This window comes from Streptomyces purpureus, assembly GCF_014648195.1.
Taxonomy (GTDB): Bacteria; Actinomycetota; Actinomycetes; order Streptomycetales; family Streptomycetaceae; genus Streptomyces; species Streptomyces purpureus.
The window spans coordinates 418,750-475,143 of the sequence record NZ_BMQQ01000001.1 but is presented as its reverse complement, the minus strand read 5'-3'; the positions used below and the strand labels follow the sequence as shown (position 1 = coordinate 475,143).

The 56,394-nt window shown below is 73.3% G+C and carries 48 protein-coding genes and 2 pseudogenes (1 of these 50 only partly in view); 22 read left to right on the top strand and 28 right to left on the bottom strand.

Annotated features, from left to right (window positions below):
* The 5 genes from IEZ01_RS02120 to IEZ01_RS02100 form a co-directional block, all read left to right on the top strand.
* On the top strand, positions 1-1,565 hold the 3' end of the coding sequence (locus tag IEZ01_RS02120; RefSeq protein ID WP_189199515.1) for a hypothetical protein. Its footprint begins 3,103 nt before the window's first position; the window shows 1,565 of its 4,668 coding nt (coding positions 3,104-4,668); its start codon lies beyond the left edge, outside the window; it ends in the stop codon at positions 1,563-1,565.
* 2 nt (positions 1,566-1,567) lie between these two features.
* Positions 1,568-3,307 (top strand): hypothetical protein, encoded by a 1,740-nt coding sequence (locus IEZ01_RS02115; protein ID WP_189199513.1) that lies wholly within the window; start codon positions 1,568-1,570, stop codon positions 3,305-3,307.
* Entirely contained in the window at positions 3,304-4,263 is a 960-nt protein-coding gene (locus IEZ01_RS02110) for a WD40 repeat domain-containing protein (protein ID WP_229832604.1), read from the top strand. The genes IEZ01_RS02115 and IEZ01_RS02110 overlap by 4 nt, the downstream gene beginning before the upstream one ends.
* A 136-nt stretch (positions 4,264-4,399) precedes the next feature.
* Positions 4,400-7,126 (top strand): peptidoglycan-binding protein, encoded by a 2,727-nt coding sequence (locus IEZ01_RS02105; RefSeq protein ID WP_019891092.1) that lies wholly within the window; start codon positions 4,400-4,402, stop codon positions 7,124-7,126.
* A gap of 18 nt (positions 7,127-7,144) precedes the next feature.
* Positions 7,145-8,998: a M64 family metallopeptidase gene (locus IEZ01_RS02100; RefSeq protein WP_189199511.1), complete on the top strand. Its 1,854-nt coding sequence runs from the start codon at positions 7,145-7,147 to the stop codon at positions 8,996-8,998.
* 6 nt (positions 8,999-9,004) lie between these two features.
* On the opposite strand, the gene IEZ01_RS02095 is transcribed toward IEZ01_RS02100, so the two are convergent.
* A complete protein-coding gene (locus tag IEZ01_RS02095; protein ID WP_019891090.1) occupies positions 9,005-9,487 on the bottom strand; it encodes an Lrp/AsnC family transcriptional regulator in 483 nt (160 codons plus the stop codon).
* 172 nt (positions 9,488-9,659) lie between these two features.
* Here IEZ01_RS02095 and IEZ01_RS02090 point away from each other — a divergent pair, with 172 nt between their 5' ends.
* Together IEZ01_RS02090 and IEZ01_RS02085 are read left to right on the top strand one after the other, a co-directional pair.
* A complete protein-coding gene (locus tag IEZ01_RS02090) occupies positions 9,660-10,661 on the top strand; it encodes an EamA family transporter (protein ID WP_229832602.1) in 1,002 nt (333 codons plus the stop codon).
* The gene (locus tag IEZ01_RS02085) at positions 10,654-11,874 is read left to right on the top strand and encodes an amino acid aminotransferase (RefSeq protein ID WP_019891087.1); all 1,221 of its coding nucleotides are present in this window, start codon (positions 10,654-10,656) and stop codon (positions 11,872-11,874) included. Before IEZ01_RS02090 ends, IEZ01_RS02085 begins: the two co-directional genes overlap by 8 nt.
* Positions 11,875-11,952: 78 nt before the next feature.
* Here the strand turns inward: IEZ01_RS02085 and IEZ01_RS02080 are convergent, their stop codons facing one another.
* Both IEZ01_RS02080 and IEZ01_RS02075 read right to left on the bottom strand, forming a co-directional pair.
* The gene (locus tag IEZ01_RS02080; protein WP_019891086.1) at positions 11,953-12,591 is read right to left on the bottom strand and encodes a sigma-70 family RNA polymerase sigma factor; all 639 of its coding nucleotides are present in this window, start codon (positions 12,589-12,591) and stop codon (positions 11,953-11,955) included.
* A 182-nt stretch (positions 12,592-12,773) separates the two neighbouring features.
* Positions 12,774-13,559 (bottom strand): hypothetical protein, encoded by a 786-nt coding sequence (locus IEZ01_RS02075; protein ID WP_189199509.1) that lies wholly within the window; start codon positions 13,557-13,559, stop codon positions 12,774-12,776.
* 168 nt (positions 13,560-13,727) lie between these two features.
* Here IEZ01_RS02075 and IEZ01_RS02070 point away from each other — a divergent pair, with 168 nt between their 5' ends.
* Positions 13,728-14,969, top strand: coding sequence for an MFS transporter (locus tag IEZ01_RS02070; RefSeq protein WP_189199507.1), 1,242 nt, complete (start codon positions 13,728-13,730; stop codon positions 14,967-14,969).
* The gene (locus IEZ01_RS02065; protein ID WP_229832600.1) at positions 14,966-15,931 is read left to right on the top strand and encodes a sugar ABC transporter permease; all 966 of its coding nucleotides are present in this window, start codon (positions 14,966-14,968) and stop codon (positions 15,929-15,931) included. Before IEZ01_RS02070 ends, IEZ01_RS02065 begins: the two co-directional genes overlap by 4 nt.
* A 2-nt stretch (positions 15,932-15,933) precedes the next feature.
* On the opposite strand, the gene IEZ01_RS02060 is transcribed toward IEZ01_RS02065, so the two are convergent.
* Complete coding sequence (locus tag IEZ01_RS02060; RefSeq protein ID WP_019891078.1) at positions 15,934-17,112, bottom strand: acyl-CoA dehydrogenase family protein; 1,179 nt, start codon at positions 17,110-17,112, stop codon at positions 15,934-15,936.
* Positions 17,113-17,231: 119 nt separating this feature from the next.
* On the opposite strand from IEZ01_RS02060, the gene IEZ01_RS02055 reads away from it, so the two are divergent.
* Both IEZ01_RS02055 and IEZ01_RS02050 read left to right on the top strand, forming a co-directional pair.
* Positions 17,232-19,031: a CoA transferase gene (locus IEZ01_RS02055; RefSeq protein WP_040875233.1), complete on the top strand. Its 1,800-nt coding sequence runs from the start codon at positions 17,232-17,234 to the stop codon at positions 19,029-19,031.
* Complete coding sequence (locus IEZ01_RS02050; protein WP_189199503.1) at positions 19,028-20,689, top strand: class I adenylate-forming enzyme family protein; 1,662 nt, start codon at positions 19,028-19,030, stop codon at positions 20,687-20,689. Before IEZ01_RS02055 ends, IEZ01_RS02050 begins: the two co-directional genes overlap by 4 nt.
* 55 nt (positions 20,690-20,744) lie before the next feature.
* Here IEZ01_RS02050 and IEZ01_RS02045 read toward each other — a convergent pair whose 3' ends face one another.
* The 5 genes from IEZ01_RS02045 to IEZ01_RS02025 all read right to left on the bottom strand — a co-directional run bounded on the left by IEZ01_RS02045 (position 20,745) and on the right by IEZ01_RS02025 (position 24,584).
* A complete protein-coding gene (locus tag IEZ01_RS02045; protein WP_019891075.1) occupies positions 20,745-21,548 on the bottom strand; it encodes a metal ABC transporter solute-binding protein, Zn/Mn family in 804 nt (267 codons plus the stop codon).
* On the bottom strand, positions 21,506-22,375 hold the full coding sequence (locus IEZ01_RS02040; protein WP_019891074.1) for a metal ABC transporter permease: 870 nt from the start codon (positions 22,373-22,375) through the stop codon (positions 21,506-21,508). Before IEZ01_RS02040 ends, IEZ01_RS02045 begins: the two co-directional genes overlap by 43 nt.
* Positions 22,372-23,007 (bottom strand): ATP-binding cassette domain-containing protein, encoded by a 636-nt coding sequence (locus IEZ01_RS02035; RefSeq protein WP_019891073.1) that lies wholly within the window; start codon positions 23,005-23,007, stop codon positions 22,372-22,374. The genes IEZ01_RS02040 and IEZ01_RS02035 overlap by 4 nt, the downstream gene beginning before the upstream one ends.
* Positions 23,008-23,086: 79 nt before the next feature.
* Entirely contained in the window at positions 23,087-23,257 is a 171-nt protein-coding gene (locus IEZ01_RS02030; protein WP_019891072.1) for a hypothetical protein, read from the bottom strand.
* Between the two features lie 223 nt (positions 23,258-23,480).
* Entirely contained in the window at positions 23,481-24,584 is a 1,104-nt protein-coding gene (locus tag IEZ01_RS02025) for an AI-2E family transporter (RefSeq protein WP_189199501.1), read from the bottom strand.
* 163 nt (positions 24,585-24,747) lie between these two features.
* On the opposite strand from IEZ01_RS02025, the gene IEZ01_RS02020 reads away from it, so the two are divergent.
* Positions 24,748-25,602, top strand: coding sequence for a DMT family transporter (locus tag IEZ01_RS02020; RefSeq protein ID WP_189199499.1), 855 nt, complete (start codon positions 24,748-24,750; stop codon positions 25,600-25,602).
* On the opposite strand, the gene IEZ01_RS02015 is transcribed toward IEZ01_RS02020, so the two are convergent.
* Positions 25,589-25,951 (bottom strand): helix-turn-helix domain-containing protein, encoded by a 363-nt coding sequence (locus tag IEZ01_RS02015; RefSeq protein ID WP_189199497.1) that lies wholly within the window; start codon positions 25,949-25,951, stop codon positions 25,589-25,591. The two genes, IEZ01_RS02020 and IEZ01_RS02015, sit on opposite strands and share 14 nt — an antisense overlap.
* Here IEZ01_RS02015 and IEZ01_RS02010 point away from each other — a divergent pair.
* Positions 25,838-26,429 (top strand): annotated as a pseudogene (locus IEZ01_RS02010) (zinc-binding dehydrogenase); the annotation flags it as partial. The gene IEZ01_RS02015 and the pseudogene IEZ01_RS02010 overlap by 114 nt on opposite strands.
* Before the next feature lie 7 nt (positions 26,430-26,436).
* On the opposite strand, the gene IEZ01_RS02005 reads toward IEZ01_RS02010, so the two are convergent.
* From IEZ01_RS02005 to IEZ01_RS01995, 3 genes are all read right to left on the bottom strand, one after another.
* Positions 26,437-27,003 (bottom strand): hypothetical protein, encoded by a 567-nt coding sequence (locus tag IEZ01_RS02005; protein WP_189199495.1) that lies wholly within the window; start codon positions 27,001-27,003, stop codon positions 26,437-26,439.
* Positions 27,000-27,413, bottom strand: a complete 414-nt coding sequence (locus IEZ01_RS02000; protein ID WP_189199493.1) for a PadR family transcriptional regulator — start codon at positions 27,411-27,413, stop codon at positions 27,000-27,002. Before IEZ01_RS02000 ends, IEZ01_RS02005 begins: the two co-directional genes overlap by 4 nt.
* A gap of 97 nt (positions 27,414-27,510) precedes the next feature.
* Positions 27,511-31,332 (bottom strand): WD40 repeat domain-containing protein, encoded by a 3,822-nt coding sequence (locus IEZ01_RS01995; protein WP_189199491.1) that lies wholly within the window; start codon positions 31,330-31,332, stop codon positions 27,511-27,513.
* A 224-nt stretch (positions 31,333-31,556) separates the two neighbouring features.
* Here IEZ01_RS01995 and IEZ01_RS01990 point away from each other — a divergent pair, with 224 nt between their 5' ends.
* The 3 genes from IEZ01_RS01990 to IEZ01_RS01980 all read left to right on the top strand — a co-directional run bounded on the left by IEZ01_RS01990 (position 31,557) and on the right by IEZ01_RS01980 (position 33,926).
* Positions 31,557-31,925, top strand: coding sequence for a hypothetical protein (locus tag IEZ01_RS01990; RefSeq protein ID WP_189199489.1), 369 nt, complete (start codon positions 31,557-31,559; stop codon positions 31,923-31,925).
* Between the two features lie 83 nt (positions 31,926-32,008).
* Entirely contained in the window at positions 32,009-32,236 is a 228-nt protein-coding gene (locus IEZ01_RS01985; RefSeq protein WP_019891061.1) for a hypothetical protein, read from the top strand.
* A 76-nt stretch (positions 32,237-32,312) separates the two neighbouring features.
* A complete protein-coding gene (locus IEZ01_RS01980) occupies positions 32,313-33,926 on the top strand; it encodes a D-alanyl-D-alanine carboxypeptidase family protein (RefSeq protein WP_189199487.1) in 1,614 nt (537 codons plus the stop codon).
* On the opposite strand, the gene IEZ01_RS01975 is transcribed toward IEZ01_RS01980, so the two are convergent.
* Together IEZ01_RS01975 and IEZ01_RS01970 are read right to left on the bottom strand one after the other, a co-directional pair.
* A complete protein-coding gene (locus IEZ01_RS01975; protein ID WP_189199485.1) occupies positions 33,910-35,310 on the bottom strand; it encodes a hypothetical protein in 1,401 nt (466 codons plus the stop codon). The two genes, IEZ01_RS01980 and IEZ01_RS01975, sit on opposite strands and share 17 nt — an antisense overlap.
* 45 nt (positions 35,311-35,355) lie before the next feature.
* Positions 35,356-37,401 carry a prolyl oligopeptidase family serine peptidase gene (locus IEZ01_RS01970; protein WP_189199836.1) on the bottom strand — a complete coding sequence of 682 codons (2,046 nt, stop codon included), beginning with the start codon at positions 37,399-37,401 and terminating at the stop codon, positions 35,356-35,358.
* Between the two features lie 104 nt (positions 37,402-37,505).
* On the opposite strand from IEZ01_RS01970, the gene IEZ01_RS01965 reads away from it, so the two are divergent.
* Positions 37,506-38,570 (top strand): right-handed parallel beta-helix repeat-containing protein, encoded by a 1,065-nt coding sequence (locus IEZ01_RS01965; RefSeq protein ID WP_189199483.1) that lies wholly within the window; start codon positions 37,506-37,508, stop codon positions 38,568-38,570.
* A 32-nt stretch (positions 38,571-38,602) separates the two neighbouring features.
* Positions 38,603-39,685 carry a methyltransferase gene (locus IEZ01_RS01960; RefSeq protein ID WP_019891055.1) on the top strand — a complete coding sequence of 361 codons (1,083 nt, stop codon included), beginning with the start codon at positions 38,603-38,605 and terminating at the stop codon, positions 39,683-39,685.
* A gap of 85 nt (positions 39,686-39,770) precedes the next feature.
* Here the strand turns inward: IEZ01_RS01960 and IEZ01_RS01955 are convergent, their stop codons facing one another.
* The 7 genes from IEZ01_RS01955 to IEZ01_RS01925 form a co-directional block, all read right to left on the bottom strand.
* The gene (locus IEZ01_RS01955; protein ID WP_189199482.1) at positions 39,771-40,103 is read right to left on the bottom strand and encodes a TcmI family type II polyketide cyclase; all 333 of its coding nucleotides are present in this window, start codon (positions 40,101-40,103) and stop codon (positions 39,771-39,773) included.
* Positions 40,104-40,152: 49 nt separating this feature from the next.
* Complete coding sequence (locus IEZ01_RS01950) at positions 40,153-40,632, bottom strand: SRPBCC family protein (protein WP_019891053.1); 480 nt, start codon at positions 40,630-40,632, stop codon at positions 40,153-40,155.
* 1 nt (position 40,633) lies between these two features.
* Positions 40,634-40,891, bottom strand: coding sequence for an acyl carrier protein (locus IEZ01_RS01945; RefSeq protein ID WP_019891052.1), 258 nt, complete (start codon positions 40,889-40,891; stop codon positions 40,634-40,636).
* Between the two features lie 37 nt (positions 40,892-40,928).
* Positions 40,929-42,188: a beta-ketoacyl synthase N-terminal-like domain-containing protein gene (locus IEZ01_RS01940; RefSeq protein ID WP_019891051.1), complete on the bottom strand. Its 1,260-nt coding sequence runs from the start codon at positions 42,186-42,188 to the stop codon at positions 40,929-40,931.
* A complete protein-coding gene (locus tag IEZ01_RS01935) occupies positions 42,185-43,453 on the bottom strand; it encodes a beta-ketoacyl-[acyl-carrier-protein] synthase family protein (protein WP_019891050.1) in 1,269 nt (422 codons plus the stop codon). The genes IEZ01_RS01940 and IEZ01_RS01935 overlap by 4 nt, the downstream gene beginning before the upstream one ends.
* Positions 43,450-43,905: a cupin domain-containing protein gene (locus IEZ01_RS01930; RefSeq protein ID WP_019891049.1), complete on the bottom strand. Its 456-nt coding sequence runs from the start codon at positions 43,903-43,905 to the stop codon at positions 43,450-43,452. The genes IEZ01_RS01935 and IEZ01_RS01930 overlap by 4 nt, the downstream gene beginning before the upstream one ends.
* 70 nt (positions 43,906-43,975) lie before the next feature.
* Entirely contained in the window at positions 43,976-45,097 is a 1,122-nt protein-coding gene (locus IEZ01_RS01925) for a SchA/CurD-like domain-containing protein (protein WP_189199480.1), read from the bottom strand.
* 258 nt (positions 45,098-45,355) lie between these two features.
* On the opposite strand from IEZ01_RS01925, the gene IEZ01_RS01920 reads away from it, so the two are divergent.
* The 3 genes from IEZ01_RS01920 (at position 45,356) to IEZ01_RS01910 (ending at position 48,390) form a co-directional block, all read left to right on the top strand.
* A complete protein-coding gene (locus tag IEZ01_RS01920; protein WP_019891047.1) occupies positions 45,356-46,990 on the top strand; it encodes an FAD-dependent oxidoreductase in 1,635 nt (544 codons plus the stop codon).
* A gap of 277 nt (positions 46,991-47,267) precedes the next feature.
* Positions 47,268-47,897 (top strand): alpha-ketoglutarate-dependent dioxygenase AlkB, encoded by a 630-nt coding sequence (locus IEZ01_RS01915; RefSeq protein WP_019891046.1) that lies wholly within the window; start codon positions 47,268-47,270, stop codon positions 47,895-47,897.
* Between the two features lie 73 nt (positions 47,898-47,970).
* Positions 47,971-48,390, top strand: a complete 420-nt coding sequence (locus IEZ01_RS01910; protein ID WP_019891045.1) for a VOC family protein — start codon at positions 47,971-47,973, stop codon at positions 48,388-48,390.
* A 43-nt stretch (positions 48,391-48,433) separates the two neighbouring features.
* Here the strand turns inward: IEZ01_RS01910 and IEZ01_RS01905 are convergent, their stop codons facing one another.
* From IEZ01_RS01905 to IEZ01_RS01885, 5 genes are all read right to left on the bottom strand, one after another.
* Positions 48,434-48,655, bottom strand: coding sequence for a hypothetical protein (locus IEZ01_RS01905; protein ID WP_019891044.1), 222 nt, complete (start codon positions 48,653-48,655; stop codon positions 48,434-48,436).
* Positions 48,656-48,739: 84 nt separating this feature from the next.
* Positions 48,740-50,200 carry a S1 family peptidase gene (locus tag IEZ01_RS01900; protein WP_189199478.1) on the bottom strand — a complete coding sequence of 487 codons (1,461 nt, stop codon included), beginning with the start codon at positions 50,198-50,200 and terminating at the stop codon, positions 48,740-48,742.
* Between the two features lie 124 nt (positions 50,201-50,324).
* On the bottom strand, positions 50,325-50,951 hold the full coding sequence (locus tag IEZ01_RS01895) for an O-methyltransferase (protein ID WP_019891042.1): 627 nt from the start codon (positions 50,949-50,951) through the stop codon (positions 50,325-50,327).
* Entirely contained in the window at positions 50,948-52,234 is a 1,287-nt protein-coding gene (locus IEZ01_RS01890; protein WP_028798214.1) for an ATP-grasp domain-containing protein, read from the bottom strand. The genes IEZ01_RS01895 and IEZ01_RS01890 overlap by 4 nt, the downstream gene beginning before the upstream one ends.
* Positions 52,231-53,745, bottom strand: coding sequence for an FAD/NAD(P)-binding protein (locus tag IEZ01_RS01885; protein WP_078513461.1), 1,515 nt, complete (start codon positions 53,743-53,745; stop codon positions 52,231-52,233). Before IEZ01_RS01885 ends, IEZ01_RS01890 begins: the two co-directional genes overlap by 4 nt.
* A gap of 233 nt (positions 53,746-53,978) precedes the next feature.
* Between IEZ01_RS01885 and argS the strand changes: the two genes are divergently transcribed.
* Positions 53,979-55,745, top strand: a complete 1,767-nt coding sequence (argS, locus tag IEZ01_RS01880) for an arginine--tRNA ligase (protein WP_019891037.1) — start codon at positions 53,979-53,981, stop codon at positions 55,743-55,745.
* Between the two features lie 29 nt (positions 55,746-55,774).
* Here the strand turns inward: argS and IEZ01_RS01875 are convergent.
* Positions 55,775-56,394, bottom strand: a pseudogene (locus IEZ01_RS01875) (outer membrane protein assembly factor BamB family protein); the annotation flags it as partial.

Sequence of the window (56,394 nt, the reverse complement as noted above, 5' to 3'; positions counted from 1 at the left end):
GGGTCGCGGCCACCGTCGACAGCCTCGCGGCCGGGGGTGAGGCGCCGCCGCGCCCGCAGGTCCTCGACACCCCGGCGCACGGCACACCGGTGACCCACCGGATCATGGTCGTCGTCCCCCGGGGCACCCGGCCGGCCGCGGGCTGGGACGGCACCTCGCAGCGCGACCGCCCCCGGGCGCTGGCCGAGCCACCGCTCGACGCCTGGGCGAGCCACCAACTCGGTCCCGCCGACCGGATCCGGCTGCGGGCCCGCTGGATCCGCCCCGGCCAGAGCGGGACGGCGGCCCCCGTACGCGCCCACGACTGGCCCCTGACCAGCCATTGCGCCCTCGACGTGCTCGCTCTCGTCGCCTCGGGCACGCTGCGTGACGTCCTGGCCGACGCCCTCGTCGGCGTTCGCCCGGACGACGTGCCCTCCGACGCCCGTCCGGAGCTGGAGGCGGACCGGGAGGACGGCTGGCCGCGTACGACGCGGTCGCTCCTGGAGGTCGAGGCACTGGCCGCCGCGGTCAACGCCGTCCTCGCCGTCGGCCGGCCCGGCTCCGCGGCCGACCTGACCACCGCCTCCGCCTCCGCCCCGCCGGCGCCGGGGGGCGACGCCGAGCTGTTCGGCCGGGCCAAGGCGGCCTGCGACGGCCTCGACGGGGCGAAGACGGCCGAGGACCTGGCGGCCCTCGCGCGGTACGGCGTGGTCGTTCCGCGGTCGGCCGAGGACGGCACACCGGCCGATCACGCGGCGGCGGCGGTCCGGCAGGCGGAAACCCGGCTGGCGCGCGCCCGGGAAGCGCTGCCGGAGAACGCCACACCGCAGAACACGCCCCCGGAGGCTTCCCTGGCCGCCCTGGAGGCCGTCTTCGGCCCGGGCTTCCGCGCTGTGCGTCTGGTCACCGTCCCGGACGCGGACGAGCTGCGGCGTTCGTTCACCGGGCTGAAAGGCACCGACGAGCATCCCGCCCCGCACGACTGGCTCGAACAGATGGCGACGGTCCGGCCCGGTGCAGCCGTGCTCGCCGATCTGCTGCTGCACACCGAAGCGGCCGGGACCGGCCGCGGCCACGGCCTGCGGGTCGGCCAGCGGCCTTTCGACTCCGAGAAGCGCTGGGTCGGCGCTGCCAAGTGGACCGACCGGGCCGATCCGGCGACCGCGTTCGTCGTCCACGGCCCCGCCGGCCCCACGGGCCCGGACCTTTCGCAGCCAGTGGCGGTGCTGGTGGTCGACGAGTGGACCGAGGTGATTCCGGCCGCCACCCACACCGCGGGGGCCGCCTTCCACTTCGACGCACCCGGCGCCCGCGCGCCCCACGCCGTGCTGCTCGCGGTGCCGCCGGTGGCCGGATCACCGTGGACCCTGGACACGCTGGCCGATGTGGTGGGCGAGGCACTGGACCTGGCGAAGCTCCGGCTCGTGGATCTGACGGCGCTGGGCTGGCTGGGCCGGTACCTTCCGGCGGCTTACCTCCCCGACTCCTCGCTGGGGAACGCTCCGACGGTCGGCCTCAAGGCGATCATGAAGCAGGCCGTGGTGGACGGGCTCGTGGGCCTGCTCAGTGACGGGGAGTCATAGCGATGACCGATGCGGCCCGGTTCACCCACTTCCACCGGCTGGAGCCCCAGGTCCGGTCGTCCGGCGGCGGTGGCCAGCTCGACGAGGCCCTTGAGGCGCAGGTGGCGGATCCGCTGTTCCTGCTGGCCCGGCAGTGGCAGATGGCCGAGTTCCACGGCGAGGACGGCGGCTCGCCGGTCCTGGTCACGATCAAAACGGCCGGGGTCCCGGTCGATCGCTTCCGGCCGGGGGACGACGGCCCGTCGCTGCCGTATCCGCCGGGGGTGCCGGTGGAGTATCTGGCCGAGGCGGGCGGGCCCCCGGAGCTGACGCTCAGGGCCGCGGCCCGGGCCGGAGTGCGGTTCCTGTCCCTGCTGGCTCCACTGCCGGCCGGCGTACGGGACGACGTGACCCGTCAGGTGATCAAGAGGTGTCCCCTGGTCCGGGCGGACGACCCGGAGGCCGCCGCCGAGCATCCGCTCGACCCGGCGGGTGTCGCCCTGGGGCGGGTGTTGAAGAACCGTGCTCCCCATGGCGGGTCGCTGGCGAAGGAGCTGGCGGCGAACTGGCGGCCGGACGGTCTGAGCGCCGGCCACGCCGCGCATTTCGACAACGCCGCCGACCGGTGGCAGGAGTGGTTCGCCGCCACGCATGCAACGCCGGGCCCGACGACCTGGGTGCGCGAGCGTCTGGAGCACCGGTTCGGGGTCGAGGCGGCGGTGGGGAACCGCCGGGTCGTGCTGACCGCGCCGGAGTACCCGGGCGGCAGCGCCGATCCGTACCGTTTCGACCTCGACGCCGGCGACACCCCCCTCGTCCTGCCCGGCGAGGCCCCGGCCGCCGCCGGCACGTCGCGGGTGACCCTGCCCACCCGCGCCATGTATCCGGGGATGCCGGCGGACCGCTGGTGGGAGTTCGAGGACACCACCGTGAACGTGCCCGCGATCGAAGCGGGTCCCACGGATCTCGCCCGGCTGCTGGTCGTGGAGTTCGCCAACGTCTACGGCAACGACCACTGGATCGTCCCGGTCGAACTGGAGGTGGGGAAGCTGCACTGGATCACTCGGTTGACGGTCCGCGACACCTTCGACGAGACGTGGGACATCGCGCCCGTCACACACGAGCGGCTGGCGCTGTTCCGGCTCAGCGACGCCCGGGACGACAAGGGCGCCCCGGGCCCCCCGCTGCTGCCGCTGCTGCCGCAGGCGGCGGGCCGGATGGAGGGCGCGGCGGTGGAGGAGGTGCTGTTCGTCCGCGACGAGATGGCCAACCTCGGCTGGGCCGTCGAGCGGGTGGTCCGGAGCGCGACCGGCCGGCCGAGGCCGCGCGCCGACGAGTTCCCCCTGGACGAGGATCCCGGCCCGTCTCAGCTGCCCAGGGCCGTGCTGGACTACCGGCTGCTGACGCCGGTGCCGCCGCACTGGATCCCGCTGGTGCCGGTGCCGCTGGTGCCCGGGCAGGCCGGCGATCAGAACGGCACGCGGGGCGCGATCCGATTCCGCCGCGGTGTGATCCCGCGCCACGGCGGTCTGCGGCCGGGCGCGGTCGGCCGGCTCCTGGAGCCGGAGGTGAAGCCGGTGTACTTCCGCGACGAGGAGATCCCGCGTTCGGGGGTGACCGCTTCCAGGGTGCCGGTGGCGGCCCGGGACCGGGAGGGGCGGCTGTATCACTGGGTGGGGCGCCGGGTCCGGGCCGGTAAGGGCGAGGCGGCCGGCGGGCTGGCCTTCGACGCGGCACTGCCCGCGAAGGACGGCCGGCCATGATGAATCCGCGCAACGCCACGTGCGCCCTGGCGCTGACGCACGACGACGCCGAGATCGTCAGCACCGACGTCACCGGCCGGGTGCACCGGTGGGACCGGCTCCGCGGCTCGGCGCTGGCCGCGCCCCTCACGGCGCACGAGCGGACGGCCTGGGCCGTGCTGCTCACCCCCGGCGACAGCGAGATCGTCACCGTGAGCAGCGACGGCACGGTCCGCCGCTGGGACCGGACGAGCGGCGCCCAGGCGGCCCAGCCACTCACCGCGCACGGCGACTGGGTCAGGGCGCTGGCCCTCACCTCCGACGGCGCCGAGCTGATCACGGCCGCCGAGGACGGCACGGTGCGCCGCTGGGGCCTGCCGGACGGGGGTCCTCGCGGCGAGGCGCTGACCGCGCACGAGGGGGCGGTTCGGGCGCTCGCGCTCACCTCGCACGACAGGGAGATCGTCACGGCGGGCCTCGACGGCACGGTCCGCTTCTGGGACCGGGAGAGCGGCACACCGGCCGGGGATCCCCTGCTCGGCCATGCCGGCGCCGTTCTGTCCGTCGCGATCGGTCCGGACGGTACGGAGATCGTCACGGGTGGCCGGGACGGCACGATCCGCCGCTGGTCACGTGCGAACGGGCAGCAGCTCGGTGACCCCCTGCACCACGGCGCCGGCGTCCCCGCGCTGGTGCTGACCGACGACGGGGAGATCGTCGCCGCCGGTCACGACGGGGTGCTGAGCCGCTGGGACCGGGCCACGGGACGAACTCTCGGCGCGACACCGACCCCGCATCCGGCCATCTGGGTCTCCGCCCTGACCTCGGACGACCGGGAGCTGCTCACGGCCGGCGCGGACAACGGCATCATCCGCCGCTGGACGCGCGATCCCGGGGCCGGACTGGTGCCGGTGCGGTCGGCGACCCGGATCGACACCGCGCCGCGTCTGGAGATCCACGGCACCACCCCCTTCTGACAGAACGTCACCTGAGGTGGCCAGGTCGCCTCGTCCCCCGGTCGAGAAGCCGGGGGGTCGGAGGTACGGTGGTGAGGAACCGTTCAGCCGGGGCCGATGGCTCGCGCACGGCCCCTCTCTGACCGGGAAGTGGCCGATGCCCGACATCGAGGTCGACACGTCACAGCTCACCTTTCCGCTGTTCGCCGTTCCCGAGGCGAGCACCGGTCTGCTGGACGGCTCCCGTACACCCCCGCCGACCGTCTCGCTGCCCGTCGGCGGCGGCTACCACCTCTGGCAGGAGTCCGCGCCCGTACCGGACTTCACCTTCGAGGTGCGGGCCGACGGCACCCTCGACTTCTCCCCGGACTTCGACCTCGTGGTGACCGGCCGTGGCGAGCGGCGGCTGACCGTGCGAGGAGTGCCGGTCCGCGTGGACGCCATCGGACTCGACCACGACCTGCTCCTCGCGGCCACGGGGATCGGCGGCGTGGTCCTGACGTCCGACCGGCCGCACGACCTGCGGCTGCTGCCGGGGATCGGCCACCGGCTCGACGGCGGTGCGGGCAAGCTGCCGTTCCGTCCCACCCCCGACGGCATGGTCCAACTCGCCTCGGACCACAGCGGTTTCGCCACCGCCGCCGAAGGCTTTCTCGGTGTGCGCGGACGGACGCTGCGGGTGGACGGCACAGGCCTTTACCACGATCTCCTGCCGCTTGGGATGCGCGGCGTCACCGGCTTTCTGTCCCGCACACAGGTGCATCGGCTGACCGTCCTGCCCGGCGACGGGTACGGCTTCCAGGCCGGGGCGGGGGTGGTGGCCGATCTGCGGTTCGGAGTGACGAACGCCGGGGAGGTGAGCCTCGCCCGGGACTACACCTCTTTCGCCGACGCCTCGGGCGACACCCTCACCGTCCGGGGCCACACCGTCGTCGTCGACGGCACCGCGCTCTCCCACGACGTTCTCCCCACCGGGGCGTCGCGTACCCCCGTCGAGTTCCTGTCCCGCACGGCCACCCATCGGCTGGCGCTCGTCCCCGCGAGGGGCTACAGCTTCCAGCCGGGGGCGGGCACTTCGGCGGATCTGAGCTACGAGGTCACCCGGGACGGGCAGGTGAAACGCGCGGAACAATACGCCGCCTTCGCCGACGCCTCGGGCGACACCCTCACCCTCCGGGGCCACACCATCACCCTCGACGGCACCGCACTCTCCCACGACGTGATCCCCCTCGGGCTGGCGCGCGGGAGCACCTACCTGTCCCGGCAGACCGCCCATCGGCTGACCGTCCTGCCGGCGAAGGGGTACGGCTTCCAGTCGGCCGTGGCTGTCGCCGAACTGGCCTACGACGTCACCCGCGCCGGGGAGGTGCGCTTCCACCCGTCGTACGCGGGGTTCGCCGAGGCCGTGGGCAGCACGCTGATCCTGCGGGGGTACCGGATCGTCCTCGACGCCACCGGCGCGGACAGCGATCTGGTGGGCATCGCCGGTCTCCCCGGCACGGGTCCCGAGGCCTCGACGCCGCGGGAGATCTCCGTCGTGCTGCTGCCGTCCGTGCGCTACGCCCCCCAGACCAGGAACGGCGTTCTCACCACGGGCTTCACCCTGCGGCGGGACGGCCGCATCACCTTCGACCCCGCCGTCCAGGGCCGCTATGTGGTGACCACCGACGAGCCCTCGTCGGCGGGCGAGGACGTGACCGTCGCGGTCACCGTGCGCGGCTCCGACCCGGCGGACGCGATCCCGGGCGGGGCGGTGGCGTTCGGGGCGCTGACCGGCGCGCTGGGCAGCGCCCGGCTGGACCGGTTCGGGCGCGCCGCCCTCCGTACGTCCGGGGTGCCTCTCGGCCCGCACGGGGTGAGCGTGGAGTACCTCGGCGACGGGGACTTCCTGCCGAGCTCGGGCACGGTGGCCCATCGCGTGGAGCCCCGGACCCTGGATCCAGCCGGGGAGCCCCTCCCGGACCCGGTACAGCCCGAGCTCCTCGACTGGAGCCGGCAACCGGTCCTGGCCTCCATGGCCGACCCCCATGAGGTGAACGGCTCGGTGAAACTGGCTCAGGCGCTGCTCAACGCGGCCGGGTCGGCCGTGCCACCGCTGGTCGTGGACGGCAACTTCGGTCCGCTCACGTTGCTGGCCGTACGGCACTTCCAGCAGAGCCGGTATCTGCCCGGCACGGATCGGATCGACCGTCAGGACTGGTACGCGCTGGCGCTCGCCGCGCCGTTCCCGCTGCTGGAACCGGGCCCGCGCACGCCCGTGACGACCGGCCCGCCGGTGGCTCAGGTGCAGAACCGGCTCAACCGGAGGGGCGCCCTGCCCCCGCTCGTCGTCGACGCCGCGTACGGACCGGACACCGTCACCGCGGTGCGCGCGTTCCAGGCGGAGCGACGCCTGGCCACGACCGGTACGACGACACCGGAGACCTGGGCGGCGCTGACCGCCCCGGAGGCGCCTGGCCCTTCCACCCGCACCATGCGCCTCACCTTCTCCTACGACAGCGCGGACTGGGCGGCGGGCGGGCCACCGATTCGGCTGGTCTCCCGCGAGGAGCTGGTGATGACGGCCCCGCCCTGCGAAGACCTGACTCTCCCCGCGGAGTCGCTCGCGTCCCAGTCCGGTTTCCGGTACGAAGTGGTCGACGCGGAGGGGCAGGTGCTCTACCGGCGCGGGCGGCACCTGCCGATCCGTCTGCTCGGCGAGGTCCCCTCCGACACCCGCCCCGGCGGCCTGTCGAGCAGTCCCCTGGACGCCCCCAAGGGCGTTTTCGTCCTGCTCGCCCCGGTCTTCCCGGGCATGCGGACGCTGGTCGTACACAGCAGCCCCCTCGATCCGGGCCGGCTGCACGAACCGGCCAGCGAACTCGCCCGCTTCGACATCGGCTGACCTTCCCGGAGGTTCGCAGTGAACGCCGTCACCTTCGTCCTCGGGAGTCCGGCGCGCAGTGCGAACGGGTGGACGGTCGCCGTCGTCCCCGAGGGGTACACCCAGCAGGAGCTGGACTCGGGCGTGTTCGACATCGACGTCGTCACCTTCGTCCTCGCCCTGCTCGCCACCCCGCCGTTCGGCACCCGCGACATCGTGCCTCTGCTCAATGTGGTCCAGGTGCCAGCGGCGTCGAACCGGAACGGCAACACCATCAAGCTCCTGACCCCGCCACAGGCGGTCTCGCCCTTCGACACCGCGTTCGGCGCGATGTACGGAAACGATGTCGACGCGCGCGGCCGGCGGATCGAACGGAGTCTGTGGGGCGACTCGGCGAAGGTGCGGGAGTTCGTCCATGGCCGGCCCGGGCTGAAGGAGGTGAACCACATCCTCGTCGTCGTCAACAACACGCGGCTCGACGGCGGCAGCATGCACGACGACGTCGGCTGGTTCAGCAAGGCGAGGGCGGACTGGCCCAAGGTGGCCATACATGAACTGGGACACCAGGCCTTCGCCTTGGCGGACGAGTATCCGTACGAGAACACCGAGGCGGATCCCCCCAGGGTGTTCACCGGCACCGAACCCCGCGAACCCAATGTGACCACCCGCACGTCCGTCGACACCATGAAGTGGGGCCCGCTGCTCACGCTGCCGCAGTCGCTGGTCCCGACCACCGTGCGCGCGGTTCCGTGCGTCCGCGAGCACCCGGTCGTGCCCGCCACCCCGCCCGTACCGGCCGACGCGGTCGGCGCGTACGAAGGCGCCCACCAGCACGACTGCGGAATCTTCCGGCCCTCGGCGGACTGCGCGATGCGGCACAGCGCGCAGCCGTTCTGCCCCGTGTGCGAGCACGCCATCCGCGCCGACATCGGCCACACCATGATCGTCCAGGGCGGCGGGGCCACGGCCTCGGCGGGGGCGTGGACGCACATGCAGAGCTTCCCCATGGGACCGGCCGCGCGCATGCTGGCGTACGACGCCCTGAGCGGCGCCTACGCCGTCTCGTCCCCCGAGAACTTCTTCGTCCGTCCGGGCCGCCGGCCGGACGGCACGCCGCCGCTGGACCTGGTCAACCTTTCCGTCGGGACAGGAAACATCGGCGGCGACTGGACCTCGCTCGTGCCGTTCACCACGGACGGCACCCTGCACTACTTCGGCCACGCGTTCGGGTCGGGTGCTCAGGCCGTCTTCCGGATGAACAAGACACGGGACACCCTCACCGAGATCCACCACAGCCCGGCCGGGCAGGCCGCCCACACCCATGTGGTGCCGCTCGTCCTGAACGGCGCCCCGCACTGCATCGGCTACAACACGTTCACCGGTGACGCGGAGCTGTTCCGGCTCGCCGACGGCACCGGCGCTCCGGCGCTGGTCACCACGATGCGGTGGGGGGCGGGGCACACGGCGGTGCTCGCCGTTCCGGTCAAAGGGGACACGTTCGTGCTCACGTACCGGCTGACGACGGGAGAGGTGATGGTCCGCCATGTCACCGCGTCCGGGTTCACGATGCGCTTCGCCTCCCGGTCCGGTTTCTGGCAGCCCAAGTACACCCATCTCGCGCTGCTGGACGCGGCGGGGCGCCCGTTCGTCCTGCGCCACTGCGCGCTCGACGGCACGGCGTCCATCCACCATCTGCGTGCCGACGGCAGCGGAGTCGACTTCGTCCGTACCGTCGAGCCCGAATTCGGGCCCGGGGCCCTGTCGCTCCTCGGGGTCGGGGCACCGGTCATGGGCCGGACGAGCCTCCCGGACCCCGCGGGCCCGGGGGAGGACATGTTCTTCTACAACGCCACGCGCCGGACCTTGCGCGTCGACCCGCTCACCCTGCGCTGAGCCGGCTCAGACGGGGCGGCGGCGGGCCGGGGAGGCGGGGGCCGGGTAGGTGCGGGACTGTTTGACGCTGCCGAAGGCGAAGCTCGATTCGATCGAGGAGATGCCGGGGATGGCGTGGATGCGGGTGCGGACCAGCGCCTCGTACGCCTCCAGGCTCTCGATGACGACGCGGAGCAGATAGTCGCTGCTGCCCGCCATCAGATAGCAGTCCTGGATGTGCTCGATGTGGCCGACGGCCCCCTCGAAGAGGGCGACCGCCTCGGCCGTGTGCCGTTCCAGCCGGATGCGGACGAAGACGGTGATCGGGAGCCCGTAGGCGACCTGGTCCACCATCGCGGTGTAGCCGCGGATCAGGCCCGCCTCCTCCAGGCGGCGCACACGGCGCAGGCAGGGCGAAGGGGAGAGCCGGACGCGGTCGGCGAGGTCCTGGTTGGACAGCCGGCCGTCGGCCTGGAGCTCGCGGATGATCTGGAGATCGACAGCGTCCATGGCGCCTCCCGGCCCCTTTCCGATGGCTTCGACGGCACTTCTCGGCCACCGATTGGCAGATCCTGCCCCAAACGTATGTCCAGGAGGCAGAAGTAGCAATCGGCTGCCCCGGGCGAAGCCCTAGCGTTGCCAGGTGACGAAAAAGCATCGGCAGGTCGGGGGAGGCACCGCGTTGACCAGCACTGATACGAGGGACATGACGGCCGCCATGGGGCGGTTCGGGGTCTCCCCGCAGGCCTGGGGGATGATCGCCCTCGCCCTGACCGTGAGTATCTGGGCGGCCTTCGCCCTGAGCGCCCGCGCGCTGAGCACCTCGACGCTGCTGCCCGCCGACGCCGCCCTGCTGAGGTTCGGGGTGCCGCTGGTGGTGCTGGCGCCCGCGCTGTGGCGGCGTCGCAGCCGGATCGCGCGGGTGCGCCCGGCCGCCGCGCTCAAGATCGTCTGCGGGGCGGGGGTGCCGTTCTTCCTGGCCGCGATGTACGGCGGCTCCCTGACGTCGGCCGCGTTCGTCGGCTCGATCGTTCCCGGCATGGTCCCGCTCTTCGTCTCCGCCCTGATGGTCGCCAAGGGGCGCGGGCTGCCCCGGGGCAGTCAGGCCGCCGGACTCGCCCTGATCGCCGTCGGCGTGGTCGTGCTGGTCTGGCGCCATGTCGTCCCGCTCAACGGCGACGTCCTGACCGGCTCCGCCGTCCTGCTGATCGCCAGTGGGCTGTGGGCGCTGTACACCGTGGGCCTGCGGGAGGTCGACCTCGACCCGGTCGGGTCGATCGGGCTGCTGTGCCTGCCCTCGTTCGCCGTCATCGGGCTCCTCGTCCTGACCGGGCTGCTGCCGACCGGCATCGCCGGCGCGGCGGGCGGCGACATCGCGCTCTTCCTGGTCGTGCAGGGGCTCGGCGTCGGACTGTGCGCGGGGCTGCTGTACGCCTTCGCCATCCGCCGCCTCGGCGCCGAGCGCAGCTCCGTGGTCGGCAGCCTCAGCCCCGTCCTGGTCGTCCTGCTCGCCGTTCCGCTGCTCGGCGAGTCCCCCGCCCTGACCGTGCTGATCGGTGTCCCCCTGATCACCGCCGGTGTCCTGCTGGCCAACCGACGCCCACGGGCCGCTGCCCTGACCGTCACACCTGACGCTCAGAATCCCGTTCCCTCTCTCCGCCCCAAGGTGCCCGCCGATGCTTGAGCTGCTGCTGCCGCCCCCCGCCGACCCGCTGTGGGAGCTGACCGAGGAGTTCCGGTCCGACCCGCGCCCCGAACGCCTGAACCTCGTCCTCGGTGTGTACCGCGACGAGGCGGGCACCACGCCCGTGATGGCGGCCGTCCGTGAGGCCGAGATACGGCTCGCCGAGCGCTCCGACTCCAAGGAGTACCGCGGCCTTTCGGGCAACCTCGCCTTCAACCACGCCATGGTGACGACGGTCCTCGGCCCCGGCGCCCCGGCCGGACGCGCCGCGGCGGTCCAGACGGTCGCCGGCACCGGCGCGCTGCGCCTGCTGGCCGATCTGGTCTGCCGTACCCGCCCGGGCACCACGGTCTGGATCAGCGATCCCGCCTATGTGAACCACCGGCCCATCCTTGAGGCCGCGGGACTGACGGTACGGACGTACCGCTGGGCCGACGCCGAGGGCCTGCCCGACGCGGCGGGCCTGCTCGCGGACCTGTCCCAGGCGCGCCGCGACGACGTCGTCCTGCTCCAGGGCTGCTGCCACAACCCCACCGGCGTCGACCCGGCGCCGGAGACCTGGCAGGCACTGGCCGAACTGGCCGTACGGGACGGCTGGGTGCCGTTCGTCGACCTCGCCTACCACGGCCTGGGGGACGGCCTGGCAGCGGATCTGGCGCCCACCCGCATGCTGGCCGAGCGCGTCCCGGAGATGCTGATCGCCGTCAGCTGCTCGAAGAACTTCGGCCTCTACAGCGACCGGACCGGCTGCGCCATCGTCCTCGGCCCGTCGCCGCGCGCGCTGCGCCACGCCGAGACGGCCCTGCAGAACGCCGCCCGGACGCTGTACTCGATGCCGCCGGAGCACGGCGCCGCCATCGTCACGGCCGTCCTGGGGGACGACCGGCTGCGCGCCCTGTGGGAGAGCGAGCTCGACGCCATGCGGGGCCGGATCAGCGCCAACCGCGCCGATCTGACCGCCCGGCTGGCCGCCCTGGGACACACCGCCGAAGCGCGTGCGCTCGCGCGCCAGAAGGGGATGTTCTCCATCCTCCCGCTGGCGCCGGAACAGATGCTAAGGCTGCGCCGGCAGTTCGGCGTGTACGGCACCACCACGGGCCGGATCAACATCGCGGGCGTCTCCGCCCACCAGATCCCGTACCTGGCGCAGTCGGTCGGAGCGGTCCTGGAAGCGAACACCATGGCGCCGGGTGCTCTCGCCACCTCGCCGTAACCGGCCGCGGTGGCCGCCGGACGACGAGTTCTGGTCGTAGGGACCCGCCCTGCCGGGGCGGCAGGGCGGGGGTGCCCGTCAGGCGGGTGCCGGGACCGGGGGCTGGCGTTCGGCGGCGTGGAGGAGGCCGATCAGGGAGGTACGGGCCCGGGCCACCCGGGAGCGGACCGTCCCGATCGGACAGGAGCTGACCTGGGCCGCCTCCGCGTAGGGCAGGCCGAGGAGCTGGGTGAGGACGAAGGCTTCGCGCCGCTCCTCGGGCAGCGCGTCCAGGAGTTCGGCCAGGGCGATGCCGTCGTCGAAGCCGGGCAGGCTGCGCGGCTGGACGCGTTCGGCGGCGCTCAGCCAGTCGTCGGTGTCGGAGAGGCGGGGGCGGCACGCGGCGTGCCGGAGGCTGTCCACGACCGTACGGCGGGCTATGGAGAGCAGCCAGGTACGGGCGGAGGAGCGGCCCTCGAAGCGGTGCAGGCTGCCGAGCGCTCTGAGGAAGGTCTCCTGGGTCAGGTCGTCGGCGGCCTGCGGGTCCCCGCTGAGGTAGCTCACATAGCGGCGTACGTCGAGGTGCAGCGCGTGCACGAACCGTTCGACCGCGACCGGGTCGCCGTCCCGTGCGGCCAGGGCCCAGCGGGTGGCGGTTTCGTCGGACGCCGCCGTGCGGACCGGGCTGGGGGCATGGGCCGGGGCACAGGTGCGGGCGTGGGTCGGTGCAGGAGTCATCGCCTGGTGTCCTTCTCGGAAGTCAGGAACCGGAATTCAGGAATCCGCGAGGTGCAGGAATCCGCGGGATGCCTGCGGGAACCTGCGGGGTACGAATTCGGGAACCCGGTACGTGGGTACGGCCGCGGTGGGTTCACGCGGCCGATGCCCGAGCGCCGAACGGCGCGTCGGGAAGCCGGCTGTCAGACGACAGCGGTCCCCTGGGGCGGACCCCGGAAGGTGATGGCGAGGGAGATCAGCAGGCGCCGTGGGGCGCGGGCGGCGCGGCGCCGGGGAGCGCGGATGCGCGGGAGGTGCGGCGGCGCGGGTGGGAGGAGCAGCAGCCGCAGCGGGGCGACGAGCCGGCAGGCGACGGCGCGCAGGATCCGGAACGCGGCGCGCTCGCCATGGGCGAGCCACAGTCCGCAGACGAGCGCGGCCAGCAGGTGGGCGGCGAGCATTCCGGTGGAGGAGCCCCCGAGGAGGCCCATGTCGTGGGCGGCCGCCGCCGGTGCCGCGGCGGTGTCCGTGCCCAGGTGCAGGGTGTGGGCGGCGTGTTCGCTCAGCGACATCCGGTCCGTGCCGGGCGGCGGCTCGTGGAGGTGGCCTCCGAGGCCCGCCGCCGTGACGAGGCGGGTGGCCTCGGCCTCCGGCGGGGCGGCCATGTCCCCGCACAGCAGGTGACGAGCCCATTCCCGGGCGAAGGACGTGCCGTCCGCCGTGGCCGGCTGCGCCGACGCCTGCGCGAACGAGAAGGCCGTGTGCAGCGCTGCCTGCGCGCCCACCGCCACGGCGACGACGGCGGACCGGCCGCGCTCGCGCCCGCCAACGGCCCAGGCGACGGCGCCCGCGGCCGTGGCCCCGGCGACCAGTGCCCAACCCGGTACTGGCGTACCGGACATCAGGCTGTGGCCGAGGGCGGCGAGCAGCACGCAGACGGCCGCGAACACCGCGGCCCGTATCGCACGGCACATCCACCCAGCAGTCATGGCGGCCACATCCTCGCATCCGCGCGCCTCGCTTCGAAGGGCAGTACGGGCATGTTCCGCAGGTCCGTTCAGTGTTGGCCGATGTGGTTCATGTCACAGGTGCGGTACGGGAACCACACCGCTCCCCGGTCCGACTCCTGCGTGAGGCGACGTCCGTACGCAGACAGGATGGTGACGGTGAGTCAGGGGACGACGACGCGGACGGGCGGGCGGGGCCTGACGGCGCTGCTGACCTGCGCCATGGCCTTCTCGATGCTCCAGCTGTTCCTGCTGGGCGCGTTGGGACCCCGGCTGGTCGAGGAGTCCGTGGTCTCGGCCGGCGTGCTCGGGCTGACCACGACGGTCGGGTTCGGTGCCGCGGCCGTGTTGTCCCCGGCCGGGGGCCGGGTGGTGGACCGGTTCGGTCCACGCCGGTGCCTGGTCGCGCTGTTGCTGCTGTCCGCCCTCGCCCTGGCGGCGATCGGCGCGGCGCCCGGCGCCGGGGTGCTGTTGGTGGCGGTCGCGCTGGGCGGGCTGCCGCAGGCGCTGGCCAACCCGGCCACCAACAAGGCGATCCTGGCCGCCGTGGAGCCCGCGCGGCGCGGCCCGGTCACCGGCCTCAAGCAGTCCGGCGTCCAGCTCGGCGCGTTCGCGGCCGGGCTGCCGCTCGCCGCGCTGGCCGGGGTCGCGGGCTGGCGGGGCGCGGTGTGGGCGGCGGCGGGCGCGGCGGCGGGCGCCGCGGTCTGGGCGGCGCGCCTGCTGCCGGCCGATCCCCCGCCGAAGGCGACGCCGTCGTCCTGGCTGCCGCGGGGCACGATCACCTGGCTCGCGGCCTTCTCGCTGCTGCTCGGCGGCGGCATCGCGTCCGTGAACACCTATGTCGCGCTGTACGGCACTCAGCGGCTCGGCCTCGGTCCGACGGCCGCCGCCGCGCTGGTCGCCGTGCTCGGCGTGGCCGGGATCGCGGGGCGGGTGGGCTGGTCACGGCAGGCCGGTGACCCCGCGCGGGCGGTGTGGCTGCCGGGGGTGCTGGCGGCCGGCGCGGTCGGTGCGGCGCTGCTCCTGGCCGCGGCCACCCGCGTGCCCCCGCTGGCGTGGCTCGCGGCCGTCGCCGTCGGTGTGTTCGCGGTCGCGGGCAACGCCGTGTCGATGGTGCTGGTGATGCAACGGTCCGCCCCGGGCCGGGCGGGCCAGGACTCCGCGCTGGTCTCGGCCGCCTTCTTCGCCGGTTTCGCGGTCGGTCCCCCGCTCTTCGGCCTTCTCGCCGAGGCGGGCCGCTACGGCACCGGCTGGCTGCTGGTGGCCGCGGAGTTCGCCGGTGCGTGCGCGGTGGCGGTGGCCTGGGCCGTACGGGAACGGCGGGGGCGTACGGGGGGTCCGGCGGACGCGCCCCCTCCCGGCTCGTCGTCGAAGGGGCAGGCGCCCGCATGAGCCGCGGCGCACCCCGCTGGGCCGCCGAGGCCCTGGACGACGTACTCACCCGGGTGGCCGCCACCCACCGCGAAGTCGGCCCGCGCTTCCCGCTGTTCGCCGATCCGGACAGCGGGAGGTGGACGACGTCGGCCCGCGGGTCGTGGACCGGGGGGTTCTGGGCCGGGCTGCTGTGGCTGCGGGCGCGGCACAGCGGTGAGGCGGCGCACCGGGCGGCGGCGGGCGACTGCACGGCCCGGCTCGGCTGCTGGGTGGAGGCGGACACCGCGACCCGGGGGCTCATCCACTGGTACGGCACCGCGCTCGCCGACGACGCGCGGTCGGCGGCGCTGCGGGAGCGGGCGGCGCGTGCCTGCCTGGCGGCGTACGACCCGCGTCTGGGGCTGGTGCCCTGGGGCGGGGCCTTCGGCGGGCCCCGGCTGGTGGCGCGGGTGGACGGCGTGCCGGGGATGGTGCCGCTGCTCGCCACCGTGGACGAGCGGGCCGCCGCGAGCCATCTGCGGACGCATCTGGAGCTCTGCGGCGTGGACCTCCCAGCGTGGGAGTACGGGCCGGGCGGGTGGGTCGCGTGCGAGGCGCCGCCGCCCGGCTGGAGCCGGGGCCGGGCCTGGCTGCTGCTGGCCCTCGCCGACCGTCCAGCCCAACTCCCGTACGTACTGGACGCTTTGATGCCGGACCGGCTGGTCCCTCTCGCCGACGCGTCCCGGCCGGACGGGCCCCTGGACACCTCCGCCGCCGCGATCACGGCGCTCGCCCTGCTCAAGCTGGGGCGCCGCGAGCAGGCCATGGCCGTCCTGGAAGAGCTGGTCCACGGTCATCTCGCGGCCACCGGGCGGCTCCTGGACGGCTGTTACGACCTCGACGCGGGCACGGCCGTACGCCATGAGCTGGTCTGGGGGACGTTCTTCCTCGCCGCCGGCCTCGCGGTCGTGACCGGACTGCTGGACGCCCGCGCCGTCTGAGGTCAGCGCAGCAGCCGCCGCGCCACCGCGCCGATGTGCAGCTCGTCCGGCCCGTCGAGGATCCGGGCCATGCGTCCGGTCCGGAAGAGGGCGGGCAGCGGTGTGTCGGGGCCCAGGCCCGCCGCGCCGTGCACCTGGATCGCGGCGTCGGCGACCTGCTGGAGCATCCGGGCGGAGGCGACCTTGGCGAGGCCGACCTCCACGGCCGCGTCCTGGCCCGCGTCGAGCCGGGCCGCGGCCTCGTGGACGAGCGGGCGGGTCGTGCGCAGGGCGAGGAGCGCCTCGAAGAGGTGCTGCTGGACGAGCTGGAGGTCGCCGAGGGGGCCGCGGGAGCGGCAGCGGGTGCGGGCCCGTTCCCGCATCAGCTCGAAGGCCCGCCGCGCCTGGCCCAGCCAGCGCAGGGAGCGCAGGGTGCGGCCGAGCTGGAGCCGTTCCCCGGCGACGGCGAGCGCCGCTCCCCGGGCGCCGACGAGATGGTCGGCGTCGACCCGTACACCGGAGAGTTCGATCTCCCACTGGCCGCCCGCGCCGAGGACGGGCAGCTCACGCACCACCCGGAAGCCGGGTGATGTGGTGGGGACCAGCAGCAGGGAGAGGCCCTCGCGGTCGGGCGGGGCGCCGTCCGTACGGGCCAGGACGGTGACCAGGTCGGCGTCGGCGGCTCCGGTCGTGAACCACTTGCGGCCCTCCACGCGCCAGCCGCCGTCCTCGGCGACGGCCCGGGTGGCGGTGAGGAAGGGGTCGCTGCCGGGGGTGTCGGGTTCGGTCATGGCGTAACTCGTCCGGATCTCCCCGGCGACGAGCTTCTTCAGATACCGCTCCCGTACCGGGGGCCCGGCGTGGCGGCGCAGCATCAGGGCGTCGAGGAGCGGCGCCGAGCCGAGCGCGGCGGGACCGTGGTCGCTGGCGCCTTCGGCCTCGGCGAGGTGGGCGTACGCGCGCAGCGGCAGGCCCTGTCCGCCCAGGTCGGCGGGGAGCGGCAGCGCCCACAGGCCCTCGGCCCTGGCCCGGTGGCTGAGGGCGCGCAGGGTGTCGGCGGCGGCCGGTCCGCCGGCGTCCAGGAGCGGTTCGCACGGCATGACGTGGTCCCGGACGAAGGCGGCGACCCGGTCGCGCAACTCCCTCAGGTCGCCGGGGCATTCGGGTCCTCCGTACAGGTCCTGCGGCCCGCTCTCGGTCACTTTCCTCCGCCTTTCGGGAACCCGTGGGAACGGCTGTCCGACTGTCTGGTCCGTGGAACTGGTCGGGTGCGACCGCCCCCGGGTTCCCGGCGTTCCGGAAGGTGAGGGAAGGGAGAGGCATGGCAGTGCCAGTCAGTGCAGGGACGGTGCCCGCCGCCCTGGGAGGTGCCCGGCCGCTCGACGGTCTGGGTCTTGAGGCCGCGGGGCCGCCCGCCGGGCCCTGGGGCGGCCTGGTCGGGGAGCATCTGCGGCTGCTGGGGGCGACCGGCACCGACGGAGCCTCGGGCGGGGAACTCGCGCTCACCGGCGCGGGGTTCGAGCCCGTCACGGCCCGTACCGTCTGGTCCTCCGGGCGGAGCTCGGAGCTCGTCGACGAGGCGACCGTGCAGGCCGCCACGGGTGTCATGGCCGTGCACGGGCGCCGCGAGGGCGACCCGCGCGGGCTCGCCGTCGACTACGCCGCCACCGCGGCGGGTGTCCTCACCGTGCAGGGCCTGCTCGCGGCGCTCGTGGGGCAGGCGCGCGGCGGGCGGGCCGCGCGGGTGACGACGGGTGTGGACCGGGCCGGGCTGCTCGCCGTGTCCCAGTATCTGGCGGCGGCCGGGGCGGACGAGGGCGAGGCGGCCGAACTGGCGCCGGGAGGCCCGCCGTTCACCTCCGCCGACGGCATCCTCTTCGAACTGGAGACCCTGGACCCGGGGTCCTGGGCGGTCTTCTGGCGCGCGCTGGGCGCGCCCGAACCGGCGGTACGGGCCGGCTGGCGCCCGTTCCAGTTCCGCTACGCGACCGCCTGCGCGCCGCTGCCCGGGGCGCTCCACACCACGGCCCGCGCGTCCTCCTGGGAGGAGGTGCGGGCCGCGGCCCGCACCTCGGGGACCGAGGTGTGCGCGCTGCGCACCCTCACGGACCGGGGCATCGGCGAGGCGCCGCCGTGGACGCTGACCCCGTACGGCACGGCTGCGGACAACACCTGTGTGAAGCGGCAGGAGACGGCAGGGGGGCCGCTGGCCGGTCTCACCGTGCTGGAGGCGGGCCGCCGTGTGCAGGCCCCGCTCGCCGCGCATCTGCTGGGACTGCTCGGCGCCGAGGTGATCCGGATCGAGCCGCCGGGCGGCGACCCGCTGCGCGGCATGCCGCCGGCCTGTTCCGGCGTCTCCGCCCGCTGGCTGGCCCTCAACCGGGGCAAGAAGGCCGTCGAGATCGACATCAAGTCGGCCGGGGACCGGCGCCGCCTGGTCGAACTGGCCGCCTCGGCCGATGTGTTCCTGCACAACTGGGCGCCGGGCAAGGCGGCCGCACTCGGCCTGGATCACGAAGACCTGGCGGCCGCGAACCCGGCGCTCGTCTACGCGTACACCAGCGGCTGGGCGGGCCGGGTGCCGGACGCGCCCATGGGCACCGACTTCATGGTCCAGGCGCGCACCGGCGTCGGGGAGGCCGCCCGGCCCGCCGACGAGCCGCCGGCACCGTCCCTGATGACCCTCCTCGACGTCCTGGGCGGGCTGCTCGGCGCCGAGGCGGTCCTCGCCGGACTGCTGCTGCGGGAGCGGACCGGGCGCGGTGTGCGGGTGGACTCCTCGCTGCTCGGCGCGGCCGACGCCCTGACCGCCCCGGCCCTTCGGCGCGTCGCCGAAGGGCTGCCGCCGCGCCGCCCGGCCGGGTTCCGGCGGCCGCTGCGCACCGCGGACGGCTGGATCGCGCCCACCGACTCCTGCGCGGCCGCGGCCGCGGCGTACGACCTGAGGGAGCTGTCCGGCGCCGAGGCCCTGGCGCTGCTGCGCACCCACGGCCTGGCCGCGACCGCCGTCACCACGGATCTGACCGCCCTGCACCACGATCCGCGCTTCACCGGAGCGCGGTCGGTCACCCGGGACGCCCATGGGGCGTCCGCCGTCCCCGACCCCTGGAGCTTTCTGTGACGCTCGCGCTGCACGATCTGCTGCCCGCCCGGCTGCGCCGTTCCTGGACGGTCGACGGGACCTGCCCGGACCTGGACCTGTACAGCCTCTACCGCGCCCACCAGGTGGCCGATCCGCACCGGACGGCCGTCGTCGACGCCAAGGGGAAGCTCTGCTACACCGCACTGGACCGTAAGGTGCGGTCGCTCGCCGCCGGGCTCACCGGGCTCGGGGTGCGCCCCGGGGACGTGGTCGGGGTGCAGCTCCCGGCGGGCCGGCACGCCGTCATGGCGGACCTCGCGCTGGCGGCGATCGGCGCGGTCGCGCTGCCGTTCCCCGTCGGGCGCGGCAGACGGGAGGCGGCCTCGCTGCTGGCCCGCTCGGAGGCGGTCGCCGTGCTCGCCCCGGTCGGGCACGCTGGCTCCCGGCCGGCCGAGGACCTGCTCGCGCTCCGCGGCGAACTTCCGCTCCTGCGCTGGGTGATCGCGGCCGGGCCGGGCGACGCCCCCGAGGGCTGCGTGCCGCTGGCGGGGCTGCTGCGCACGGACGCCGGTGAGTTCCGGCCGGGCCGGCCCGACCCGGACGCGGCCGTACGGATCCTGGTCTCCTCCGGCTCGGAGGCGGAGCCGAAGATGGTGGCGTACTCGCACAACGCGCTCGCGGGCGGACGGGGTAACTTCCTCGCCTCGCTGCTGCCCGACGGCCGTCCGCCGCGATGTCTGTTCCTGGTGCCGCTCGCCTCCGCGTTCGGCAGCAACGGCACCGCCGTCGCCCTCGCCCGGCACGGCGGCACCCTGGTCCTGCTGGAGCGGTTCACCGCGGACGCCGCCCTCGACGCGATCGTCGCGCACGAGCCGACGCATGTGCTGGGTGTGCCGACGATGATCCGCATGATGCTGGACCGGCTGGCCGAACAGCCGCGCGCACTGCCGTCGCCGACGGCGCTGGTGCTGGGGGGCGCGGTGCTCGACGCCGCGACGGCGGCCGAGGCGCGGCGGGTCTTCGGCTGCCCGGTGGTCAATCTGTACGGCTCCGCCGACGGCGTCAACTGCCATACGGGTCTTGAGGATCCGGCTGGCGAGCTGGACGGGCCTGGGGTGTGGGCGGGGCGTCCCGACCCGCGGGTCGCGGACATCCGGATCGCCTCGCCCGACGCGCCGCGCCACGCCCCGATGGCGGAGGTGCCCGCGGGGACGGTCGGGGAGATCGTCGCGCGCGGGCCGATGACACCGCTCTGTTACGTCGGCGCGCCGGATCTGGACGCCCGCTACCGCACCGCCGACGGCTGGGTCCGTACCGGCGATCTCGGCCTGCTCGGGCCGGACGGCGGCCTGCGGGTGGTGGGCCGGCTCAAGGACGTGGTGATACGCGGCGGCGCCAACATCAGCCCGGCCGAGGTGGAGGTCGAGCTCGCCACGCATCCGCTGGTGCGGGACGTGGTGTGTGTGGGCGTCCCCGATCCGCTGATGGGGGAACGGCTGGCGGCGTGCGTCGTGTCCCGCGACGGGCGCGGCCTCACGCTCGACCAGTTGGGCGCGCATCTCGACGCGCGGGGCCTGGAGCGGCGCAAGCATCCCGAAGTGCTGCTGCTGGCGGACGAGTTGCCGCTGACCCCGGCGGGCAAGCCGGACCGGGCGGCGCTGCGGGAGCGGTGCGCGGCGGGCCGCGTGGCGGCCTGACGGCGACGGGGGTACGCCCGGATGGCCCGGGCGCACCCCCAAGGGGGGCGGGTGGTTACCCCATCGCCTTCTTCACGGCCGTCGCCGCGTCGCGGTAGACGGTGAGCAGGTCGAGGTCCTTGCCGGGGTAGTTGACGATCTTCACCTGGCGTGCGGTGGTGCCGGGGAGCGTGGTGCCGTTGGACATGTGGGCGTTGTCCAGGACCAGGGCGGGCTTCTTCGCCGACAGGTCGGCCAGCTGCTGGGGGGTGACCTCTTCGGGGCCGTACGTGCCGACGACGTTCGCGCCCGCGAGCTTCGCCGACCAGGCGGTGAAGACCTGGGCGACGGCGGTGGGCGCGGTGCCGCCGGGCCAGGCGGCCTTCAGTTCGCCCTGGAGCTTGGTGTACTCGGCGGAGAAGGTCTTCTGCCAGCGGGCGGCGGCGTCCTCGGTGCCGAACTCCTTGCCGAGCCGGGTGACTTCGGCGTTCACCTTGCCGGCGTCGTTGTCGAGGCCGACCTCGATCAGCTTCGCCTTGGAGCCGGCCGCCTCCTTGATCTTCTCGGCGTACGGCTCGAAGGGCGCGTAGAGGACGAAGTCGGCCTCGGCGACGGCCGCCAGGTCGGAGGGCTTGGGGTCGTAGTCGGGGGCGTGGTGCACGGACTGCGGCACGATGACCGTGACGTCCTCGGCCCCGGCCGCCTTGGCGAAGGCGCCCTCCCAGGTGGTGGTGGCCACGACCCGGGGCTTGCCGTCCGGGCGCTTCGCCGCGCCGTCGCCATCGCCGTCCGAGGCGGCGCAGCCGGTGGCGGTGAGGGTGAGCGCGAGTGCCGCGGTCAGTGCGAGGAGGAGGGGGTGTCGGACGCGGTTGCGCGCCATGAGCTGATTCTCCGTTCGGGTACGAGATGGACGGCGAGGACCACGGCCCCGGCCGTCAGGACGAGGACCGGGCCCGGGGGCAGGTCCAGCGAGAGCGCCACGAGGAACCCCGCGGCGTTGACGACGGCCCCGATCGCGACGGCCCAGAGGGTGATCGAGGTCAGGGAGGTGCCGAGGCGGCGGGCGGCGAGCGCGGGCAGCAGGGTCAGGGCGTCGACCAGCAGGGCGCCGGTCAGCTTGATCGCGCCCGCCACGGAGACCGCGACCAGGACGAGGAGGATCAGGGTCAGCCGGTCGACGGCGACACCCGAGGTGAGGGCGGTCTCGCGGTCGTACAGCAGCAGCGCCAGATCTCGCCGCCGCCACCAGAAGAGGCCGGGGACGGTGACGGCGAGTGCGCCGAGCAGCAACAGGTCGGCGGCGCCGACCGACAGGATCGACCCCCACAGCAGGGCGAAGGCGCCGGAGGCGTTGACCCCGGACACGGCGAGCAGGAGCAGCGCGGCGGCGATGGCCAGACTCATCAGCAGGCCCATCGCCCCGGACAGGCCGTCGGGTCCGCGGGCGAGCGGTGCGACTCCGGCGCCGGCGAGGCCGCAGGCCAGCAGGGCGCAGAGCATGGGGTCGAGGCCGGTGAGCAGTCCGACGGCGATGCCGAGCAGGGCCACGTGCATCATCGCGAACCGGACCGGCATGATGTCGAGTCCGACGATGACGACGCCGACGACGGGCAGCCCGACGGCGGCGAGGAGCAGGGCGGCACCGGCCCGCTGGACGGGTACGAGCTGGAGGAGCTGCCCCAGGTCGGCCGCGAGGACGGAGCTCACGCCGCCTCCCGCAGCCGGCCGGCGGCCATCTCGGCGACGCGGTCGCAGCGGGCGGCGAGGGCGCGGTCGTGGGTGACGACGATCAGGGTGACGGGCAGCGACAGCAGGAGGTCGGCGGCCTCTTCCTGACCGGTGAAGTCGAGGGCGGCGGTGGGTTCGTCGGCGAGGAGGACCCCGGCCCCGGTGGCGACGCACCCGACCGCGCGGGCCAGGTACGTGCGTTGCAGCTGGCCGCCGGAGAGGGTGTCCACGGCGCGGTCGGCGAGGTGGGCGACGCCAAGTCTGGCGGCCGCCGCCAGCGCTTGGCCGGGCGCGCCGCTGCTGGCGAGCAACTCCCCCGCGAGCAGCGGGAAACGGCCCGCGGCGGGCTTCTGCGGCACCCAGGCGCAGGCGCGTCGGCGCCAGGCCCAGTCGGCGGCGGTACGGGCCACCCGGCCGCCGACGCGGATCTCCCCGGCGGCGTGCCGGTGCAGGCCGAGCACGGCCCGCAGGAGCGTGGTCTTGCCCGAGCCGTTGGTGCCGGTCAGCGCCAGGCGCCCGCCGGCCGGGACGTCGAGGTCCACGCCGCTGACGGCGTCCACGCGCCCATGACGGCAGCCCACCGCACGCAGCCGTACGTCCAGCGCGTCCATTCCCGCCTCACTTTCCCCGGTGTCGGGGAGGCAGTCGGACGCTACGGCCGGTCAGTTCCCGTGGTGTGCCGAAGCGGCCTCAGTTGTGGCCGAACTTCCGCTCCTTCTTGTGGTCCGGCTCATCCCTGATCGCGCGCAGGGTCTCCGGGGTCGGCGCCGACTTCGGCTGCTGCTTCGTCTCCGCCGTGGCGCTGCGCTCATGGCCGCCGGTGCGGGCGCCACGGTTCACCCGGGTCTGTTTCTTGCCCACGGTGGTGCCTCCCTGTGGTGAATCTCGGGCGAGGGACTACCACAAGATTCGCACACAGGTATGAATGCCGCATATCGACCGAGGGTCAGTCCTCCGGGGACGCCACCTGGATGACGATCTTGCCCGCGGCCCCGCCCGCGTCCAATCGCCGCACGGCCTCGACGGCCTCGAACGCTCCCTGCGCCAGGCCTGATCCGCGCCCCTGCCCCGAGCCGCATCCGGCTCAGCCGAGTTCCTTCGGCCCCCTCGGCTCACTCGCCACGTCGGTCGCGCCGACCCGCCGGGCCTCACGCAAGGCCGTGAGCACCGCCCAGAACACCGACACCAGCGGCACGGCCACCACTGCCCCCACCACCCCCGCCGCGATCGCCCCCGCGATCACCGAGATCGCGACGACCAGCGGGTGGAGCCGTACGGCCCAGCTCATCACCAGCGGGTGCAGAAGATGGCCTTCGATCTGCCCGATGATCACGATCAGCGCGATCACGATCAGCGCCACCAGCGGCCCCTGCGCGGCGAGCGCCACCACGGCGGCGACCGCGAGGGCGACCGGCGAGCCGATCAGCGGCACGAAGGCGGCGAAGAACTCCAGCAGCGCCAGCGGCACGGCCAGCGGCACCCCGAGCAGCCACAGCGCGATCCCGACGAGCACGGCGTTGGTCGCGGCCACCAGCACGATGCCGTGCGTGTAGCCGGTGAACGTCCGCCAGGCCGCGCGTGCGCCGATCTCGGCCCGGCCGCGTACGGAGCGTGGCAGCTGCTCCCGCGCCCAGGCCCACTGCCGGTCGCCCGAGTGGATGAAGAAGACCGAGCAGAACAGCCCCAGGGCCAGCGTGGCGAGGACAGTCACCAGCCGGTGCGCGCCGCTCACCGCCTCGCTGACCAGCGTCGAACGGTGGCTCGACAGCCACTGGCCGATGCGGGACTGGACATCGGAGAGCGCCTCCGGGTTGAGCCGGAACGGCGGCCGTTCGAGCCAGTTCTCGATCCTCTCGATGCCCTCGCGGAACTCCCGTACCAGCGTGGTCCGCTCCCCCGCCACCGCCTCGCCGACGAGGGCGAGCACCCCGAGCACGAGCGCGATGCCGCCGAGCAGGGTGAGGGCGACGGCGAGCGGGCGGGGCAGGCCGCGGGCCACCACGTCGGCGACCGGGCGCAGCAGCGCCGTGATCACCAGCCCGAGGAAGACGGCCACGCCGATCTCGTGGAAGCGTCCGAGCACGGCGAAGACGGCGTAGACGACCGCCCCGACGGCGAGCAGGCGCCACGCGTAGGCCGCGGCCGTGCGAAGCATCGGGAAGACCTGGGGCGGCGTGCCTGGCTCCATGGCGTTCGACGTACCACCGGGCGGGCCGCGCACCACGCGCGGGCGGCCTGATTCGCCCGGGACGGTCCCGCGCGGGGCCCGGACGGGCGAATACTCCCGCCCCCAGCGGGTGCGTTCCGGTGTCGCGGCGCGGCCGCCCGGCGGGGAGGCCGAGGATCGGGGGATGGGCGTCGTCCTGCCGGTCCTCTTCTCCTTGTTCGCCGCGTTCAGCAACGCGCTCGCCACGGTGCTCCAGCGCCGCGCCGCGCTCACCGTGCCCCGCACGGACTCGTTCCGGCCGGGCTTGGTCCTCGATCTGGTGAAACGGCCGGTCTGGCTCGCCGGGATCCTCGCGGTGATCGCCGCCGGGGTCGGGCAGGCGGCGGCCCTGGCGACGGGGCCGCTGTCGCTGGTGCAGCCGCTGTTCGTCCTTGAGCTGCCGCTGGCTCTGCTGATCGCCTCCCTGATGGCTCGCGAGAGGCTGCCGATGGCGCTGTGGCTGGCCGTGGCCGGGGTGGTGGGCGGGCTCGGCGTGGCGCTCGTGGCCGCCGCGCCCGCCGGGAACCGTACGCATGTGCCGCTGGACCGGTGGGTGCCGACGCTCGCGGTGTGCGCGGTGGCGGTGGTGGCGCTGGCGTTCGCGGGGCTGCGGCGGCCGCCGGGCCGGGCCCGCGCCGGGTGCCTGGGCGCGGGCACCGCGATCTGCTACGCGCTGACGGCGGCTCTGATGAAGACCGCCATGCACATCCTCGACGGGGGCGGCATCGGCGCGTTCCTGACGTCGTGGCAGACGTACGCGTTCTGTGTGACCGGCGTCGGGGCCCTGCTGTTGCTCGAACACGCCATGCAGGGCGGCCCGCTGGTCGCATCGCAGCCGGCGCTGACCCTGGGCGACGCGACCGTGAGCCTCATCCTGGGCGTCCTGCTGTTCGAGGAGCATCTGCGGTCGGGGTGGTGGCTGCTGCCGCAGCTGCTGGGCGTCGGGCTGATCGTGTTCGGGGTGTTCGCGCTGGCCCGCAGCGGGGTCAGCGCGGCGTGAGGGCGCCGGCGGCAGGGCCTGAGTCCGGGAGCGCGTCGGGGCGTTCCCGGGCGCGGAACGTCTGCCGGTAGGCGGTGGGCGAGACCCCCAGGGTGGCCGCGAGGTGCTGGCGCAGCGAGACCGCGGTGCCGAAGCCCGACGCGGCGGCCACGCGGTCCACGGTCAGGTCGGTGGTCTCCAGCAGGCGCCGCGCGTGGTCGACGCGCTGCTGGTTCAGCCACTGTCCAGGGGTGGTGCCGGTCTCCTCCCGGAGCCGGCGCGAGAAGGTCCGTACGCTCAGGTGGACACGGCGGAGCTCCGCGCGCGCCAGCGGGTGCTGGTGCACGCGGCGGTCGGCGGCGTCGGCCATCTGGCCGTGCAGATGGCCAAGGCGCGCGGGGCCATTGTCATCGGCACGGCGAGCGCCGCCAAGCACGACTTCGTCCGGGGCCTGGGGGCGAGTCGTCGACTACCGCTCTACCGACTTCGCCGAGGCGGTACGGGACGTGGACGTCGTCGTCGTCGACACCATCGGCGGTGAGTACGGGCCCCGCTCGCTGCGCACGCTGCGCCCCGGCGGCATCGTGGTCTCCCTCGCCTCCCCGGCCGAGGCCGCACTGGCCGAGGAGGCCGCCCCGCTCGGACTGCGCGCCGCGTTCATGATCGTGGAGGCCGACCAGGGCGGGATGCGGGAGCTGGCCGCGCTGGCCGCGTCGGGGCAGCTGCGGGCCCACGTCGACGCGGTGCTGCCGTTGGAGGACGTGGCCAAGGCCCATGAGCTGGGCCAGAGCGGCCGCACCACCGGCAAGATCGTCCTTACGGTCGCCGGGGACGGCGTGGCTGCCTGACCCACAGTCAGTTCACTTCGGCCGGAGCGGACTTGCGGGCCCTCCCGTCGGCGACGGCGTAGGGCAGCCCGGGCAGGAGCAGCAACGGCGCGACCCACAGCGGAAGGCTGAAGAGGATCTCGTCACCGCCCAGGACCCTGGTGAGAATCGCGACGGGCAGGCCGACGGCGAGCGCGACCAGCCAGCTTCTGCCGAGGCCGAGTCCGCCGCGCCGGATCTCCCACACGACCGTGAAGGTCGCGATGACGGCCCAGAAGGCGAGGTCGTCCGCGCCGACGGACAGGGTGAGGCTCCAGGTGACCAGGTGCCGCACGAGCAGCACCGCGCCCACCACGAACAGCGCCATGGCGGCCATGCGCGCGATCCTGCGCGACAGCGGGGCCCTGGCCCGGGCCCAGGCGGCGGCGAAGGCCTTGACGTCGTCGCCGACGACGTCCTGGGGGGTGCGGCCGGCGGCCTCGGCGTCTTCGAGGTGGGCGGAGAGCTCCTCCAGCATCTCGCGGACCGAGGCGTCGTCGATGCCCCGGTACTCCCAGTTGCTGCGGCAGACCGCGAGTATCCGCTCGTTGGTCACGATGTGCTCTTCCCCGTGGATGTGGTGTCGGCGTCGGTGTGGGCGTCTGTGTCGGCGCCGGTCTCGGCCAGGAGGCCGCTGACGGCTCCGGCGAAGCCGTGCCAGGCGACCCGGCCGCCGTCGAGTTCGGCGCAGCCCGCCTCGGTGAGGCGGTAGTACTTCCGCGGGGCGCCGCCGCTGCCGGACGGCGCGCGGTACGAGGAGATGAGCCCGCCGCGCTCCAGCCGGGAAAGCAGTGGATAGATGCTGCCTTCCCGCACCAGGTCGAGCCCGCTGTCGGCGAGCGCCTGGGTGAACTCGAAGCCGTACCGCGGCCGCTCGGCGATCAGGGCCAGCAGGCAGATGTCGAGCACGCCCCGCAGGAGCTGACTGTGCCGCTGGCCGACGGCGTCGGGCAGCTCCTTTGTCATGCGGTACAAGATAGTCGTCAACTACCTTGCGTCGCAAGACAAGTCCCCGCCTCCCTGGAGGTCAGCGGTGACAAGGGCGCCCTGGAGCGCTGGTCGATCAGGACAGGCGCCGGTACGGCAGGGACCGTACGTGCGCCTTCCACTCCGCCTCGGTCAGCGGCCCGCCGGCCCGCCGCGACACCTCCGTGGCGACGTCCCGTGGCGTGACGGCGTAGCTGAGCAGCGGGACGTGGGCCCCGGCGGCGTGCAGCCGGGTGCCGTCGGCCGAGAAGGCCAGCGACAGGATGGGGTCGCCGCCGGTACTCAGGGGCGAGCCGAGGGGCGGCCCTCCGGAGCCCGTGGCCTCCCACAGCCGCAGGCCGCCCAGGTCGTCACCGGCGGCGAGGAGCGTGCCGTCCGGGGAGAACGCCAGCGCCCGCACCGGGCTCGCGCCCTCGGCGCCGGAGGGCGTGAACTCGGCGATGCTGCGGGCGACTTCTCCGTCCCAGAGGGTGACGTTGCCCTGGGTGTCACCGGCGGCCAGCCGCTTCCCGTCGGGGCTGAAGGCGATCGTCGTGGTGAGGGTCGGGGTGAGCAGGGGGTGCGTGGCGCGCCTGGTGTCGGGGTCGCTGATCCAGGCCAAGGGGCCCCACCGGGCCGCGGCGGCGAGCAGACGGCCGTCGGGGCGGACAGCGGCGGCCCGGCCTTCCTCCTGAAATGACGAGATGTCGCCCTGCCCGCTGACGAGTTGGCGCACCCTGATCCGGCGCCGGACGTCCCAGACCTCGATCCGTTCGCCGTCGGACGTCCGCGTCGCGTAGAGCCGGGTGCCGCCTGGGCCCAGCACGAGGTCCCCGATATCACCGTTGGTGGCATCGGGGGCGGGAGCCAGAGGGAGCACCGTCGTCCGCCGGGGGTCCCGGGTGTCGACGACGGAGACCGGGCGGCGTGGCCCGGTGCCGATGGCGCCGTAGGCGAAGTACCGGCCGTCGGGGCTGAAAGCGGTGAGCTCCGACGCGGCGCAGCCCCCGTCCGGGGCGACGGCGGGGTCCGAATCCGTGGGGCACGGCACGGTCGGCAGGTCCGCCACCGTACGACGGGTCCGTACGTCCGTCAGCCGGACGCTGTTACGGTCCTTGCCGTGCCGGACGGTCGCCAGCAGGCGGCCGTCCGGGCTGAGTTCGGCCCGTACCGTCGCCGACGCGCCCCAGACCGTGCCGACGGCGGGTCCCAGGTCGAGCGTCCGGACGATGCCCTGGGTCGCGCCGGTCAGATACGTGAGCGTGCGGCCGGTCCGGTCGATACGGAAGGCTCCCGCCGTCTCGTTGCCCAGCGCGTGACGGAAGACCGGGCCGTCGACGCCCAGGCGCCACAGGAGGATCTCCTTCTCGTCGGTGGCGACCAGGAATGCCCCGCCCGCGCTGAACTCGGCGCGGGAGAGGTTCTGATGGGCGAGAGTCGCTGTCCGCCGTCCGGTGCGGACATCCCATACGACGCTTCCGGTCCCGTTGGTCAATGCGAGCCGACGGCCGTCGGGCGCGAGTGTCATTTCGGAGGAGCCGCAATTCACCGCTCCCGCCGCCTTCTCCCAACCCCCGCGGAGTCTCCGGTCGCGGCGGAGGTCCCACAGCTCGACCGGTCGACCGGTCACACAAGAGGCCAGCAGGGAGTCGTCCGCACTCACGACGTGGGTGTAGTTCCAGGCGTCGCCCGAGTCGTCATCGGGCTGGAGTGGCATTGGCCGGTCCGCCAGCAACCGACGCTGCTCGATGTCCCACACCCGCACTCTCGGCTCCTGGGGATCCTCGCCCCCCATCTCCGTGAAGACCAGGGTCCGGCCGCTCCGGCCGAATTCGAACTCGCCCACGTTGGAGTACTCCCACGCCGTCGCGGGAACGGCTTCACCGAGCGAGCGCCCCGAGGCAAGATCCCACAGATATGCCACGCCGTCCTTCTCGACCACCGCCCGCCGCCCATCGGGTGAGACGGCGAGTGGGGACTCGCCCCCGGGGCGGGGGATGGACGAGACGCGACGCTGCGAGGGAACGTCCCAGCGGTCGATCCGGCCACCAACCTCGGACAGGGCCGTACGGCCGTCCGCACTGAGCATCAGGTCGGGGACCGTGGAACCGGGGATCCGCAGGGTCTTGCGTCCCCGCTGCGCCCCCGCCCCGTACAGCGCCGACCGGGTCTCCGGCAGGTCCGCCAGCTGCCACGCGGCCACACTCAGCCGCATCGCCGTCCGCGGGTCCGAGCCGCGCATGTCGTCGGCGAGTGCGGCGATCCGGCGGGCCTCGGCCTGCACCAGCAGGCGTTCGTTGCTGCGGTTCTGCTGCCAGGCGAGCACCCCGGCGACCAGGGCGAGGACGAGCAGGACGGACACCGACACGGCGAACGTCCGCAGCCGCCGGGCGGTACGGGCCGCCGCGCGGCGTTCGTCGTCGCGGGCGGCCAGGGCGGCGGTGAGGAAGGCTCCTTCCAGCGGGGTGAGCGTCCGGGGCCGCTCCGCCTCGGGGAAGGCGTCCTCGGAGGCGGCTAGCCGGGAGCCCCGGAAGAGGGCGCCGGGATCGCGGTCCAGTTCGTCCCAGGCCACGGCCGCCTCGGTCAGCCGGCGGTGCAGCCGTATCCGCTCGCGGTCGGCGTCGATCCAGCCGCGCAGCCGGGGCCAGGAGGTGATGAGGGCTTCGTGGGCCAGGTCGACGGTCCGCTCGTCCAGGGTGATCAGCCGGGCTCGGGCCAGCCGGTCGAGGACCAGCGCGGCGTCGTCGCCGGTGTCGACCTCGGCCCGGTCGACGGGACGCCGGGTGTCGGGGGTGCCGTCGCCGGGGGTGATCAGTCTGAGCAGGATGCGGCGGGCCAGCTCCCCCTGGTCGGGGCTCAGCCGGGTGTAGGCCGCCTCGGCGGTACGGGCCACCGCCCCTTGGAGCCCGCCGATGGTCTCGTACGTCTCCAGGGTCAGCGTGCGGCCCCGGCGGTGCCGCCAGGTCTCCAGGAGGGCGTGCGAGAGCAGCGGCAGGCTGCCCGGCTCCCCGTCGGCCTCCTCGACCAGTCGTGCCGTCAGGGTCCGTTCGACGACCAGGCCGGCGGCGGCAGCGGGCTTCACGACGACCTCGCGCAGCTCGGCCGGGGACAGCGGCCCGACCGGAACGCCGGCGTCCGCCACGGCGGCGGCCAGGCCCCGGTGCTCCAGGCAGCGCCCGTAGAAGTCGGCCCGGACGCCGAGCACCACCCGCAGCCGGCTGCCGGGGTCGCCGGCCGCGAGCAGCAGGTCGACGAACTCGGTCCGCTCGTCGGGATCCTGGCAGAGGGTGAACACCTCCTCGAACTGGTCGACGATCAGCCAGGTGTCCCCCTCCCCCTCCGCGGGCGTGAACAGCTGCCGGTGGGTGCGCAGGGGCCGGGCGCCGGGGGTGAGGATGCGCAGCGCGGCCGGGCGCTCCACGGCGTTCTCGGCGCGGCTGAGCCGCGGGATCAGTCCCGCCCGCAGCAGCGAGGACTTGCCGCTGCCGGAGGGACCGAAGACGACGGTGACCCGGTGGGCGGCGACGTGCTCGACCAGTGCGTCGGTGAGGCTGCCGCGGCCGAAGAAGTGGTCCTCGTCGGCGGGGTCGAAGCGGGCCAGGCCTTGGTACGGCGGCTGGGCGTCGTCGTCGGCCTCGGGCGCGGGCCGGCCGGCGTCCTCCCGTTCGGCGGCGCGCCAGCGCTCCTCCCAGTCGGCGCGGTCACCGTCGCACGCCTCCACGTACGCCAGGGTCACGGTCAGCGAGGGCAGCTTCTCGCCCGCGGCCGCCTGGGACAGGGCGGTGACCGAGAATCCGGCGCGCTGCGCCATGGACCGGTAGGAGGGTCCGCCGGCCTCCTGGCGCAGTTTGCGCAACTCGAACGCGAACCGCTGTACCGGCCCCCCGGCCGGATCGACCGGCTTCTCCCGACGCCCCACTCCGCCCCGCCCCCGTGTTCGATCATCGTCCGACCGGCCAAGGTACGGACGCCGAAGGCGGCGGGACAAGCGCCCTCCCGGCCAACCCGCGGGCCGCCACCAGGCCGTCCGGGATTGTTCAGTGCCGCGGAACAGGGCTGCTGAACAATCCGAACCCCGCTGGAATCGGTGTCCGACGGGCCACACCGGCACGTCGCACACCGACACGGTGAAGGAGAAGGATCATGAGTTTCGTACGGACGGGCGCCATGGCGGCGACCACGCTCGCGATCGCGGGAGCGACTCTCCTCGGATCGACGACGGCGTCGTACGCGGGCACCAACGGCCAGCAGGTCAAGGTGAACACGCGGTACTCGGACGAGGTGAAGGTCTGCGGCACCAACCATCGTGGGGAGTACAAGTGCACGCCGTGGTTCGACACGCCCGGCGGGCGTAACGACTACCACGGCAAGTCCGGCTACTGGTTCAAGGGCAAGATGACGATCACCGGCATCCAGTCGGAGACCGGCAAGAAGCGCACCATGAAGTGCTCCGTGCCCAAGTCCCAGTCGGCCAACTGGACCTACTGCAACGGCTACGCCGGCGGCCTCTGACCAAGCACGGCGTGCGGGCCCCGGCGGATCACGGGGGTATCAGCTGGGGCCCACCCCTGCCGTGGACCGAGAAGGAGAGGGACGTGAACGCTGACCGTCGGAGGAGCCTGTGGCGGGCGGGTGAGGTGTGGCTGTGCGCCCTCGGGCTGGTCGTCTGTGTGGGGGCGTTCGCCTGGACCATGGTCACGGGGCGGTCCGGGTTGTACGCCCCGATACCCATGGTCCTGGCCATCGCATTGTTCGAGCTGTCGTACCGCTGCTGGGACAAGTGGTGGACCCAGAGCCAATGTGACCAATTGGCAACAAAGTAACAGGACGCGCAACGGACGGGACGGGGCCGGGCATCTCTGTGCTCGACATGTCAGGCGCAGCTAAGAGGGCCCAAGGATGAACGCGGTACCGGCGGACGACGCGTCCCCCGAAGAGCCGAAGCCGGAGCAGAAGCAGGAGCCGGGGGAGGAGCAGAACCAGAAGCGGGAGGAGCGGGAGCCCGAGCCCGCTACCGAACCCGATCCCGCTCCCGAGCCGGCTCCCGAACCCGAGCCGGAGCCGGAGGCGAAGCCCGAGCCGGCCCCAGAGCCGGAGCCCGCACCGTCGGCCCCCGAGTCCGCACCGGAGCCAGAGCCCGCGTCCCCGGCCCCCGCGCCCCCGCCCGTACCGGAGCCGGCCCCCGAGCCGGAGCGGACGCGGGAGTCGCCGATGCCCGCGCTCGATCTGCTGGCGCAGCTGACCAACACTCCCCCGCCGCCGCGGACCCCGGCCCGCTCCCTCGTGCGGCGGATCAAGATCTGGGCACCGCTGGTGCTGCTGCTGGCCGCCGTCCTCGTCGGCGTACAGGTGCTGCGTCCGCTGCCCGCGCCCGCGCTGGGCGGCGCCGAGGCCGCGTACACGCTGCCCGGCCGGTTCGAGGCGCCGTGGCCGGACCACGGGCAGGGCGCGATCCTGATCCCCGGGTCCGGTGAGGTGGCGACCTTCGGGGCACAGAAGCCGGTGCCGACGGCGAGTGTCGCGAAGGTGATGACGGCCTACGTCATCCTCAAGGGGCACCCGCTGAAGAAGGGCGAGGCCGGGCCGCGGATCGCGGTGGACGCCAAGGCCGTGGCGGACGGCCAGGTCAAGCACGAGTCCAGGATCGAGGGGCTGACGGCCGGGACGACGTACAGCCAGCAGGACATGCTCAAGATGCTGATGATCCCCTCGGGCAACAACATCGCCCGGCTCCTCGCCCGCTGGGACACCGGCAGCGACACCACCACCGAGTTCGTGGCGAAGATGAACGCCGCCGCCGAGGAGCTCGGGATGAAGGACACCACCTACACCGACCCCAGCGGGCTCGACGCCAAGACCGTGTCCACGGCCGTCGACCAGCTGAAGCTGGCGGAGGCGGTGATGAGGTTCGACGCGTTCCGGGCGGTCGTGGCGCTGCCGAACGCGCCGATCGAGGGGCTGCCGAAGCCGCTGTACAACAACAACGACAGCCTGCTTCTGTCGGGACTGAGCATCAAGGGCATCAAGACCGGCTCCAGTTCGGCCGCGGGCGGCACGCTCATGTGGGCGGCGTACAAGACGGTGGGCGCGCGGACGCCGCTGATCGTCGGCATGATGATGGGCCAGCGGGCCGAGGGCCCCGACCCCGAGGCGCTCAGGAGTCTCGCGCTGGTGAAGACCAACACCCAGAAGGTCGTCGCGGCCGTCCGGGAGGCGATCACCTCGACCGTGGCGGTGCGCAAGGGGCAGGTCGTCGGGTACGTCGACGACGGTATGGGCCGTCGTACGCCGGTCGTGGCGGCGCGGGACGTCGAGGTCGTGGGTGTGCCCGGGCAGAAGCTGACGGTCACGCTCGACGACGGCGGCAAGCCGCTGCCGCACGCGGCCGGGGCCGGCACCGAGGTCGGCCGGCTCACCGTCGGCAGTGGGGCCGGCGCGCAGTCGGCCCCGGTGACGCTGAAGGAGGCGCTGACCGAACCGGGCTTCGTGGACAAGCTCACCCGGCTCGGCTGACCGCACTCTTCCCCTGCCCCGCCGGCGGGGCCTGGCTCACGGCGTCGAGGAGTTCGGGCAGCGTCCCGGGGAAGTTCCTGATCAGCGGGTACATCGCGATCCACCGCTCGGGCCGGATCTCGCCCGCCGTCCAGCGGGCCAGCAGCGCGGCGGTCGCGACGTGCAGCGCGGCGCGTCCGCTCCAGGCGGCGCGGGTGACGTCCGCGCATCCGGAGGCCTGGCCGACCCAGGAGGTAAGGACGCACGCCGGGCGCACCAGCTCCGCGACGTCGGCCGCCGGGAGTTGGCCGCGTTCGATCACGGCGGCGAGGTGGTCGAGGGTCGGCCCCTCGGGCCCGCTGTACGCGACGGGGGTGGCCGCGAGCGCCTGACGTGCCGATTCGGCCGTGTCGCCGAGAGGGCCGCTGTCGCCCGGCGGGTGCCATGGGGGCACCCACGGCGGGGCCTTCCGCGCGGCGGCGGCTCGGGTGGCGGGCATGGCGGCGGTCGGTGCGGACAGGGGCCGGCCGGGGAGCGCGGGCCGTCCGGTCCGCAGCACCACCGCGACCTCCGGCGGGCAGTCCGGCCGCAGCGCCAGCAGTCGGGCCGCCTGGCGCGGGAGCGTACCGCCGAGCCGGGCGGCCGAGATCAGCGGCCAGTGGATCCGGTACGGCTCCTTCAGAACCGCCTCGAACGCCCGGCGCGTCCGCCACTGGCTCGCCTCCCGCTCCACCGCCCGAAGTCGCCTCAGCAGCGCGCCGGTGCCGAGCCAGTGCTCCTCGACAATGTCGAGGTAGGGCTCAGGAAAGGGCTGGGCGCAGGCCTCGGCGATGCCTGCGGTGAGCGGGTCCAGCGGCGGGGGTATCCGGTCCACGAGGTCGCGTGTTCGCGCGGTGCCGCCGTGGCGCCGGACCGTGGCCCAGGCGGTGGCCCGGGCGGTCGGCGGGGCGGCACCGCGCCGGTCGACCAGGGCGGCGGCCGCGAGGTCGGGGTCGGCCGAGAGCAGGGCCCGCCGGTGGAAGTCGGGATGAGGGTATCGCCCGGTGGCGACGAGCGCGGGGGCGCGCAGCCTCAGCCGCTGCTCGGGCTCTTCCCGGAGCTGAGGGTTGTTCACGAGCGCGGCGTCGACCGCGGGGTCGTCGAGGGCGACCAGGTCGAGCTGGGTGGTCTCGCCGCCCGCCGCGGCCGCGAGCGCGGCCCGCAGCCGGCTGTCGCCGCGCTCAGTCACACACCGGGTCACATGCGTGGGCGGGCCCATGCCGGCGAAGAACAGCGCCTTGTCCACGGAGAGCCAGGCGTCCAGGACCGCGGTCCGCAGCTCGTACGGAACGAGCGTGGCGAGGCAGTGCAGGTGGAACCTGAGCGTCATCCGCTCGGTGGAGCTCATCTCCCCCGGCGCACCCATGGCGTCGTCCCCCTTCCGCGGCCCGGAGCGCCCGACCCTACAAGATCACCGTCTCGTGTCCCCTTCGTCGACGCCTCCGCCCGGCCGCAGGTGCCGCCGGAGGAACGTATGGACCAGGGCGTGGTTGAAGGCGGCCTCCTCGTGGTCGCTGGCTCCGGCGTGACCGCCACCGGTGTTCTCGTAGAAGAGCACCTGGTGGCCCATCTCGCGCATCCTGGCGGCCGTCTTGCGGGCGTGGCCGGGGTGGACGCGGTCGTCCTTGGTGGAGGTGAGCAGCAGGAGAGGCGGGTACGACCGGTCGGGGTCGAGGTTGTGGTACGGCGAATACGCCGCCAGGTGCGGGCGGTCGGCGTCGTTGTCCGGGTCGCCGTACTCGCCCGTCCATGAGGCCCCAGCGAGCAGGCGGTGGAAGCGGAGCATGTCGAGCAGGGGTACCTCGGCGACGACGGCGCCGAAGAGTTCGGGGTGGCGGGTGAGCATGGCGCCCATGAGGAGGCCACCGTTGCTGCCGCCGAGGATGCCCAGCCGGCCGGCGGTGGTGATGCCGCGTGCGGTCAGGTCGCGGGCGACGGCCGCGAAGTCGTCGAAGGCGCGGTGCCGGCCGGCGCCGAGCGCGGCGCGGTGCCAGGCGGGGCCGTATTCGCCGCCGCCCCGGATGTTCGCGACGACGTAGGTGCCGCCGTGGGCGAGCCAGGCCCGGCCGATGAGGGCGTTGTAGCCGGCGGTGAGGGAGTACTCGAAGCCTCCGTAGCCGTACAGCAGCGCCGGGCCGGGGCCGTGCGCGGGGTCGGGGCCGACGACGAAGTAGGGCACCTGGGTGCCGTCGGGCGAGGTGGCGAAGTGCTGACGGACGGACAGCCCGTCGGTGTCGAAGTGCGCGGGGGCCTGCTTGACGGTCTCGCCTCCGGCGTGGATCTCGCCCCTGACGAGGGTGGACGGCTGGAGGTAGGAGTCGACGTCCAGGAAGTACTCGTCGCTGACGTCGGGGTCGGTGTCAATGATCGCCGCGCTGGCCAGCGGGGGTACGTCCGCCAGGGGTTCGCGGGTCCAGCCGTCGGGGCCGGGGGTGAGGACCTCGATCCGGGTGGAGACGTCGCGCAGGGTCTCAAGTACAAGGTGGTGGCGGGTCCAGGCATGGCCGGCCAGCGCGGTCCGCTCGTCCGGGGCGAACAGCCCCTGTCCTTCGCGGTCCCCGGCGAGGAAGGCGTCGAAGTCGAAGGCGAGCAGCGAGCCGGCCGGGTGGCCGAGCCAGGGCGAGCGGGGGATGACGATCAGCCACTGGCGATGGGCGTAGGCGGTGGCGTCGTCGGGGACGTCGATCTTCACCAGGGTGTCGTCGGCGCCCAGCAGGAAGAGTTCGTTGTGCCAGAAGTCCCGGGAGCGGGTGACGAAGTCCCGCTCGAAGCCGGGTGTCGGGTCGTGCCAGCCGCCGGCCGCGACGTCGTCGGCGGCCGCCTCGAAGACGACCTCGGCCTCGGCCAGCGGGGTGCCGCGCCGCCAGCGCCGTACGGTACGGGGATAGCCGGAGGTGGTCAGCGAGCCGGGACCGAGGTCGGCCCCGATCCAGACGTGGTCCTCGTCGATCCAGCCGATGCGGGTCTTCGCCTCCGGCACCTGGAAGCCGTCGTCGACGAACGCCCTGGTGCCGAGGTCGAACTCGCGGACCACGACGGCGTCGGACCCGTCCGGCGACAGCCTCACCAGCGCCCGCCGGTACTCGGGGTACAGCACCTGCGCCCCGGCCCACACCCACTCCTCGCCCTCGGCACGGGCGAGGGCGTCGACGTCGAGGAGCACGTCCCAGTCGGGTTCGTCCTTCTGGTACTGCTCAAGGGTGGTGCGCCGCCACACCCCCTTGGGGCGGTCGGCGTCCCGCCAGAAGTTGTAGAGGTACGGGCCCCGGCGGACGGTGTAGGGGATGCGCGCGGTGTCGTCGAGGACTTGCCGCGCCTGCTCCCGCAGTCCGGCGAAGCCGGGGTCCCCGGTCAGCAGTCCCACGGTCTCGGCGTTGCGCTCCGCCACCCAGGCGAGTGCGGCCTCGCCCTCGACGTCTTCCAGCCACAGAAACGGATCATCGGTCACGCCCCTGATTGTGCTCACCTTTCGGGTGGGGGATGAAGCCGTTTGCGCGATGTATGTGTCCATCCGCTCACGCCGTGTGGCGAGTCGGCAAGATCGCCCATAACTTCGGCCTCATGACACGACAAAAGCTCACATGCCTCGCATGCACCGCTGTGGTCATCGTCACCGGAGTCGGCGCCGCGGCGCCCTCCGGAGCCGCGACCACCCACACCGTCCAGCTCGGCGAATCGATCCAGGCGGCGGTCGACGCCGCCAAGCCCGGCGACAGCATCGTCCTCGCGGAGGGCGTCCACCACGGGAGCGTGCGGATCACCACCTCGAACCTGACGCTCCGTGGGCAGGGCGAGGGCACCGTCCTCGTGCCGGCGACGGCGGCCACCCGGGCCGACAGCGCCTGTGCCACGGCGGGCAACGGCATCTGCGTCACGGGCACCGCGGCCAAGACGGTCGACGGGGTGACCATCCGCGGACTGACCCTGAGCGGCTACAAGAAGAACGGCCTGTGGGCCACCCGCACCGACCGGCTCGAGGTGCGCGACGTGACCGCCGAGAAGAACGGCAGCTGGGGCCTGGCCCAGGAGCGGTCCACGCGCGGTGTGTTCCGCAACAACATCGCCCGCGACAACGCGGAGTCCGGCATCTTCGTCGCCAACACCATCGACCGCGAGGGTGGCGCCATCGACACCCACGGCGCCGTGATCCGCGACAACACCCTGACCGGCAACAGGATCGGGGTCACCGTCCGGCGGGTGCGCAACCTGTCCGTACGGAACAACACCATCAGCGCCAACTGCGGTGGTGTGTTCGTCGTCGGCGACGAGACCAAGCCGTGGGCCGGTGCCATGACCATCCGCAACAACTACATCTTCGAGAACAACAAGTTCTGCCCCGGCAACAGCCGCCTGCCCGTCATCCAGGGCACCGGCATCGTCCTCACCGGCTCCGAGCAGACCGTCGTCCGCAACAACCTGGTCCGCAACAACGTCGGCAGCTCCCCGCTCTCCGGCGGCATCGTGCTCTTCCAGAGCTTCGTCGGCGCCCAGAACGTCAAGAACCGCGTCGAGAACAACGTACTGGTCGGCAACAAGTCCGCCGACCTGGCCAACCGGGGCACCGGAACGGGCAACACCTTCCAGCGCAACACCTGCGAAATCTCCGAGCCCACCGGGATGTGCTGAGCGGTGCCCGTAACCAGCAGAAACGAGGCCGTATGACCACGGTAAGTCCCAACCTCACCGCCACCGCCACCGCGGCGCCCGTCCTCATCGACACCGCCCCGCTCACACCCCCGCCCGCCATGCGGCTGCGGGAGCTCGTCTTCGGGGCGGCGTGCGCCGCCGCCGTTCGGGCCGCGGCCCGGCTGGGGGTCGCCGACGCGCTCGGGGACTCCCCCGCCACCGCGGCGGAGCTCGCGGAGGCGGTCGGCGCCGAGCCGCGGCCGCTGCGGCGGCTGCTGCGCGCCTTGTCCTGCTACGGCATCTTCGCGGAGACCGAGGACGGCGCGTTCCGGCACACCGACATGTCCCGGATGCTGCGCGAGGACGACCCCGGCAGCCTGCGGTACATCGCCCTGTGGTGCACCGAGCCGTGGACCTGGCAGGCGTGGCCGCACCTGGACGACGCGGTACGCAGCGGCGACAGCGTCTTCCACGACCTGTACGGCAAGGGGTTCTTCGACTATCTCCACCAGGACGCGCACGAGTCGGCGCATGTGTTCAACCTGGCCATGACCACCTCCAGCACCCAGTCGGCGCTGGAGGTGGCGGAGCTCCTCGACCTCACGGGTGTGTCGGCGGTCGCCGACATCGGGGGCGGCCAGGGGCATGTGCTGGCGAGCCTGCTGGAGAAGCACCCGCGGCTGCGGGGAACCCTGCTCGACCTCCCCGGGGTGGTCGCGAAGGCGGATGCGCGGCTGCGGCCGGGCGGTCCGCTCGCCGGCCGGGCCGAGATCGTCCCCGGCGACTGCAGGGAGTCCATCCCGGTCGCCGCCGATCTGTACATCATCAAGAACATCCTGGAGTGGGACGACGACAGCACCCGCAGGACCCTGCGGAACGTGATCGCCGCGGCCCGTCCGGGCGCCCGGGTCGTCGTCATCGAGAACCTCGTCGACGACACCCCGTCGATGAAGTTCACCACGGCGATGGACCTCCTGCTGCTGCTCAACGTCGGCGGCGCGAAGCACACCCGGGAGAGCATCGTCGGCCATGTGGTGGACGCCGGCCTGGTCGTCGACGAGATCCGGCCGGTCAACGCCTATCTGCACGCCTTCGAGTGCACCGTGCCCGGGTGATCCGACCCGCACACCCCACGGCGGTCGGACCGCCGAACGCCCCGAGCCCGGCGCGGTGCCGGGTTCGGGGCGTTCCCACGCGGCCTCAGGTGGCCGGCTCGCGCTGCCACCGGTAGAACTCGCGGGCCATGGCGTCCTTCGGCTCCCGCCAGGTGGCCGGGTCGTACGGGCTGACGAAGGCGGACAGCCGGGCGCTGATGTCCTTGAAGTCCGGGTGGTCCTTGTGCCGTGCGATCTCCGGTCCGGGCGGCCGGTCCGACTCGATCAGGTGCAGGTAGACGTCACCGAACTGGAAGAGACTGCGCCGGGTGACACCCACCAGATGGGGCAGTTCACCCGCGTCGGAGGTGGCGAACAGCTCGGCGATGTCGGGGGCCGACTCCGGAGCCATCCGGGCGACGATCAGAGCGTGGTGCATCGGGGGGATCCCCTTTCTCGGGCCGGCCTGTGACGGCCGGACCGGCGGGTCAGTTGGCGCGGACCGCGGCCGGACGGCGCTCGGGGTCCCGCTGCTCGATCTTGTTCCGGATGAGCTCCATCTGGATCTTCGAGTTGCGGTTGATGTTGTCGGTCATCCACGCGTCGTCGACCGGTGCGTCGGGCCGCATCGCGAAGTCCTGCGTCCAGCGCATCCGGGTGCCGGACGGGACCTCCGCGTACTCCCAGCGGATGTTCATGTGCTGGAACGGTCCGGGCTCGACACGGCGGGCGTTGACGGTGAGCGAGGCCCGGTCGGTGGTCCGTTCCGACACCCAGCTCCAGACCTTGCCGTTCTCGTCCGGGTGCATGGTCAGGCGGAAGGTGGTCCGCGCGCCGTCCCGCTCCAGGATCTCGACCGACGCGTACTCGCTGAACAGCCGTGGCCAGCTCTCCAGGTCGTTGGTCACGTCCCAGACCAGGTCCAGGGGGGCGGCGATGACGATCTCGTTCTCGGTGTGTCCGGGCACGTCAGACTCCAGTCTTGAGGGCGTTGTTGACGAGGTCGAGGAATTCACGGGGGGTCTTGCAGCGGTCGGCGTCGGCGGGCAGCGGCACGCCGTGCCGGTTCTCCAGTTCGCCGACGATGCCGAGGAGCCCCAGGGAGTCGAGGCCCCACTCGTCGAAGCGGGAGTCGGGGCGGCTCGCCATGTCCTGCGGGTCGACGGTGACTCCGGCGCCCTTCTTCATCAGGGCGGCCAGTTCTTCGATGGTCAGTTGAGTGCTCATGAGGGACTCTCCTTGTCCGGGGCACGGGGTCATGGGGTCACGAGGAGGAGGGGGTGGCCCGCCGCAGCACCAGCGCAGCGTTCGAGCCCATGAGTCCGCGGCTCAGCACCAGCGCCGTGCTGGCGTCCACGGGCCTGGCCTGGCCGGAGACCACGTCGAGGTCGTGGCAGACGTCGAAGACGTTGGGGGTGGGCGGGATCAGGCCGTGCTCCAGGGTCAGCACGGCGGCGACGGTGTCCAGGACGGGCGCCCCGCAGTACGCCCGGCCGATGCCGGTCTTGGGGGCCGTCACCGGCACCCGCCGGCCGTGTTCGCCGAGCGCGTCGGCGAGGGCCAGCGCCTCGGCCCGGTCGGCGGCCGGGACACCCAGCGCGTCGGCGAAGACGACGTCGATCTCTTCCGGGGCGCAGTCGGCCTCCCTCAGCGCCCCGCTGATCGCCTGGGCCAGCCCCTGCCGGGACTCCTCCCAGCGGGAGGGCCCGGTGAAGGTGGCGGCGTGTCCGGCGACGATCGCGCGGACCTTGGCCCCGCGGGCGAGCGCCGACGCCTCCTCCTCGACGACGAGCATGGCGCCGCCCTCGGCGGGGACGAAGCCGCAGGCGTCTGCGGTGAACGGGCGGTAGGCTCGCTCGGGGTCGTCGCAGGTGCTGAGGTCCTCGTACCCCAGCTGGCAGACGATCGAGTACGGCGCGAGGGGTGCCTCCGCCGCGCCGACCAGGACGGCGTCGGTACCGCGCCGGATGGCTCCGGCGGCGTGCGCGAAGGCGTCCAGGCCGCCGGCCTCGTCGCTGGCGACGACTCCGCACGGCCCCTTCAGCCCGGCGCGGATGGAGATCTGGCCGGTGCTCGCCGCGTAGAACCAGGCGATGGACTGGTAGGGGCCGACGAAGCGGGATCCCCGGCCCCACAGCTGCTGCAGTTCACGCTGGCCGAACTCGCCGCCGCCGGATCCGGCGGCGGTGACCACCCCGACCCGGAACGGCGAGTCCTCGTAGTCGGCGCGCCCGAGCCGGGCGTCGTCCATCGCCAGGTCGGCCGCGGCCATCGCGAAGTGCGTGAACCGGTCGGTCTGGACGAGGTAGCGCTCCTCGACCAGCTCCTGCGGGTCAAAGGCGCGGACCTCTCCCGCGACCCGCAGCGGCAGCTGCTCGCATCCCTCGCGGGTGACGCGGTCGAGGACGCTGATGCCGCCCACGGTCGACTTCCAGAAGACGTCGGTGCTCGCTCCGTTGGGCGCGACGACACCGATACCGGTGACGGCCGTGTTCCGGTGCGGCGGGGATTGCCGGGAGTTCATCGTGTCCTCCCCTGGGGTCGGGTCATGACGACCGCGGACTGGAAGCCGCCGAAGCCGCTGCCGACCGACAGGACGGTGCGCAGTTTCAGCGGCCGGGCTGTGCGGGGCACGTAGTCCAGGTCGCACTCCGGGTCCGGGGTCTCGTAGTTGGCGGTCGGCGGCACCACCTGATGGGCCATGGCCAGCACGCAGGCCACGAGCTCTATCGCGCCGATGGCGCCCAGCGAGTGGCCCACCATCGACTTGATCGAGCTCATCGGCACCCGGTAGGCGTGCTCACCGAGGGACCGTTTGACGGCGGCGGTCTCGTGGCGGTCGTTCTGCTTGGTGCCGGAGCCGTGGGCGTTGACGTAGTCGACACCGGAGCCGTCGATCCGGGCGTGGTCGAGGGCGGTGTCGATGGCCTTGGCCATCTCCAGGCCTTCCGCGGTGAGCCCGGTCATGTGGTAGGCGTTGCCGAAGGTGGCGTAGCCGCCGATCTCGCAGTACACGGTCGCGCCTCGGGCGCGGGCGTGTTCCAGCTCCTCCAGGACGAGGACGGCTCCGCCCTCGCCCATGACGAATCCGTCCCGCCGGGCGTCGAACGGCCGTGAGGCGTGGGCCGGGTCGTCGTTGTTCGGGGAGGTCGCCTTGATCGCGTCGAAGCAGGCCACGGTGATCGGGGAGATCGGCGAGTCCGACGCGCCGGCTATGCAGACGTCGACCCGGCCCTCCTCTATGGAGTGGAAGGCGTAGCCGATGGCGTCGAGTCCGGAGGTGCATCCGGTCGAGACGGTCTGCACCGGCCCGTGGGCGCCGACCTGTTCGGCGACGGCGGAGGCGAGCGAGCTCGGGGAGAACGCCCGGTGCAGATGGGGGTCCGCCTTGGCGTGGTCGACGTCCCAGCGGGCGCCGTGGTCGCTGACCGCGACGTAGTCGTGCTCCAGGCGGGTGGTCCCGCCGACGGCGGTGCCCAGGGAGACCCCGATCCGCCAGGGGTCCTCCCGCTCGGGGTCGAGTCCGGCGTTCCGTACGGCTTCCCGGGCGGCGACCAGCGCGAACTGTACGTACCGGTCGGAGCGGGCCACCAGGTCCGGGGCGAGGCCGTGGACCGCGGGGTCGAAGTCGACCTCGGCGGCGATGCGTGAGCGGAACCCCTCCGGGTTGAAGAGGGTGATGCCGCGTGTCGCCGTACGGCCGTTGGCGAGCAGGTCCCAGAACGCGGGGGCGCCCACGCCTCCCGGGGCGACGATACCGACGCCGGTGACCGCCACCCGCCGGGTCACGACACCACCCCAGTCCGTTCGGGCGGCGAGCCGTGCCCGGCGCCGTGCGGTGCCCCCGCGGGGGGCTCGGTCTGCTCGGTGTCGACGTGGCCGAGTTCGGGGCGCGGCGCGAGCGGTCCGAGGTGGAAGACCATCCGGGCCTCGGTGTCGCCGACGTTGCGGAAACGGTGACGGACGTTCAGCGGGATCAGCAGACCCTGGTCGGGCCGCATCTGATATGTGACGTCGTCCAGGTCCACCTCGAGGGAGCCGCTCACCACGTACACGAACTCCTCCGAGTACGGGTGGTAGTGCTCACCGATCCGGTCGCCGGGCTGCACGATGGCCAGGCCCATGAAGCCGCTGGTGGCGCCCACCGCGGTCGGGGTGAGCATGGCGCGCAGGTCGCCTCCGCGCCTGCGGTTGGGCTGGGTCTCGCTGAGGTCCACGATGCGGTGGCGGTGCGTGGTCATGCTGCTTCCTCCAGGGGCGTGGTGCCGACGGCGTGGGACGCGGACGGCCGCGACGGGCCGGGCGCGCGGGTCAGGAGGGTTCCTGGGCCCGTCGGTCGGTGATGAGTTTCATGTCGGAGCGCGCGAGGAAGCGCGAGATCTCCCGGTCGGTGGTGGGGGCGCGGCCCCCGGTCCCCTCGACGAGCCGGGCGAGGACGGCCGCCTTGCGGGGGCCTTCGACGCCGAGCGTCAGGGCGGGTCGCCGGTCGAGCGGCCCGGTGAGGTCGAGCAGCCGCACGACGACGTCGTCGCGCTGGAAGATGGTGCTCGCGTCGATGGGGCTTGTCGGGTCGTCGGCCGCGGCTTCGTCCTGCGCCGCGAGGAAGCGGGCCAGGGCCATGCCGCAGCCCTCCTTGGCGGGGTAGAACAGCGCGTGCCGGCGCAGTTCCTGCGTGGTGCTGCCGCCGGTCGACATGTGGTGGACGGCGGGCAGGGCCGCCCGGGTGAAGAACACCCGCGCGGATTCCGGGTCGCTGAGGTCCCGGTCCTGCTCCAGGTAGGGGTTGATGGCTTCTTCGAGGGCCCTGATCTCGGGCTGCCGGGCCACGTGGCGCAGCGCCGCGAGCAGGTCGCCCTCCACCTCCACCGCCCGCACGACCCGGTTGCCGTGCATGAAGAGGGAGGTGCGGCGCAGCCGGGTGTGCTCGTCGACCTGCGACTTGGGGGCGGTGTAGCCGGCGAGCAGCTTGGCGACGGCGGGCTCGCTGCCCGGCTTGACCGTGAAGGTCAGGGCGTGGCGGACCACTCCCTCACCCTGCCGGGGCGTGGCCTGGAGGCGTCCTTCGACGGCCTGCGCGACCCCGGTGAAGGCTCGGCCGGTCTCCCGCAGGACGCTGAAGCGCAGCGAGCGGGTGTCGCGTACGCAGCCGTGCAGCGGCCGTACGGTCTCGACGTGCTCCTCGCTGTTCACCCAGGCGAGGAAGGGCGGTGCGCTCTCCCATTCGCTGGTGATGAGCCACTGCGAGGGGTTCTCGATCGACTGGCACAGCTGGTCGCTGATGTGGCCGGGGATCGAGGCGACCTGGTTGCGCATGTGCTCGTAGGCCTCGAGGAACTGCTGCTGGGCGCCGTCGTGGAGGTCCAGCAGCAGCACGACCCGGAGCCTGGAGCCGTCGAAGGCGGACTGCGATATCCGTTCCGAAACGGTTGTCATCTTTCACACTCCTTCGAGACCAGGCGGTCGCCGCGTCTGTCGGCGGCTCGCCGGTCCTCGGTGGAATCCGCGTGGGAGTCCCAGCAGCGGATGCGAACGGTGCCCCGACTCACGGGCGGCGCTCCCGGGTCCGATCGTGGTCCGGCGGCGCGGGCGGCGCGAGACGTGGGCACCAAGCGGGTGAATGCGCGAGCGAAGAGTCCCCGCACAGGGCAAGGAACAGCCATTCCCCTCAGGCGGCTGGAGCTGGAGCAACAGATGAACGAGAACGTCGACCACCGGGTGCCGGTACTGATCGTGGGTGGCTCCCTGGTGGGCCTGAGCACCTCGCTGTTCCTGGGCCGTCATGGCGTCAGGCACATGCTCGTCGAGAAGCACGCGGGTACCTCGATGCATCCGCGTGGCCGTGGCATCAACGTACGGACCATGGAGGTGTTCCGGTCCGCCGGCATGGAGACGCGGATCCGGGAGGCCGCCGCGGCCCTCGCGGACAACCACGGCATCCTGCAGGCGGGGTCGCTGACCGGCGACGACCAGGAGTGGCTGTTCAAGGAGATCGACCCGGGCGGCACACTGGCGCGCTTCAGCCCGACCGGCTGGTGTCTGTGCAGCCAGAACGACATCGAACCGCAGCTGCAGGCCGTCAGCCCGGGGCTCGGCGCCGACCTGCGCTTCTCCACCGAGCTGCTCTCCTTCGACCAGGACGAGAGCGGGGTGTGGGCGGTCGTGAAGGACCTCCGTACGGGTGAACACAGCACCGTCCACGCGGACTACCTCGTCGCCGCCGACGGCCCGCGCAGCCCCGTACGGGAAGCGCTCCGGATCGGCCAGTCGGGCCCGGGCGACCTCTTCCACAACGTGAGCATCACCTTCCGCTCCCGCGACCTCGCGGACGTGGTCGGCGACCGGCGCTTCATCGTGTGCTACCTGATCAAGCCCGGCGCGGACGGCGCGCTGCTGCCCGTGGACAACCGCGAGAAGTGGGTGCTGCACGCGCCCTGGCATCCGGATGAGGGCGAGACGATGGAGGACTTCACCGACGAGCGCTGCATCGAGCACATCCGCCGGGCGATCGGCGCGCCCGACCTCGATGTCGAGATCACCGGAAAGGCGCCGTGGCACGCCGCCCAGCGGGTGGCGACGCGGTACGGCGTCGGCCGGGTCTTCCTCGCCGGGGACTCCGCCCATGAGATGTCCCCCACCGGCGCGTTCGGCTCCAACACCGGCGTCCAGGACGCGCACAACCTGGCGTGGAAGCTGGCCGCGGTGCTGTCGGGCGCGGCCGGTCCCGGGCTGCTGGAGACGTACGAGGCCGAGCGGCTGCCGGTGGCCCGGGCGACGAGCGCCCGGGCCGCGGCCCGGTCCGTGGAGCACAGCCACCCCGGCTACGCACCCGCCCCGGGGGCGGGCGGCGGGCGGCAGGGCGGGGTGCTCACGGTGGCCATGGGCTACCGCTACAACAGCGGCGCCGTGATCGGCGTCGATCCACAGCGGCCGGTCGTCCCGGAGCGGATGGAGGTGTCGGCCGAGCCGGGGACCCGGGCGCCGCATCTGTGGCTGCGCGGCCCGGCCGGGCGGACGTCCACGATCGATCTGTACGAGACCTCGTTCGTCCTGCTCAGCTCGGAGGGGACCGGCTGGGGCCGGGCGGCGCGGCGGGTGGCCGAGGAGCTGGGCGTCCGTCTGGAGACGTACGCGATCGGCACCGGCCCGGACGCCGATCTGACGCCGGAGGACGGCGACGCCGACTGGGCCGAGCTGCACGGTACGACGCCGGAGGGCGCGGTGCTCGTACGGCCCGACGGGTTCGTGGCGTGGCGTACGGACGTGTCGCCGGCCGATCCGGAGGCGACCCTGCGGGACGTGCTGTGCGAGGTGCTCGACCGGTCGTGACCTCGCGCCCAACCCCCCGCGTCGCAGCTGCGGCGCGGGGGGTTCGGTGTGTTCGGCGCCCGGACGGCCGGGTGTTCAGCGGCTCTCACCGGCGGAGGCAAGGACGGGGTCGAGGCCGTGGCCGCGCAGCCGGTAGCTGTCGCCGTCGAGGGCGGATGGGAGGAATGCGCCCCGTGTGCCGCGTGAGGGCCCGGCGCGCCTCGTGGGGCCGTTTGGTACACAGCCCCCACACCCTCACGTTCGCTCACTTGTTCGGTTCGGTGGGTATGCTGAGGTCATGCACGCACATCTCCAGGGTTCGCTGTTCGACCAGACCGACGAGGTTCGGCTCGGGCCGCTGCGCGGGATACGGCGGCGTGAGCTGGGGAGCGGTGCGTGGGTGGATCTGCTGCCCGGGTGGCTGACCGGCTCGGACGCGCTGTTCCAGGAGCTCGCCGCGACGGTCCCCTGGCGGGCCGAGCGCCGCCAGATGTACGAGCGGGAGGTGGACGTACCCCGCCTGCTCGCCTACTACCGGGAGGGCGAGCCGCTGCCGCACCCGGTGCTCGACGAGGCCCGCGACGCCCTGTCGGCCCACTACGCCGAGGAGCTCGGCGAGCCGTTCGCCACGGCCGGGCTCTGCCTCTACCGCGACGGCCACGACAGCGTGGCCTGGCACGGCGACCGTACGGGCCGCTCGGCCACCCAGGACACGATGGTCGCTATCCTCTCCGTGGGCGACCCCCGGGACCTGGCCCTGCGCCCGCGGGGCGGCGGCGCGGCCGCGCTGCGGCTGCCGCTCGGCCACGGCGACCTGGTGGTGATGGGCGGCTCGTGCCAGCGGACGTGGGAGCACGCGATCCCGAAGTCCACGAAGGCCGTGGGGGCCCGCGTCAGCATCCAGTTCCGGCCACGAGGCGTGGGCTGACGACGTGCGGGACTCGCGGCGCGGGCGGCCGCCGTACCGGCGTGAGACGGCGGCCCGCGGGTAGCCGAGGGCCATGAGCCTGCCGAAGACGATCGTTCTTGTCCTGGACTGCGCCGATCCCGAACCGCTGGCCGCCTTCTACGCCACCCTGCTCGACGCCGAGGCGCGCCGGGCGCCCGACCCCGACCTCGTCGAGGTCGTCGGCCGGGGCGGGACCCTCCTGGCCGTCCGCCGCGACCACGGCTACGCCCCGCCGAGCTGGCCCCGGCCGGACGACTCCCAGCAGGCCCATGTGAGGATCCTCGTCCCGCGCGGCGGCCTCGACGAGGCCGAGCGCGAGGCGGTGGGCCTGGGAGCCCGCCCTGTGAGCGCCGGGGAACCCACGCGGCGCGACGGCGAGCGGCTGTACAGCGACCCGGCCGGGCACTCGTTCACCCTGGCGGAGGAGGCGGGCGAGCTCGGGTGGGCTTCTGAGGGGAGCTCCCGGCTCTGAATTTCCGCCCGACCTGGGCTCTGACCTCGGGTCTGACTTCGGCTCAGCTGGGTGACTCGGCCCAGACGCCCGGACCGCCACCGCGCCACTCGATCAGCCGTGAGGTGACCACGTCGTCCGGGCTGAGCTCAAGACCCACCCCGGCCAGCAGGTCCACGACATCGGCGACGCTGTGCGCCAGGCCGAGGATCGCCCCGTCGACCCGCACGCGGCGGCCGCCGGTCTCGGACGTCGGATACACGATCACGGGCGGATGCTGGTCCATGCCGCCCACCCTCCGTCCGGAGCGGCGCGGCCGCATCCGGACGGCGTACGGATGCGGTACCCGGGCCGCGGTGCCGGCTCCGCCTCAGGCCCATGTCTGCGAGTAGAGGTCGCGGTAGTCCCGCCTCCCCTGGCTGTTCCTGAGCCACCGGCTGATCAGGAACAGCACCACACTCACCGCGATCACCGCGAGCCCCGGCGCCACTCCCCCGAGCGGCCCGAAACCGTCCGCGATCCCGGAGACGGTGCCCGGACCCGACCCGGCCGCCCCGGCCGGACCGCCGGGCGGGGCTCCCTGGGCGCCGGGCACGGCGGGCGCCTCGGGCGAGGGCGCGGTGGTGACCGGAGTGCCGGCCGGCGGCGAGGCCGGGGGGTTCGACGACGGGGCCGCCGGGGAGCCGCCGCCCTGCTCCCCGGTTCCGCCCTCCTGAGACCCCGGCAGCGCGACCGGCCGTACCCCGAGGGCGCGCATCGTCTTCACTGCCGGCTGGAAGTACGTGACCCCGCCGCGCGCGCAGTCGCCGTTGCCGCCCGAGGTCAGGCCGAGGGCGAGGCCCTGCGCGAACAACGGCCCTCCGCTGTCGCCGCGTTCGGCGCAGACGGTGGTCTCGGTCAAGCCGGTGACCGTGCCCTCGGGGTAGTTGACGGTGGCGTTGAGCGCGGTCACCCGCCCGTCGCGCAGGCCGGTCGTACTGCCGCTGCGGAAGACCCGCTGCCCGACGACCGGGTCGGCAGCGCCGGTGATCCGTACGCCGCGCCCGCCGCCGATGGCGACGACGTCGGCGCCGCCCAGCGGCGCGCCCCGCTCGTACCGTACGAGCGCGAAGTCGCTGCCCGGGAAGTCGGCGGTGACGGTGGTGCCGAGCAGGCGGGAGCCGTCGGAGTTCTGGAACCAGGCCGTCCCCGCGGGGCCGCAGTGCCCGGCCGTCAGGACGTACACGTCCCGGCCGTCGGTGACGTTGAACCCGGCCGAACACCGGCCGCCGCTCGCGAAGATGGGCGCGGCGGCGTTCACCCGGGTGGTGAACGCCCCTGTGGTCCGCTCCATCCGCACCACGCCGCCGGTCCGCTCCGCCACGCCGGACAGGCGCGACCAGTCGTCGGCGGAGACGGTGGTGTCGGCGCGTACCACGACCTGGTTGGCGGCGTAGTCCACCGCCCAGGCCGTGCCCGGTACCCTCGGCTCGGCGCCGAGGCTCTCGGTCGCGGCGCGGAGGGTGTCCATGCTGTGGCGTACGCGTTTGACGGTGGCGCCGGCCCGCCGTGCCTCCGCGGCCGCACCCGCGTCGGTCACCGCGACGACGGGCCGGCCGTCGGCCCCCGCCCAACTGCCCGCGGTCCGGGCGTCACCGAGCCGCCGCACGACCTCCGTGACGGCGGGCGCCGGGCCACCGCCGACCGGGCCGGCCGCGTACGTCACCTGCCCCGGCGCCGCGCCCGGCGGTTCGTTCGCCACGGCGTGCGTGACCATCAGCGAGCCGCAGACCACCCCACCGGCGGCCGCGAACCGCATCAGCCGCCGCAAGGACCGTCGCGCGTGCCTCATCTCAGCCCCCTCGCCATCCGGGCCTGCCCATCAGGGCCCGCCCGTCTGTACGTGCGAGGGGCCGGGGATGTTCAGCCCGGCCGGTCAGTTCAGGTCACGCGGACGCTGTTCAGGCGGAGACCGTTCAGGCGGAGACCGTGAAGAGGGCCAGGCCGCTCGACCAGTTGAGACCGACCGCAGCCACACCGTCCAGCGCCACCAGACCGTTCACCATGCCCTCCGCGAGCGGGTAGTGGTCCTCGGGCCAGTCGTCCTGCGGCAGCATGTCGTCGACCGCGTAGATGCCGCCCGGCTTCAGCAGCCGCAGCGTCTCCCGGACGAGTTCGTACTTGCCGGGGACGGTGTCCGCGAAGATCAGGTCGAAGGTGCCGGGCCGCTGGTCCCGCAGGAACGCCGCGCCGTCGGCGGTGACGAACTCGATCCGCTCGTCGTGCCCGAGGTGTTCGCGGGCCACCGCGGCGAGGGTGTCGTCGATCTCCACCGAGACCAGGGTCGCGCCCGCGTCCATGCCGGAGCGGATCCAGGACGCGCCGACGCCCGTGCCGGTGCCGATCTCCAGGAAGCGGCCGCCCGGCTTGGTCGAGGCGAGGAAGCGCAGCAGATGTCCGGCGCCGGGGAAGCAGGACATGTCGAAGCCGAGTGCCTCGGTGTCCTTGACGATGCCGGGCAGCGCCTCGGGGGTGTGCGTGTTGAACCGTTCGAGGTCGAACGTGCCCGGAGGGACGGGCGAGTGGGTGCTGGGGCCGGTCATGATGCGATCTCCTCGCTGATGGTGAACAGGGTGTCCGCCCGCTGCCACTCCTGGACGGTACGGGCGTCGCGCTCCACGACAGAGCGGTCGGGGTGCAGGAAGTAGGCGTAGCCGGGGGTGCCGAGAGTGTCGACGGTCTGCGTGACGGGCGTGCCGGTCTCGGGGACGCCGACGAAGCTGTGGAACGAGGGCAGTTCCTCGATCGCCCTGCGGCCGGGAAAGCCGCTGAGCCGGCCGGTCCGGCTGAACAGGAACGAGGCCTCGGCGAGATGCTCACGCAGGATGTACGGGCCGGCCGCGAGCTTCGCCCGGAACGCCGCCGGGTCGGCGTACGCGTCGGCCAGCACGCCCGTCTGGGTGTGCCCCAGCGCCCTGGTGAAGGTCGCGCTGTCGATGGAGGCGCCCATCAGCCGGGCGTTGGCCTCGACCAGCACCGGGCCGTCCGGTGTCCACATGACCTCGCAGTGCGCGGCGCCGTGGCGGAAGCCGAGGGCGTCGAGCGCCGCGACCGTGTACGTCCGCAGCGCCGTCTCGACCTCCCCGTCGCTCGGCCGCAGCGTCATGCTCTCGAAGAGGAACGCGCCGCCGGGCCGCGGCCGGCGCTCCAGCCGCCAGATGTCGCTGACGTAGTGCTCGCCGTCCCAGCTGACGGTGTTGACGAAGTACTGCGTCCCGGAGAGGTACTCCTGGACGAGGATCTCGTCGTTGACCCGCCCGATCAGATTGCGCCGGCCGAGCAGGGAGTCGAAGGCGGCGAGCGCGTGGCCGAGGCTGTCGCAGACCTGCACGCCGTCGCTGCACGAGCTGTCGAGGGGCTTCACGACGACGGGATAGGAGCCGTGGGCGCTCAGCCACGCGGCGGCGGCGTCCCGCTCGGCGGTACGGATCTGGCGGGCGTGCGGCAGACCGACCTCGCGGAGCCGCTCGTGCATGGCGTACTTGTCGCGTCGCCAGACGGTGGTGGCGGCGGAGTTGCCCGCGGCCGTGCCGAGCTCCTCGCACAGCCGGTCGGCGAGCTCGACGCCCGGCTCGCTGCCGGCCGTCACATGGACGGGCCCCCAGGCGCGCAGGTCCCGTACGAGCCGTTCGACGTCCGTCGCGTCCTCCAGGACGAAGGAGGCCGCGTACAGCTCCTTGCCTTCCTCGGTGCCGGGCACGTGCCGGTAGCCGGGACCGCTGGCGACATGTGCGCACTCGAAGCCGCGGGCGCGCAGTTCCCGCGCCAGATGGAGGCCGGTGGAGATGCCGTCCACAACACAGATACGGGGGTCGGTTCCAGTCACAGCAGAGTCCTCGCGGCCGTTCGGCCGCGCTGGAGGTCACGGCACACGGCCCGGGCCACCAGCGCGGAGTTGGAGACGATGAGTTCGACGTTGTTGATGTAGGGGTGGCTGCCGATGGTGGGGTGGCCGACGGCGTGCAGGCCGGGCACGGGCTGCCCGTCCCGGCCGATCAGCGCACCGTCGGGGTACGTCACCCGGGCGCCGCCGGTGGACAGTTCCCGCAGCCGGCCCTCGTGGAGCAGGTGCGCGTAGAGATGGCGCGCGCCGGGGGCGACCAGGTACCGGCTCGGGCCGGTCGCGTTGACAACGCTGTCGGCGGTGCGCGTGGCGCCGTCCTTGAAGGTGAGCCGGAAGCCCCCCTCCGGGTCCGGCCGGACGGCGAGCAGCGCGCCGTGGACGGTCAGCGCTCCCGACATGATCATGGACAGCAGTTTTCGGCCATTGACGAGAGGAATGGCCGCGTTCTTGTGCAGGAATTCCGCGTGGTGGGCGCGCATGAAGGCGAGCATTTCCGCCTCGCTCAGACGCGGCCAGACCTGATCCATGCCCAGATGTGTCGAGTAGCGGTGGGCGAATCCGTTCGCTGTGGGGTGTTCGGCATGGCGTACCGAATCCTTGAAGGCGGAGACGGAATCCTTCGCCGGCGCACCTGTGGACAGGAAGGCCCGGGAGGCTTCCAGGGCGGATTTCAGGGTGGTGACATCCCCGGAAAGCGGGGCGCCCGCCGCCTGTTCGTAGGCGTCCCGCACGACCTCGTAGTGGGATTTCACTTCGGGCAGCACACCGCGCCGGGAGACCATCATGACGCGGCCGCGGTGCCCCGCCTCGCGCAGGGTCAGGGCGGTGTCCACGGCGGAGAGGGAGCTGCCGACGACGGCGACGTCGTGGTCGGACGGGATGCTTCCCAGGCGCTCCGCGGCCGGGTACGGATGGTGGACGTAACCGGCTTGGCCGCGCAGGCCGTACGGGTCGTCGGGCGCGCTCGGGCCGGTGGCGAGGACGACCTTCCGGGCGGTCAGCGTCCGGCCGTCGGCCAGCCGCAGCCGCACTCCGGCGACCTGCTCTTCATCGAGGTCAGAGCCGGTATCGGGGTCCAACTCCAGGCGTTCGACCCAGGAGTCGAGGTACGACACCCGCAGGAGTGGGCAGCAGCCGGCCAGCAGGGCCGTCAACTGCTCCTGGAGGTACGCGCCGTACAGGGACCGGGGCACGTGGGCGTGCTCGACGGGGACGGTGTCCTGGTGGTCCCGGTCGCGCAGCCATCGCACGAAGTGGCCTTTGTCGTGGCCCAGGATGGAGAGGGCGTGGGCCGGTGTGTTCATGAGCAGCCACGGATGGTCCGGCCCGTAGACCCGTCCGTGACCCTGCCGTACGGCGCGGTCGATCACCGCGACGGAAAGCGGTTCGATGCCGCTTCCCCTTTCGTTCCCCCGCTGTTCCCGGGCTAAAGCCGCCAGTACGGCCGTGCCCGAAGCGCCGGCACCAACAATAGCCACGTCAACTGGCTTCATTAACCACTCCTGGTGCACTTGTTCGCGCCGTTGATCTTGGTTCCGACGCCAGGGCGGTGTCTATGACGCAGCTCACACACCCCTCACTGTGATCCATCTCATTCACACGCCACTCGCTGAATGAAGTCATTCGCAACTGGCTTGAGTGACGAAAACGTTGAGCTCTGGATCAGGGGGCACATGTGATACTTCTCAGATCCCTTTCGTGTATCCGATCTGAACGGAACTCTCGTATGGCCTCGGTCCCTTCACTCGCCTCGACGGTCGACCAGCACCTCGCGGCCGCGCTCACGGCAGCCCTGCCGGAGGCCGGTGCCGCCGACCCCCTGCTGCGACGTAGCGACCGGGCCGACTTCCAGGCCAACGGCATCCTGGCCCTGGCGAAGAAGGCGAAGGCGAACCCCCGGGAGCTCGCGGCGAAGGTCGTGGCGGCGATCGGAACGGGCGAGCTGCTCAAGGAGATCGAGGTCTCGGGGCCCGGCTTCCTGAACATCACGGTCTCCGACCGGGCGATCACCGAGACGCTGGCCGCGCGGTACGCCGACGGGGACAGGCTGGGCGTCGCGTCCGCCAAGGCCCCCGGCATCACCGTGATCGACTACGCGCAGCCGAACGTGGCCAAGGAGATGCACGTCGGCCATCTGCGGAACTCCATCATCGGCGACGCGGTCGTCAAGATCCTGGAGTTCACCGGCGAGCGTGTGGTGCGGCGCCATCACATCGGCGACTGGGGCACGCAGTTCGGCATGCTCATCCAGTACCTGATCGAGCACCCGCACGAGCTCGACCACGGCGCGCGCGAGGAGGCCTCAGGCGAGGAGGCCATGTCCAACCTGAACCGGCTGTACAAGGCGTCCCGTGCGCTCTTCGACTCCGACGAGGAGTTCAAGACCCGGGCCCGGGCCAGGGTGGTGGACCTCCAGGCCGGTGACGAGCGGACCCTCGCCCTCTGGCAGCGGTTCGTCGACGAGTCGAAGATCTACTTCTACTCGGTCTTCGAGAAGCTCGACGTCGAGATCCGCGACGCCGACGTGATCGGCGAGTCCGGCTACAACGCCATGCTGGCGGAGACCTGCCGGCTCCTGGAGGAATCAGGCGTGGCCGTGCGGTCGGAGGGCGCGCTCTGCGTCTTCTTCGACGACGTCAAGGGCCCCGACGGCAACCCCGTGCCGCTGATCGTGCAGAAGTCCGACGGCGGGTACGGCTACGCGGCCACCGACCTGTCCGCGATCCGGGATCGCGCGGGCAACCTGAAGGCGTCGACGCTGCTGTACGTCGTCGACGCCCGGCAGTCGCTGCACTTCCGGATGGTCTTCGAGACCGCCCGCCGGGCGGGCTGGCTCAACGACGAGGTCAAGGCGGTCCAGCTGGCGTTCGGCACGGTCCTCGGCAAGGACGGCAAGCCGTTCAAGACCCGCGAGGGCGAAACCGTCCGGCTGGTCGACCTGCTCGACGAGGCGGTCGACCGCGCGACGGCGGTCGTACGCGAGAAGGCCCAGGACCTCACCGAGGAGGAGATCGCCGAACGCGGCGCCCAGGTCGGTGTCGGCGCGGTGAAGTACGCCGACCTGTCGACGTCGGCCGCCCGGGACTACAAGTTCGACCTGGACCAGATGGTGTCGCTCAACGGCGACACGTCCGTCTACCTGCAGTACGCGTACGCCCGTATCCAGTCGATCCTGCGCAAGGCCGGCGACGCCCGGCCGGTGGCGCACCCGGAGCTGGAGCTGGCGCCGGCGGAGCGGGCGCTCGGGCTGCACCTGGACGGCTTCGGCGAGCTGCTCGCCGAAGCCGCCGCGGAGTACGCCCCGCACAAGCTGGCCGCCTATCTGTACCAACTGGCCTCGCTGTACACGGCGTTCTACTCGCACTGCCAGGTGCTGAGCGCGGACAACACGCCGGAGGTCGTGGAGAACCGGCTCTTCCTGTGCGACCTGACCGCCCGCACCCTCCGTCAGGGCATGGCACTGCTCGGCATCCGTACGCCCGAGCGCCTCTGACCGGGCGCCCCTGGCTGAGGGACGCGGGGTCAGGAAGGCCCGGGAGCGAAGGACAGCATCCGGGCCTTGTCCACCTTGTCGTCCCCGTCCAGCAGAGACGGGGCGATGATCAGCCGCTTGTCCCGGTAGGCCATCTTGCTCGCCATCATGTCGTACTCCACCTTCTGGGCGGGCGTGGCGTGGTTGAGCAGCTTCTTGGGGTTGCCGCCCTTCGGCCCGAACTCGACGGTGAGGCCCGGCTTCGACGGGGTGGCGGCCACGTACGCGATCACGCTGGGGCCGGCCACCCGCAGCGGGGCGACGGCGAACCGGCCGTCCGCCTTGACCGCCCACCTCAGCTTGCCGTTGGCGAGGTCGAAGACGGCGAGCTTGTTCCCCTGGGACAGCGCGAGGCCGGTCGCGTCGGCGGCGGCGCCCGGGCAGTTCTGGGCACCCTCCCCCGCGTCCCCGGCTCCGCCGCAGTGGTCGAACTTGTACTTGGCGATGTCGGGGACGGAGCGCCGGGTGCCGTTGGCGTTGAGCGCGACGGCCCGCCAGGTGAGGACGTTCTTGGAGAGGGTCTCGGTGACGACGAGCGGCTCGACGGACAGGACCTTGCCGACCTTCCAGTCGCCCTGGGGCCGGTAGCGCCACTTGACCTTGCCGGTGC

Excerpts from the sequence above, each read along its gene's own strand:
- IEZ01_RS02115 (WP_189199513.1), top strand. The coding sequence starts at position 1,568 with ATGACCGATGCGGCCCGGTTCACCCACTTCCACCGGCTGGAGCCCCAG.
- IEZ01_RS02110 (WP_229832604.1), top strand. The coding sequence starts at position 3,304 with ATGATGAATCCGCGCAACGCCACGTGCGCCCTGGCGCTGACGCACGAC.
- IEZ01_RS02105 (WP_019891092.1), top strand. The coding sequence starts at position 4,400 with ATGCCCGACATCGAGGTCGACACGTCACAGCTCACCTTTCCGCTGTTC.
- IEZ01_RS02095 (WP_019891090.1), bottom strand. The coding sequence starts at position 9,487 with ATGGACGCTGTCGATCTCCAGATCATCCGCGAGCTCCAGGCCGACGGC.
- IEZ01_RS02085 (WP_019891087.1), top strand. The coding sequence starts at position 10,654 with ATGCTTGAGCTGCTGCTGCCGCCCCCCGCCGACCCGCTGTGGGAGCTG.
- IEZ01_RS02080 (WP_019891086.1), bottom strand. The coding sequence starts at position 12,591 with ATGACTCCTGCACCGACCCACGCCCGCACCTGTGCCCCGGCCCATGCC.
- IEZ01_RS02075 (WP_189199509.1), bottom strand. The coding sequence starts at position 13,559 with ATGACTGCTGGGTGGATGTGCCGTGCGATACGGGCCGCGGTGTTCGCG.
- IEZ01_RS02070 (WP_189199507.1), top strand. The coding sequence starts at position 13,728 with ATGGTGACGGTGAGTCAGGGGACGACGACGCGGACGGGCGGGCGGGGC.
- IEZ01_RS02065 (WP_229832600.1), top strand. The coding sequence starts at position 14,966 with ATGAGCCGCGGCGCACCCCGCTGGGCCGCCGAGGCCCTGGACGACGTA.
- IEZ01_RS02055 (WP_040875233.1), top strand. The coding sequence starts at position 17,232 with ATGGCAGTGCCAGTCAGTGCAGGGACGGTGCCCGCCGCCCTGGGAGGT.
- IEZ01_RS02045 (WP_019891075.1), bottom strand. The coding sequence starts at position 21,548 with ATGGCGCGCAACCGCGTCCGACACCCCCTCCTCCTCGCACTGACCGCG.
- IEZ01_RS02035 (WP_019891073.1), bottom strand. The coding sequence starts at position 23,007 with ATGGACGCGCTGGACGTACGGCTGCGTGCGGTGGGCTGCCGTCATGGG.
- IEZ01_RS02025 (WP_189199501.1), bottom strand. The coding sequence starts at position 24,584 with ATGGAGCCAGGCACGCCGCCCCAGGTCTTCCCGATGCTTCGCACGGCC.
- IEZ01_RS02020 (WP_189199499.1), top strand. The coding sequence starts at position 24,748 with ATGGGCGTCGTCCTGCCGGTCCTCTTCTCCTTGTTCGCCGCGTTCAGC.
- IEZ01_RS02015 (WP_189199497.1), bottom strand. The coding sequence starts at position 25,951 with ATGGCCGACGCCGCCGACCGCCGCGTGCACCAGCACCCGCTGGCGCGC.
- IEZ01_RS02000 (WP_189199493.1), bottom strand. The coding sequence starts at position 27,413 with ATGACAAAGGAGCTGCCCGACGCCGTCGGCCAGCGGCACAGTCAGCTC.
- IEZ01_RS01990 (WP_189199489.1), top strand. The coding sequence starts at position 31,557 with ATGAGTTTCGTACGGACGGGCGCCATGGCGGCGACCACGCTCGCGATC.
- IEZ01_RS01980 (WP_189199487.1), top strand. The coding sequence starts at position 32,313 with ATGAACGCGGTACCGGCGGACGACGCGTCCCCCGAAGAGCCGAAGCCG.
- IEZ01_RS01975 (WP_189199485.1), bottom strand. The coding sequence starts at position 35,310 with ATGGGTGCGCCGGGGGAGATGAGCTCCACCGAGCGGATGACGCTCAGG.
- IEZ01_RS01965 (WP_189199483.1), top strand. The coding sequence starts at position 37,506 with ATGACACGACAAAAGCTCACATGCCTCGCATGCACCGCTGTGGTCATC.
- IEZ01_RS01960 (WP_019891055.1), top strand. The coding sequence starts at position 38,603 with ATGACCACGGTAAGTCCCAACCTCACCGCCACCGCCACCGCGGCGCCC.
- IEZ01_RS01955 (WP_189199482.1), bottom strand. The coding sequence starts at position 40,103 with ATGCACCACGCTCTGATCGTCGCCCGGATGGCTCCGGAGTCGGCCCCC.
- IEZ01_RS01945 (WP_019891052.1), bottom strand. The coding sequence starts at position 40,891 with ATGAGCACTCAACTGACCATCGAAGAACTGGCCGCCCTGATGAAGAAG.
- IEZ01_RS01940 (WP_019891051.1), bottom strand. The coding sequence starts at position 42,188 with ATGAACTCCCGGCAATCCCCGCCGCACCGGAACACGGCCGTCACCGGT.
- IEZ01_RS01930 (WP_019891049.1), bottom strand. The coding sequence starts at position 43,905 with ATGACCACGCACCGCCACCGCATCGTGGACCTCAGCGAGACCCAGCCC.
- IEZ01_RS01925 (WP_189199480.1), bottom strand. The coding sequence starts at position 45,097 with ATGACAACCGTTTCGGAACGGATATCGCAGTCCGCCTTCGACGGCTCC.
- IEZ01_RS01920 (WP_019891047.1), top strand. The coding sequence starts at position 45,356 with ATGAACGAGAACGTCGACCACCGGGTGCCGGTACTGATCGTGGGTGGC.
- IEZ01_RS01915 (WP_019891046.1), top strand. The coding sequence starts at position 47,268 with ATGCACGCACATCTCCAGGGTTCGCTGTTCGACCAGACCGACGAGGTT.
- IEZ01_RS01910 (WP_019891045.1), top strand. The coding sequence starts at position 47,971 with ATGAGCCTGCCGAAGACGATCGTTCTTGTCCTGGACTGCGCCGATCCC.
- IEZ01_RS01905 (WP_019891044.1), bottom strand. The coding sequence starts at position 48,655 with ATGGACCAGCATCCGCCCGTGATCGTGTATCCGACGTCCGAGACCGGC.
- IEZ01_RS01900 (WP_189199478.1), bottom strand. The coding sequence starts at position 50,200 with ATGAGGCACGCGCGACGGTCCTTGCGGCGGCTGATGCGGTTCGCGGCC.
- IEZ01_RS01895 (WP_019891042.1), bottom strand. The coding sequence starts at position 50,951 with ATGACCGGCCCCAGCACCCACTCGCCCGTCCCTCCGGGCACGTTCGAC.
- IEZ01_RS01885 (WP_078513461.1), bottom strand. The coding sequence starts at position 53,745 with ATGAAGCCAGTTGACGTGGCTATTGTTGGTGCCGGCGCTTCGGGCACG.
- argS (WP_019891037.1), top strand. The coding sequence starts at position 53,979 with ATGGCCTCGGTCCCTTCACTCGCCTCGACGGTCGACCAGCACCTCGCG.